Here is a 53,362-nt window from a genome sequence, read left to right as displayed (position 1 = left end):
TAACGAATGACCGATTTCTGTCCCACTCTCTTTTATTGACGGTAGAAATATTGATCAGCTGGGTAGTTACCTGCAGATTGAGTGAGCACCAGACGTGGCTTGCTGGTATCAGACTGGTCTCCATCTGGATTTTGGAAACCGATTTTCAGCAGTCCAATCGCAGCACCAGTCTCCCCCATCTTCATCTCAACATAAGGAATCTTGCTCTTCTTATCCGAGTCTGCAACAGCCTTGAGGCTACCTTGGCCCTTGACTTTTCCGTCTGCTTGGATGACGATTTCAGCCCCCTTGCCATTGCGCCAGGTTCCAGCTAAGCTTGAGAAGTCGCCTCCGTTAATAGCCGCAATATCCAAGTCTTTCTCTTTTTTCGGTTGTGGGTAAGCTTTCCACCACTCTAGATGGTAATCACGGTAGGCCACGTCACCAAAGAGAATCCGACGTTCTTGGGAAGCTATTCCGTCAGGACCTGTCACACCCGCTGGGATCAAGTACAAGGTTTGCTCCTGCCCTTGGATCGCAGTCGCATTTGCCCCAGTGAAATAAACTTCATAATAGCCTTTTCGCTTCTTAGGCTCTTTTTCTTTATTGAGCAGGTAACTCGCCCGAGTGCCTCCACTCCAGAAGGTCCATCCTGTCTCACCATTTACAATACTTGGAAAAGCGCTGGTCTTATTTTGGTAATATTCTTCTGGAGTATAGCCGTAGAGTTTAAAACCTGAAGCTGCGATTTCCTTTTCATAGGTATCATTGGAATAAGCACCTTCAAACGGTGAGAGATTGCCATCAAGGACGACATCATTTGGATCTGTCGATTTGAAAAAATCCTCTCGATTGGCAAAGACCATCTCGTGGTCGGGATTTTTATCAGACATGGTGACCGTGATCAAAGGCTTCTTATCTGTCTTGTATTTGAAGACACGAACAGTGACTGTAAAGTCTGTATTGCCATCGGACTTTTTCATCTTGCCTGTCGAAACTTTGTTAGACCCTTCGACCTTCCAATCCGTACTAAATTCAGCGGATACCTTGCCGTCAGCCGTTTGGTAATCGATCTTCCAGGCCTTGCCTTTTTTCTCGATTTTGGCTTCATCCCGTTCATTAGAGACATAGTCACCACTCAAGTCAATGGCTTTTTCCTTTGGCTTGGTGACCTTCTTACTGGTCTGGTTAAATTCCTTTTGATGGTCTGGTTGGATGTTGGAACTAGAGTAGAGATAGACTCCACCGATCAGAACAGTTGCTCCGACCAGCCCCAAAATCGGCCCCAGGTATTTTTTCTTCCACTTAAGATTCATTTTACTACCTCCATGGAATAAGATCTTTACACTAGTATACCCTAAATCGACAGTATAGTAAAATTCCCCTCTATGTAGTGGTTTTCCATGTTTGAACTGACTAGTTTTAGTAGAAAATACCTGTTTCTCAAAAACAATATTTTGTTTATCATTATTTTTTTATCGTTTTTCGATACTTTTTTATTGACTAATTTTTTATAAGGAGTATACTATAAGTGAAAAATAAATAAACTTCAAGGAGGCTTGCGATGAAAAACTCAAAAACCTTAAAAAATGTCATTGAAGTCCTAACGGCTTTCATATTCTTTTGTGGCTTTATGACTGTGGCTGCACTGGTCGTCCACCTGCTTTCACGGATGGGAGTGTTTAAAGATCTCATTCAAACTGGACGTTTGTCCTTTGATGTCAATGGCATCCAGCTCTTCCCCAAACATCCGCAACCCCTCTGGCAGTTGCTCTTCCCACTAGCCTCAAGCGCTATCTATATTTACCTTCTCATCACCATTCGCAGCTTCCTCCAAAATCTCTACCAAGAAAAGATCTTTTCTCACTCCAACATTGATCTTTGCAATCGAGCTTGGAAGATTCTCTTGGTCTTGTCCTTTATGTCTGGCACACTTGAAACCAGTGGAAATGCTTATCTCCTTCCCTTCACTTTCCAATTGACCTTTAACACAGGGCTTCTCCTTGCCGTTCCAATCGTCTGGGTCTCTGGCAAGATTTTAGAGAGAGGTATTGAGATTGCTGAAGAAAATGAGCTAACCATTTAAGGAGGGTGCCATGATTATCGTCAATCTAGATGTCATGCTGGCCAAGCGGAAAATGAAATCCAATGAGCTAGCCGACAAAATCGGCATCACGACAGCTAACCTCTCCATTCTCAAGACCGGCAAGGCCAAAGCCATCCGCTTCACCACCCTTGAAGCCATCTGCAAAGAACTCGACTGCCAGCCCGGAGATATCCTAGAATACCGGCCAGATGAATAGGACAAGTATTTAAATATATAATGGGAGACCTTCCTTACCGACACAACAAAAGCACTCCCGCGGGAGTGCTTGAGAGCGTAGACAATTTGTTCTTCCTTACAAATCAAATTAATTTTATAAAAATCAAAAAATTTATTCGTTAGAATTATTCAATCATCTACTGAAACTTTCCGCCGTGAGAAAAGTGCTAGAAACAATTGTGTTTCTAGCACTCGGGAGTTTTGGAACCTTAGGTCCAAAACTAAGTCATGGAACTTCTTCGATGTTCGCTGACGTCCGTACTCACCTAAGGAAAGTTTTTTAGATGATTTTTTCTTTCTCTATCATTTACCCAATGATGCTTCCATTTGGTACAGATGGATCAACAGTTAAGACTGTTAATTGATCTCCGTATTCTGCGGAAAGAATCATGCCTTGGCTGACATATTTCTTCATCATCTTACGTGGTTTGAGGTTGGCCACGATTTGGAGTTTCTTGCCGACCAATTCTTGTTCATTTGGATAGAATTTCGAGATACCAGAAAGGATTTGACGGTCTTCGCCATCTCCTGCATCTAAGCGGAAGCGAAGCAACTTGTCTGAGCCTTCGACACGTTCCACTTCTTTGACCTCTGCTACACGGATTTCAACCTTGTCAAAGTCTTCAAATTTAATCTCGTCTTTTTCAGACTTGAGTTTCACTTCTTCTGGAATCCATTCTTTTTCTTGTGGTTTTCCAGCAGTCATTTGAGATTGGATGTAGGCAATTTCTTCTTCCATATCGAGACGTGGGAAGATTGGAGTTCCTTTGGTAACCACTGTGACATTTTCAGGGAAGCCTGCTAAGGTCAAGTTTTCAAGATCGAAGTCCAAGCCCAAGCCAAGTTGTTCCATGATGGCGTTTGAGGTGTTCATCATGAATGGTTGGATCAAGTGAGCCACGACACGAAGGCTAGCTGCCAAGTGAGCCATGACCGCTGCCAATTGTTCCTTGTCACCATCTTCTTTAGCGAGGACCCATGGAGCTGTCTCATCGATGTACTTGTTGGTCCGAGAGATGATGTTCCATACGGCTTCCAAAGCGCGTGGGTAATCAACCGCGTTCATTTGCTTGTGGTATTCAGCGATGTTTTCTTCAACTACCTTAGCCAAATCGGCATCAAATGCGGTAACATTTTCGACATAAGCTGGAACTTGACCACCAAAGTATTTATTGATCATGGCTACCGTCCGGTTGAGGAGGTTTCCAAGGTCATTGGCCAATTCATAGTTGATACGAGCCACGTAGTCTTCTGGGGTGAAGGTCCCATCAGAACCAACTGGTAAACTGCGCATGAGGTAGTAACGAAGTGGATCCAAGCCGAAGCGTTCCACCAACATTTCTGGATAGATGACATTCCCTTTAGACTTAGACATCTTGCCGTCTTTCATGACAAACCAACCATGGCCAATCAAGCGTTCTGGCAATTTGATATCCAACATCATGAGAAGGATTGGCCAGTAGATCGAGTGGAAACGAAGGATGTCTTTTCCGACCATGTGGAAAACGGTTCCGTTCCAGAACTTATCAAAGTTTTCATGATCTTCTTGGCCATAACCAAGAGCTGTCACGTAGTTAAGAAGGGCATCAAACCAAACGTAGACAACGTGTCTAGGATTGGATGGAACCTTTACTCCCCAAGTAAAGGTAGTCCGAGATACCGCCAAGTCTTCCAAACCTGGCTCAATGAAGTTTTTCAACATTTCATTGAGACGGCCATCTGGCGTGATGAAATCTGGTTGGGATTTGAAAAATTCAACCAAGCGGTCTTGGTATTTGCTGAGGCGAAGGAAGTAAGATTCTTCAGAAACCCATTCTACTTCGTGTCCTGATGGGGCTACCCCACCGATGACCTTGCCATTCTCATCACGGAATACTTCAGCCAATTGGCTTTCTGTAAAGAACTCTTCATCAGAGACTGAATACCAGCCAGAGTACTCACCCAGGTAGATGTCGTCTTGCGCAAGCAAGCGTTCAAAGACCTGAGCCACCACTTTTTCATGGTAATCGTCTGTCGTACGGATGAATTTATCGTATGAGATATCGAGTAATTGCCAGAGTTCTTTCACTCCAACGGCCATCCCATCTACATAAGCTTGCGGCGTAATCCCAGCTTCTTCTGCTTTTTGCTGGATCTTTTGACCGTGCTCATCAAGACCAGTCAGGTAGAAAACATCATAGTTCATCATACGTTTGTAACGTGCCAAGACGTCACAGGCGATTGTTGTATAAGCTGAACCAATATGCAATTTACCAGATGGGTAATAGATAGGGGTTGTGATGTAGAATGATTTTGTCATTTTCTTTTCCTTTCAGGGCTAATGGAACCCAATTTAGTAACACTCTATTATAACATTTTTAGGAGTCCCTGAAAACCCAAGACAAGCTAGGATCTAAGGAAGACAAGCAAAAAAGCTGACCGAAGTCAGCTTTTTTTTATGGATAACAAATTATGTTATCTTACTTACCAAGATAATATTCTTTTACAACGTTCAATTTTTCGTCAAATTCGAATACCAATGGTGGGAAGTTAGGGATTTCCACATCCATGATTTCGTCGTCTGACAATTGTTTGATGTGTTTTACAAGGGCACGGATTGAGTTACCATGTGCTCCTACGAATACGTTTTTACCGTCTTTAAGAGCTGGAGCGATTTTATCTTCCCAGAATGGAAGGGCACGTTCCAAAGTAACTTTCAAGTTTTCAGCATCTGGAATTACTGAATCGTCAAGTGAAGCATAACGACGGTCAGTGTGTGCTGAGTGTTCATCATCACGGTCCATTGCAGGAGGCAATACATCGTAAGAACGACGCCAAATGTGAACTTGTTCATCACCAAATTGTTCAGCAGCTTCTGCTTTGTTTTTACCAGTCAAACCACCGTAGTGACGTTCGTTCAAGCGCCATGATTTTTCAACTGGAACCCACAATTGGTCAGAAGCTTCAAGAGCCAAGTTAGTAGTTTTGATCGCACGTTTCAATACTGAAGTATAAGCTTGGTCAAATTCGATACCAGCTTCTTTGATCAATTTACCAGCGTCGATCGCTTGTTGTGTACCTTTTTCAGACAAATCAACATCAGCCCAACCAGTGAAAAGGTTAGCTTTGTTCCATTCAGACTCACCGTGGCGAGCAAAAACCAATTTTACCATTAGATGGATCTCCTTTTTATTCTCCGAGGTTTCCCTCGTTTATCTATTTTATTCTACTAGATTTTCAGTAAAAAATCTAGTGGCGACCATAGAAAAGTGCAATTTCTCACAAAAAAGAGCCTAACGGCTCTGGTTTGAAATTGAGGAATGTTTATTCTTATGTAGAAATAGGTTTATTCTGCCGATTGCTCCTTCTCTTCTGCTCTTTCATCTTCTAAAGGATGATTTCGTCTATAAACAATCCCACTAACATTCCACCACTCTCTGAGGATAAAAATCCAATAGAAGGCCTGACACAAGTAAAATCCCCATTCCAACCGTAGGAGGTCTATTTGAACAGTCATAGAAAACATGGTAAAGATTAAAATAATGCTACAGGCTACAAAAATTAACAGTGATTGAAGATGCGCCAGCAAAGGATAGCCTGTTTTATCTAGAAGATATTTTAAAAAAATAGCAAGTACTGGTAATACGAAAAGAATCACTAGTGAAATGGTGAAATAGGAATTAAGAAGACCTTCGAACTCTTTGGCATTGTAGAGAGAATGTTCACCTAGGAAAATCGTAAACCGTGCCGAATCATTCTCCCCTATTTTTTGATATATATAAAACGGTGACATCAATTGGGTCAAAACATAGACCGTAAATAAGCCAAGTTGACGCCATAACTGATGATTAAATTTTATTTTTCCTTTTACCATGTCTCCTTTCACCCCCTAACCTTTCCATTCCGAATTTCAACAGTCTCAGATACTTGTTTCCCATCATCGAACAGGCCATACCACCCATCTGGCAGAGACTTAATTACCAAGTAATCCTTCAAAACTGATTTAAAATCATACTCTGATTCTTTAAATCGACTTATATTTTCAGGGGAGATTATTTTAACATAGATGTCTCCTGATTCGATAAAACTACTATACGAGACATCATACCATCCCCCTAGAATTTTTAACTCAGAATTAGGAATGCTATTCTCATATTGCTTCATCAAACTGAAATAATTGTTACCTCGTTTCTTAACGGGGGATAAACTTATTTCAATCCAAGAGCCGCTAAAAGCACTATACTCGTTAATTTTTTTATCTAATTCTGCTTCAAGCTCGATTCGCTCAGTACTGAATTCAAACCCCTTCTCTATAATGGGCAAATAGGCTCTATCAAAATCATCATAGGTATTTTCTATTCCTAGGTTTTCAGCTAAATCAATCTTATTAGAATACGGCATCACCAAGTGTTTAAATCTGACTGATTTTTTCAGGGGAATTGAAATCTTTTTCCCTTCAACCGTTTCAGAATAGATAAAATTCACATCCGGACCAGCATTGGGCCGAGTCCAAGAGAAACCTGTAATCTGTATATCTCCTCGGAAACTTCTACTATCATAGAAACCTTTTAGGTTAGCGTCTAAATTTCTATAAAAATAGAATCCTAGAAACAGTAGGAAGCAGATAACCACTAGAAAGGCTTTTGACCGATCACTAATCGTCGTCTGGCCCTTCTTGAAATGTTTTTTCAAATTCACGTTCCAACTCTTCTTCAACTCTTTCCTCCTTTATAATCTTTTTAAATTCTTCAGCATTCCGAACGATTTCTTTCTGCCCACTCTTTGTATAAGGAGCGCTAATAGACCAACTGAAATGATCTGCATCAGGAAACAAACTCTTGATGACAGTTTTTTCCTCCTCCATAGTGAGGTTTTGTTTTAAAATCAAGAGATGGCGATATTTTTTTAGTAGGGTTAAGAGTTTACTATCCTTCACCTTCACACCATTGCGATCTAATCTCTCCGTAGAACTTGAGGAAGTTTCTACTTTTTCATCTTCATCATCATATTCATAATCTATCCAACATCCTCCTACATCTATTTTATTTCTATCAAGACTGTATTTTTTTGTCTCAAATTTGGGTGCAGGCAATATTTGATAAAATCCACTGTAACCATAATCAACAATCATTTTTGGATCTGTCTCTGCGATTTCTCCCTTGTTCAGATTCACAAATAGGAGATTATTTTTTGTAACATTGAAAGCTACATACTCATCTTTTCCATCTGTAAACATGCTACTTCGCATGTTTCCTTCAATCGAGTCGTAACCCATTTTTTGAACGAGTTTTAAAACATCAATGGTATGACCTTCTCCTTTCTCTTGACCCAATTCATAATATCGAATTCTAAAATATTCATTTGCGTCTTTTTTCTTATCTTCGCCACTGATTAGTTTAGAATCTTGAAGGGCTATATATTGGGATCCGATAGTATAATATGGGGCATTATTTTTATCTTCTTTCTTAAAACTATAAGCCAATATTGGAATTCCGGTGGCCTCTTCACTAATGATTCGATTTTCCAATAACCGTTGTCCTCTACCAACATAATCATAATTTCTATCACTCACAACATGTACTGCTTCTTTTAGGTAAAGGAAGCTCCAAATACCGCCAACCATTAGAACGGTCACGGCAACTAGGGAAAGAATATGCCATATTTTCCAAGAAAAATTCTCCAGCTTCTTCATCTCGTTCTCCTATTGTTTGATTTCAAAAGTATATTATATCATGATTTCTCCTATTTTTCCTTCACTATCCTAGTGTGGTTTTACCATACAAAAAAGAGCCTGACGGCTCTGGTTTGAAAATAGCTTGCTTCTTTTTGTCTTCAACAAACATTCACAATATAGAACTATTCTTTTGATAAGATTTCTGCCTCATTAGCTGTTTTGGTAGCAGAATTTCGATATTCAATCATCTTTTTTATATCACGTAAGTTGCTATAAATATGAAACAAATAAATGAGTAAGCAGACATAGAAACCTGAGCTAAAGCTATAGTGATCTTTCTGAACTGACAAAGAAAACACCGCATAAACGAACATTACTACACAAGATACATGAATCAACAAAGACTGTAAACTAGCTAAAAATGGGTATCCCTTTTTTTCAAAGAAATTATGAATGAAAAAAGCAAGGATAGGTAAGGTTACTAATAGTAAAAGTAAAATGATAAAATAAAAATTTACAAGATCCTCAAACGCTTCACCCCCAAACACAGGGTTATTGTCCAGAAAGAGAAAAATTTGTGAATTATTTGGATTTGAAATAGCTAGATCATTGTAAAATGGCAAAGCTAGAAATGAAAAAATTAGGAAAATATACAATCCAAGTTCCCAAGCTAGACTAAGTCCAGTATCCTTTTGTATTTCTGACATGTTTAATCCCTTTCTTTAACCTTTCCATTAAAAATCATAGCTCGAGCTGTGGGTAGTTCAGTTGAGGTATCAAGAGCATAAATCCCATTTGGTAAGCTCGTTTTTTGTAAAAGTGTATTCAACTCATCCTTCAGATGTATACTTTCTTTATCGACACCTTTTGGTAGCGAAATTTGAACATACAAGGCATTATATTCTAATGCATCCTCTACTGGAAATTGATACCAGCCTCCAAGTACGGTACGATTCTTCTTCATTGATTCTTTCTCATATTCACCGAGCCATCTAACTCTATAATAATTTGATAATTGACTGAAAGTTGTAAATTTCAAAGTGATTTTAGAGCCTTTTAACGTAGAGTTTTGATTGATTTTATTTTGAATTTCCTGTTCCAATTTCTTACTGTCAGGATTGAGCTCGAGTGCTTTTTCAAGAATTGGACCATATACACTATACTCCTCAGCATACATTCCAATCGAATCCCCAGTCATTCCATAACGACCTTCTTTACCCAAATAAGGATAATATGGAATAATAAATTGTTCAACCTTCATTCGTCTCTTTAATGGAATAGAAATGACTTTTCCATTGACCTTCTCAGAATAAACATAATTGACATCTATTCCCAATTTATCTTGAGTAGATAGGGAAAGACTGGTGATCTTTATCTCACCTGGATAATGATTGCTTTTATAGAGTCCTTTGATGTTTGTTTCCAAATTTCTATAAAAACAAATACTGATAAGAGCCAAAAAGCCAACTAGAACGAGACAGCTTTTTAGTTTTTCATTCTTCATTTCCATATACTTTCTCAACTTTCTCTTCATCAACTACTTGGATTAATTCCTCAATATTGTGGATATATTCGTTATGACCATCCCTTGTATAGTCATCATCAATAAACCAAACAAAGTGAGTTGCATCCGGAAATAGCTTCGACACTAATGACTGGCTACTAGATAAATTTCTGTCTTCTTCTAAAACAAGGAGAAATCCATATTTTTTTAATATTGAAAGAAGTTTGCTATCTTCAGGTTTTTCTTCACTACTGTCTGAAGTTGAATAACTACTATCGTTTGTGGTAGTCATTTTCTTCTTTGGCTGTTTATAGTGAACCCATGGCCAAGAAATTTTCGTGTTGCTTTCCTCTTCATCGAAGTTCTTCGTAATGAAATCTGGATTAGACAGGGCCCTATAGATGCCTTTATAACCATATTGTATCGTTTTCTTCGGACGTTTTTTACTCTCCTTTTGCGTCCTAAGATTAAAATAGATGGATTCCTTATCTGTCACTTTCACCCTGACATACTCGTCCTTCCCATCAGAGTACATGGTTGACTCCATGTTTCCATAAATCGTTTTATAACCCAGTTTCTGAATAATTTTAAAGACATCAATGGTATGCCCCTCTCCTTTTTCTTCTCCAATCAGATAATAACGAATTTTAAAATATTCTTCCGAATCTTTTTCATTTTGATTAACATTACCCAGCTTAGAATCTTGAAAGGCTATATAGTTATGTCCGACAGCAATTTGATCATCATAACCATCTTCATCTGTATTTTTTAATGAAAGAGCTAAAATTGGGAATCCTGTATCTAGTCCCTTTACTTTTTCATAGTTCGTCAACCGTTGCCCTTTTCCAACATAAATATAATTTCGCTCATGAACAATATAGTCTGCATCTTTTACGTAAAAGAATGAACAAAGGCTACCAATAAAAAATACAGCCACAGCAATCAAGGTATAAACGTGCCACATTTTCCAAGAAAAATTCTCTAGCTTTTTCATCTCGTTCTCCTTTTGTTTGATCGTGAAAGTATATTATATCATGATTTTCCCTATTTTTCTCCTAGTTAAAATATAGGTATATTCTCATTGCATCAAAAAAGAGCCTGACGGCTCTGGTTTCTCTCACATTAATTTTTCTGACAGTCGGGGCAAATGCCATAGACCGTCATCTGGGTTTTGGTGATCTGGTAGCCACTTTGACTGGCTGCTTCTTCACGAAGATCTGGGACTTCGATATCCACATCTGCGATACGACCACATTTTTCACACACCACATTCAAATGGTCATGCCCCATGAAATCAAAATAGGTCGTGGTATCATTGCGAACCTTGATCTCAGAAACAACCCCCTCATCAATCAAAACCTTGATATTGTTGTAGACAGTTGCTAGACTCATGCTTGGAAACTGAGGCAATAAATCGCGATAGATCTTCTCAGCGCTTGGATGTTCATGACTCGCCACTAAATAGGAAAGAACTGCTCTGCGGGTATCAGTAATCCGAATACCCTTGGCACGCAAATTTTGCAAGACTTCTTCCACGCGCTCTTCTTCATGACGATGCAATGCGTTCACTATGATCCCCCCTTTCCAATATGATTTAATCGATTCGTTACCCCTATTATAGCATGTTTCAAAATAAATCACTATTTAGAATGCTTTTAATTAAAAAAAATGTCCAGTGGACATTTTTTTCATGAGCCTGAAAACCGAAAAGCGAGTTTATGTCCGGGGGACATTGATTCACGAGCCTGAAATAGATTCATCTACTCTCAACCGATCCAACTGGTCATCCAGCGCACGGTTCCTAGGATCATTTTGACCACGAGGATCATAAAGCAAAATTCCAGTACGAACCACAGCCCTTTCAATAGATACAAAATAGGTCGGATAAACAACAAGGCAAAGAGGCCTAAAATGAATCGCATGGTCTTTTCTCTCTCCTTCTTTTTTCCTATTATACCCTTATCCTATAGAGCTGTCCAACAAAAAAACCATCCTAGAAATCTAGGATGGCTTTTCAAAATGCAATTATTTAACTGCTTCTTTAAGAGCTTTACCAGCTTTGAATGCTGGAACTTTAGAAGCTGCGATTTTGATTTCTTTACCAGTTTGTGGGTTGCGACCTTTACGAGCTGCACGTTCACGAACTTCGAAGTTACCGAAACCGATCAATTGAACTTTTTCACCTTTTGAAAGGTATTCTGAAACTGCTGCGAATACAGCATCAACAGCTGCTGCTGAATCTTTTTTAGTCAATTCTGTAGCTTCTGCCACTTTTGCGATCAAATCTTGTTTGTTAGCCATTTAACAAATCCTCCAAATTTTTTTAGGCTTTACGCCTTAACAGTACTATAATATCTAAAAAAAGCCTTTAGGTCAAGTACTAAACCTGTTTTTTCAAACATTTATTCAGCTTATTCGTAGCGCACCAAAACTGCAAATGCATTCTCACCTGTATGGGTTTGGATAATCGATCCAGTCTCGAGAACTGGGATAGCATTTTCAACGAACGATTGCAACTGAGCCTTCATTTCATTGGCCCACTCTGGTGCCCCTGCGTAAGAAATCCCGATCTCAGCCACCTTACTATGGGAAAGATTCTCTACCAATTCATCCAACCATTTCTTAAAGGTCTTGTTACCGCGCCCTTTGACGATTGGTTCTAACTGATGGTCCTTCATTTGCATCACGACACGGATATTGAGAAGGGAGCTCAAAAGTCCTGTAACACGGCCAATGCGCCCACCTTTAACCAGATTTTCCAAGGTAGAAACACCGATATACAACTCTGTCTTTTCTTTGACTTCTTCGATGCGAGCCAAGACAGTGTCTAAATCAGCTCCTTCTTTGGCCAACTTGGCTGCTTCAACGACTTGGAACTTCATGGCTTGGTCTGTAAAGCCACTATCAATCACAGTCACTTCTGCTCCTGACAAGGTTGCTCCTTGACGTGCCGCCTCTACTGTTCCTGACAAGGCATGAGACATATGAATCGAAACGATATGAGCTCCGTCTGCTGCTAACTTTTCATAAATTTCCGCAAAAACTCCAACGGGTGGTTGGCTGGTCTTTGGAAGATTTTTGCTAGACTGCATTAAGCGCAAGAAGTCCCCTTCACCCAACTCACTGTCAGAATAAAGGACTCCATCCACCATAACAGAAAGCGGCACAATCGTAATGCCATATTCTTCAACCACTTCAGGCTCAATTGTAATAGATGAGTCTGTAACTATTTTAATATTTGCCATATATTCCTATACTCTTCCTAGAATGTTCTGCTTTCATTATATCAAAAAACACGGGTTTTTGCAGTGAAAGATAACTAGTTCGGCTCCCTTAATCATCTGCAGCAGAAAAACCTGTATTGTGAAGGACATGGTCTTGGACAATTCCTTGATCATCCAAGAGCAACCCATGAAGAACCCCTCCATAAACAGCGCCCCCATCGACACCCATTTTTTGATCTGAAATCCAAAGATTTTCGGTACCGACTGGCTCATGGAGCAGTCCATAGACCGGTGTATGACCAAAGACGATCCATTTGCCTGTCTGATTCTCCGCTTCATGGAATGGTTTTCGGATCCAGACCTTTTGGTAGTCACTGGTTTCCCGCCAATTTTCAAGGGTTAGATCCACACCGGCATGGACAAAATAATAGCTCTCTGTCTCATAGTCAAAGGGCAAACTGCGGATGAAGGCCACCAATTCAGGAACCGTGCTCTCTACTGCTTGTGCATCTGCAACCCCATCTACAGGAGCATCGAGCGGGCGTCCCAATAGAGAATTAATGGTCGTATCGCCACCATTTCTTCGGTAGTGGTCATAACGTTCTTCTGGATTGTCCAACCAGGCTAAAAACATGTACTCGTGATTCCCGGAAAGGCAAACCGCTCCGTGATGGTCTACGTAGTCCTTTACGATTTCAATTGATCGTTTGCCATTTTCGCCTCGATCTATCAAATCCCCTAAAAAGACCAATTGAGCTTTTCCATCCCACTCTGTCATGAGCTCTTCTAGCATTTGTGCTTTCCCGTGAATATCTCCGACTACAAAGTATGTTGACATGGTTATAAACCTTCTTTCTCTTAACGCTTGAGAAGTTGCTCTGCCTGTTGACGGGCAGCTTCCGTTAGATCCTCTCCTGCCAGCATCTTGGCAATTTCTTCGATTCGTTCTTCTCTATTGAGCAAACGAACAGTAGATACAGTTGAGTGTTCATCACTGATTTTCTCAATATAGAATTGATAATCTGCTGCAGCAATGACTTGAGGCAGGTGAGAAATGGCAAGCACTTGGCCATTTTGACCAATCTTGTGAATTTTCGCTGCGATGGCTTGAGCCACGCGCCCAGAGACTCCTGTATCCACCTCGTCAAAGACAATACTGGTTTTTCCTTCTTTTCGAGAAAAAGCCGACTTAATGGCCAACATCAAGCGTGACAATTCTCCGCCGGATGCTACCTTGACCAGCGGTTTAAAATCCTCACCTGGGTTAGTCGAAATGTAAAATTCGACAGCTTCATTTCCCTCACGATTAAACTTAGCCTTGCTAAAACGCACTTGAAAACGCGCCTTGTCCATGTAGAGATCTGCCAATTCTTGCTGGATTTCATTTTCCAAATCTTGAGCTAGGTCATGCCGTTGATCACTCAAATCTTGAGCCAAGGTGACCAAACTCTTTTCTAGACGTTTGAGTTCTTTTTCCAAGTCCTCAGACGAGAGATCACTTCCGGTGAGAAGGCTATATTCTTTGGTGATTTGCGCCAGGTATTCCAATACGTCCTTGACTTGACCACCATACTTGCGCTTGATGGAGTGGATCAAATCCAAACGCAATTCCACCTGCATGAGGCGATTGCCATCAAACTCCAGACCATCGACCACATCTTCTAAGCGCTTGGTAATATCCTCAAGGGCATAGAAGGTTTCAGATAACTGGCTTGAGAGCTCTTTGTAGCTGGTATCATATTCTTCGATACTTTCCAAATCATTCATGGCTGAGCGAACATTGGAGAGGCTCGAAAACTCTTCTGCATCCAGCATGGCATAGGCGTTGGTTAGGGTATCAGCAATCATCTTGTGATTGAGCAGGCGTTGGCGTTCTTGCTCCAAACGCACATCCTCATCCACTTCCAAGGCAGCTGCCTCAATCTCCGCAATCTGAAACTCCAACATCTCAATACGGGCCTTGTTTTCCTGCTGGTTGCGCTGGAGTTCCACCACTTGTTTGCGCAGTCGTTTGTAATCTTCAAAGGTCTGACGATAAGCGGCTTTCGTTTGGAAAAAGGCTGCATCCCCAAATTCATCCAGCATAGTGATATGCAATTGGGGGCGCATGAGTTCTTCCTGATCATGCTGGCCATGGATGTCCACCAAATGTTGGCCGACTGCTTTTAAGACCGATAAATTCACCATTTGGCCATTGATCCGACTGACACTTCGTCCATTTTGCAGGATCTCTCGGCGGATGATCAACTCATCGGTCCACTCTAGTCCTTGCTCTTCAAAGAGAGCCGTCAAGTGGCGATTGCTCTCAACAGCAAAGAGACCTTCGATTTCCGCTTTTGGGGCTCCGTGTCGAATGACATCCGTCGTTGCACGGCTTCCCAGCATCATGTTCATAGCATCGATAATGATGGATTTCCCTGCACCTGTTTCCCCTGTCAGTACCGTCATCCCCTTTTCAAAATTTAAGGAAATCTCTTCGATAATGGCAAAGTTCTTAATCGAAATTTCTAATAGCATAGGCTCTTACCACCCAAAGATTGATTTGAGGATATTCTCTGCTTCTGGTGCGGAATAGGCGATCAGTAAAATCGTATCATCATCTGCGACAATACTAAAGATATGATCCTTATAAATCTCCCTCAAACGACGTTTGACTAAAGGCGCTGTCCCTGGAACCATGGTGAAATTGACATATTCTCCCATGCGACGATGAGACAAGATATTGCTTTCAATCATCCCAATTCCTTGGTGGTGCTTACGTGGCAATTCATAGACATAGGTCATGTCTTTCAGAGGGCGTTTTACGATGCCCAATTCTTTGATATCCCGTGATACCGTCGCTTGGGTTGCTGAGATGCCTTCTTCTTTCAAATGTTCGACGATCTCTTCTTGGGTCCCCACTTCATGATCGCGAATAAAGCGACGAATTTTTTCTAATCTGATATTCTTACTCTTCATGTTTAAATTCCTTATGTGCCAGCTCCACAACAGCCTCCAGCTGCTCTGTCGTTGGCTTTGTTTTCTCTTCTTTTTTTTCTAGATACATCAAAAATTCGATGTTGCCATGGCCTCCTTGGATAGGGGAATAATCCACTCCCATTACAGAAAAGCCATGCGTTCCTGCAAACGTAGCGACCTTTTCAAGAACCGCTAAATGAATCTTAGAATCCTTAATGATCCCATTTTTTCCGATCTGCTCACGTCCTGCCTCAAACTGAGGTTTGACCAGCGCTACGACTTGTCCATTTTCTGCCAAAATCCGATGAAGGGCTGGCAGAATCAAGTCCAAGGAAATAAAGCTGACATCGATACTCGCAAAGCTCGGTGTCGCTTCAAAATCATCTGGCTGGGCATAGCGGAAATTGAACTGTTCCATCGAGACTACCCGAGGATCATTGCGCAATTTCCAAGCCAACTGATTGGTCCCAACATCCACCGAAAAGACCTGGCTGGCTCCATTTTGCAGCATGACATCTGTAAAGCCACCTGTAGAAGCTCCAATATCAATCGCAATTTTACCCTCTACAGATAAACCAAATTGGTTCAGGGCTTTTTCTAATTTGAGTCCACCCCGGCTGACATACTTGAGCTTTTCACCCTTTAATTTCAACTCGGTCGCTTCATCAATTTTTTCACCCGGTTTATCAAAGCGCTCACCATTGATAACGGCAACGACGAGGCCTGCCATGACCCCTCTTTTGGCTTGTTCGCGGGTATCAAATAGGCCTTGTTTATAGGCTAATACATCCACTCTTTCCTTAGCCATCTATTCGTAATCCTTCTATTAATTTCTTGATTGCTTGCGGATCAAAGTTGCAAGCAGCTGTAATCTGATCCAACAAGTCCTCGCAAACGTCTAATTTGCTTGTAAGCAAAGCTTTTGATTCTTCCAATCCCAAGAGGGCTGGATAAGTCGATTTTTCTGCCACTAAGTCCTTTTGAGGAGTCTTCCCCAGAGCTTCAAAATCAGCGACCAAATCCAAAATATCATCCCGTACTTGAAAAGCCAGCCCTAATGTTTTCCCAATTGTTTCTAAGAGCTGACCAATGACTGCTGGCAACTCTAAAATCGAGGTTGCTGCGATGAATGGATAGGCAAGTAGGCGTCCTGTCTTATTGGCATGGATGGTCTGCAATTCTGCTAGAGTGAGCTGTTTATGTTCCCCTTCCATGTCAAGGACTTGGCCAGCTACCATTCCGCGACTACCGGAAGCATCGGATAACTCAAGGATCAAAGAGACCTTGACCGCATCTGAAAGGTCACTCGCAGCAATCATTCCAAAGGGATCGAGGAAAAGTGCATCTCCTGCTAAAATCGCCAGGTCTTCTCCGAATTTCTTATGATTGGTCAATTGCCCCCGACGGTAATCGTCATTGTCCATGGCTGGCAGATCATCGTGAATAAGGCTTCCTGTATGGATCATCTCTAAAGCTCCTGCCACTTGAAAGTGAGCCTCCGTCAATTCCTGTCCAAAGGCCTCTAATAATTCTAGAAGGAGCAAGGGGCGCAGGCGTTTCCCACCTGCCTGAATCGAATAAAGGACCGACTCCACTAAATGAGGGGCAACGGCTTTCTCCTCATAAAAAGAGCGAACTGCTTGCTCTACTCTATTTCGTTTTTCTTCTTGTCTCATGCTAGATCCGCTTCAGTACCATCTGCTTGCATGACCTTGACCAAGGTTTTCTCTGCTTGATCTAAGGTATCTTGCAATTCTTTTGACAATTTCATTCCTTTTTGGAATTCTGTAATGGCTTCTTCAAGAGCCACATCACCACTCTCCAATTTTTGGACGATAGCTTCCAAATCTGCTAAATTTTCTTCAAATTTCTTTTCTTTCGACATGTTTTACCTCTACTTCTAACTGGCCATCTCTCATGATGAGGGATAGCGGGTCCCCTTCTGTTACTTTCGCAACCGAATCTAGAACCTGATCTCCTTCCTTGACCATGGCATAACCACGCGCAATAATCCGACTGGTATCGAGCATCAAGAGGGCTTCTGATAAGCCTTGTACCTTGATCTTTTGCTCTTTTAGGACTTGTTCCATTCGGTTGGTTAAGATTCTCTTATCTTGGAGCAGGCGGTCTTGGTAGCGCTCGATACGATGCAAAGGAGACATAGCTTTTAGGCGATGACGCAGACCTTGCAGCTGATTGGCCCCTTGTCCATAAGCATCACGCATTCCTTGTTTCAAGCGCAATTGCAACTGGTCAATCTTTTGCAGGTAGCCATCATAGAGTCTTTCAGGCTGTCTAAAAATAACCGATTGACTTAATTTGGCCAAGCGTTCACGATTATAGGCCAAGCGATTGGACATGGCTGTTGCCATGCGATTTTCCTGCTTTTGTAAATGGGACAAGAGATCCAATTTGGTTACTGGAGTAGCCAATTCAGCAGCGGCTGTTGGAGTAGCAGCTCGTCGGTCTGCTACAAAATCGGCTAGAGTCGTGTCTGTCTCATGTCCAACACTGGAGATAATCGGAATCCGCGATTCAAAAATGGCTCGCACCACTGCTTCTTCATTAAAGGCCCAGAGATCTTCAATCGAACCACCCCCACGACCAATAATCAAGACATCCAAATCATCCCGTTGGTTAGCTCTTTGAATATTAGCAACCACCTCACTAGAAGCTCCTTCCCCCTGAACCTTGGTCGGGTAGAGCACAATCTCTACACCAGGGAAGCGTCGACTCACCGTTGTGATAATATCGCGAATCACGGCCCCACTTTGACTGGTGATGACCCCGATCTTTCTTGGAAATTGTGGCAGAGCTTGCTTCCACCGATCCTGAAAGAGCCCTTCTTCGGTCAACTTTTTCTTGAGTTGCTCAAATTGGATGGCCAAGGCCCCTACCCCATCTGGCTCAGCTTTTTCAATGACAATGGAATAACTCCCACTTGGCTCATAGAGCTGAATGCGACCGATGACGTTGATCTTCATGCCTTCTTCTAGCTCAAAACCAAAGCTTCGATAAACCCCAGCCCAGACCGTCGCCTGAATGACCGCTTTTTCATCCTTTAATGAAAAATACTGGTGGTTGGGGCGTTTTCGGAAATTGGAGACCTGCCCTGTCAGATAAACCCTTTCCAAATAGGGATCCTTATCAAATTTTAATTTCAAATATTTGGTCAAACTTGATACGGATAAATAGTTGGACATAGGAACTCCTTTCTGCAGAATATGATCAAGTTTAATTATACCAAAAAACACCAAAAAAGGCTGGCAGACAAAGCGAAATCATGAATTTCCTTTCTCTACAAGCCTCATTTTATTCAAGACACTTTCTACTGGTCTATTTTAAACCAGCTTCCTTATTTTTCACACTTCTCTAACCGTTCAATAAAGGAGCTAAGACGTGCTTGGGGTTCCCCTTCATTTGGATAGGCATAACTAATATAGAAGACTGTTTTTTCCTCTTCAACCAGCGGAATTTTGACAAGATTTGGATATTCTGGAAAGAGAGTCAGATCCGTCATGAGACCAATTCCCAAATTTTCTTCGATGAACACAAATCCTATTTAGGATACAACAAAAAGACAAGTCATAGAACTTGTCTTTTATTCTTTAGGAGGCTATTGCTTTCCTATTCTTGATAGGTTTTCAAGACCCAATCGACCCCTTCATCTGCCGTGAGGGTATAGACGGGATTCTGACTCGTTTCATAAAAGGTCATGGAGAGAGTTTTACCATCCACGAATACTTCGATGGAGTTGGTATCGCGAATGATCGAAAAATGATGATCTTTTTCAGCATCCAACTGAATCCATCTCGATTGAAATGCTGGATTTTCTTTTCCAGAAATGGGGTGCCCAAATTGGTCTCGACTTAAGCTAAAGCGTTTTTGAGAGGCATCATAAACCAATTGCAAGACACTATCAGGATCAGTTTCATCACCATATCCAAGGATAAAGGAGCGACCCGGTTTGGTATCTAGCTCAAACAAGGTTTGTTTCCCTTTCGCTGGGATCGTGATCTGATTGCCCTTAACAATGGTTTCTGACGCATGCTCTACAAGAAAGTGTTCGTTCACTGACTCAGGTAACTCCTGAACCAATCGTCCGTCTTTCAGAGACAATTTTCTTGGAAGAGTCATACTACCTGCCCACCCATGAGCTAAATCATGACTGGGGATAGACCGGTGCCACATTTGCATCCAGGCAACCATGTATCGTTCGCCATTTGGTCCTTGACAAGTTTGAGGGGCATAGAAATCCAAACCACCATCCATTTCATCATAGGAATCGACATGAAAGCGCCCTGTTTCCCAATTCATGTCACCGATAAAGGCAACCGTCGAATTTAAGTTCCAGTATTTTTCTTGCTGTCTTTCCATTTCAATGGGTGACAGGATCAAGACCCATTTGCCATCTAAAGGGAAGAAATCGGGACACTCCCACATAATCCCTTGCCCTTTTTCACCTTCTAAAAGAACTGATGTAAAGGCCCAATCTACTAGATTACTTGATGCAAATAGGAGAATTTGACCTCTATCATCTGGCGTCTTAGAAGCAACGACAGCGTAATAGCTTCCTTGGTATTCAAATACTTTAGGATCACGAAAATCTGCAATATCTGCGATCCCCTCAATATGTTGAGCATGGATCACTGGATTAGTAGGCAACTTTTCAAAGGTAATGCCATCTGTCGAAACCGCAAGACACTGCGTCTCTTCTCGCTTTTCCTCATCGTCTACATGACCCGTATACAGCAAATAAAGCTTGTCATCTTTCACAATAGCACTACCCGAGAAACAACCATCCTTGTCATAGCTTTCACTTGGTGCTAAAGCTACTGGCAATTCTTCCCAATGGAGGAGATCTTTTGATTTGGCATGCCCCCAATGCATGGGTCCCCAAACACTATCATAGGGATAGAATTGGTAAAACAAATGGTATTCCCCACGGAAATAAACAAAGCCATTTGGATCGTTCATCCAGCCGATTGGAGGGAGCAAATGAAATGCCCCTCTATATTGCTGGTCAACCTTCTCCCTGTTTTCATCGATATACTGATTTGCCTTCCGAATGCTTTCCTTCATACTGATCACCTACTTAATACCTGTACCAGATCCACCTAGACCTTGAATAATATATTTTTGTGCTACGATATATACTAGAATAAGTGGAATTGTAGAAATTGTCAAAACAGCCATTACTTGATTGATATAAACTGGTTGAGTTGTATTAATGGTTGTAATTGCCACCTGCATTGAAAATTTTGACGAATCGGTTAAAACCATCAACGGCCAGATATAATCATTCCAACTAGAAATAAAGGAAAGAACACCTACTGTTGCAACCGCTGGTTTCGACATCGGCAACATAATCTTGAAAAAGATCCGTAAGATACTTGCACCATCTATTTTTGCAGATTCGATAATTTCTTCTGGAATGGCAATAAAGAAGTTTCGGAAAAGATAAATATTAAAGACACTAGCTAATCCAGGGATAATAACCGCTAAACGATTATTAACTAAGCCAAGTGAATTAATAATTGTAAATTGTGGAATCAACACTGTTTCCATCGGAATGATTAACAAGGCCAATAAAAAGCCAAACAGAATTTTTTTACCTGTAAAATTAATTTTTGCAAATGCAAATCCCGCTAAGGCGTTTACTATAATAGACCCAAGTGCAAATGTTCCTGCATAAAAAATACTGTTCCCTAGATATGTTAGAATACTAAAACGGGCAAGAACCTCTTGGTAGGGTTTAAACCAATCAGCTGGATTAAAACTAGGTAAGAATGCTTTCCAACTTGTTAAATTCTTATACACATCTGCTTCTGGCTTCATTGCTGAAACCACCATCCAGATCATAGGAAATAGAAAGAGGCCTGCTAATAGAATTAATAAAACATATTCTAAAATAATAGTCGGTTTTAAACGTTTCATCCTAATCATCCTCCTTCAAAACTCGCCGTTGTACAAGACTAATCATACCAATCAATGTTGTAAATACTAAGGCAATCGAACTTGAGTAACCAACAAGACGGTCAGTGAAACCTTGTTGATAAATGTAATATACCATAGTGATTGTTGAGTTCAATGGACCACCTTGAGTCATGACCATTGGTTGCACAATCAATTTAAATGCTGAAATCAATGTTGTCAAGAGTACAAACAAGGCAGTTGGTTTCAATAAAGGCATCGTGATATATCTAAATTGAGCCCATTTTGAAAATCCATCCAACTCTGCCGCCTCATAAATATCTTGTGGAATATTTTGCATTCCTCCAAGGAATAACAACATTTGATAACCTGCACCCTGCCATGCAGAAACAAATACAATGGCATACATGGCTTGTTTTGGACTTGTCAAGAATGGTTGTGAAGAAATACCAATTTTATTCAGTAGAGCATTGAGCAAACCATTATTTGGATTTAACAAGTATAACCAGAGGATAGAGATAACGACAAGAGACATCACAACAGGAGCAAAAAATGCTACCTTAAAGAACATATTTCCTTTACGTTTCTTATTAACAATTAAGGCCATCCCGAGAGCCGCACCAAGTTGCACTGGAATAATCCAAACTACAAATTTCAAGGTATTCAAGAAGCTTTTTATAAAGATTGGATCTTGTGCTAAGCGCATAAAATTTTGTAGTCCTACAAATTTTCTATCCTCAGGCGTTAATAGGTAATAATCTGTAAAGGCATAATAGATCACCATACCAACAGGTATCACTAAAAAGATGAAAAGTAATATTAAAGCTGGAGCTAAAAAGCTATAGCCCATAATATTTTCTTTAAGGCGTTCTTTCTTTTTTGTTTCGACTTTATTTTTTTCGCTCATTGTTCGTCTCCTAAGATGAAACTATTAAATAAAATAAGGTGGAAGGTACATTCCATAACTTACCTTCCACCTTTTTGAATGTCAACTATTTATTTAAAGATTGGTCGATTGCTGTTTGCATTTCTTTCGCACGAGCATCTAATACTTTTTGTACATCTGGATTATCTTTATAATAGCTGATATCTTGCATTGCTTGTTGGAAAGCGCGTGAAACTTGTGGATAAGCTACTACAACTGGACGAGCATGAGCCGTTTTAGCATTTTGTTCCATCAAGAAACGCATTGGCTCAGATACTTTGTCCTTAATATTTTTAATTGTTGATTTTCTGATTGGAAGAACACTGTTACCTAAGCTTAGAATTTCACTAGATTCAGTATTTGTAGCAAACTTAACAAATTCAGCGGCTGCTTCTTTTTTATCAGATTTTGTTGTAACGGCTAATTGCCAACTACCTGAAGGTGATACCAATTTCTTCGTTTTATCTGAAACTGGATAAGGAAGAATACCAAAATCAATATCTTTGTAATTTGTTTGTAGGTCTGCAATCGTCCAAGAACCGCTCAGAACCATAGGATATTCACCGGTTTCAAAACCTTTTTCAACAGGACTAACTGTCGTATATCCATCCTTCACAAGATCTTGAATAAATTGAACAGCTTCAACACTTTCTTTGCTATTGAAGTAGCCTTCCGCTTTTGTTCCTTTAGAATTCACAACAGATCCACCATTTGACCAAATAAGAGGCATGTAAGCATATGGCAACATCTCATCGTTTGAATTCAAACGGAAATCAATTGCTGGTTTGTTAAAATGATCTTTTAATTTCTTAGCAATGGCATTAAACTCAGACCATGTCCATGGTTTTTCTAGGGTTGGCAAACTAGCTTCATCAATCCCTGCTTCCTTAAACATTTTCTTATTATAGTAAACACCTACATTGGATTCTGAATAACCAAATGCATAAAATTTACCATCATAAGTTCCCTGTTGTTTAATACTGTCCAGTACATCATCCATATTATCGTCTTTTAGATAATCATCCAAAGGAGCAATCACCTTTGATTTTGCATAGGCTGCAGTATTAGGACCATCTAGTGTAATGACATCTGGTAAACTATTTGTCGTAACAGCGGCGTTAACCTTATCTTCATATCCACCACCACTACCGCTACGTGGAATAAATTCTGTCACAACCTTATATTTTGTTTTCTTTGATTTGTTGAAATTATCAACAACTTGTTGCCAAGCTTTTCCCTCAGCTGTTTCATCTGAGAACTGAACCCAGACTTTAATCTCATTTGAAGAACTTGCAGTTTTGGATTTTGATCCCCCACCACATCCTGCAAGCAATCCTAATGATAGTGCTGCAACTACAGATAACTTAATACCTTTACGCATAGCGTCCTCCTTTTTGAAACGTTTCATTTTTTTGGTTATATTTTCAACTCAAGCTAAAATAGTTGAGTTTTTTGAAACGTTTCATTTTATAGCTAAATTATAACAGCGCTTTCATAATTTGTCAAGCACTTTTTATAATTTTTTTGTAGTGTTCCCTTCAAAGAAATGTACGGGTAAACTAATCACATTCTTTTCTATTTTTTCTTTACGAATCAATTTAAGTAATAATTCTACTGCCGCTTGGGCCATCTGAGCTATTTCTTGAACAATGGTCGAAAGTAAGTACGGTTGATCAAAAGCAGGTCTTAACCCATCAAAACCAATAATTTGATAGTCCTCTAGAGGAGTTTTTCCCATCTCCGTCAAAACTTTTATAACACGTAGAGCCATAAAATCATTTACTGTAAAAATCCCATCAATCTGAGGATGAGCTTCAAAAAAGGACTTAATTTGTCTTTCTGCTTGATCTAACGGTTCTGGCATTTCAAGACTACAGAGTTTTGTATTTTGCTGCTTAGCTTCATCTTTAAACCCCCTTCCCCGTTCCGTTGTTTCATTCAAATGTTTGTTCACACCGCTGATATAAGCTAAATTTTGGCAACCTCGTTTGACTAACTCTCGGCAAGCTAGTTGACCACCATGATAATTTTCAGAGGTTACGTAATAGACATTTTCAGAAAAATGACGGTCAATACTAACAAAAGGTAAATTAGAGGAGATATACTTATCGATATCTGAATAGGTGATCCCAATGATCCCATCTACCTTATTTTTTTCAAGTAATTTTATGTACTCTATCTCGTTTTGAGCATCTTTATCTGCATTACAAATCAATAATTTACATTGATTTTTCAACAATTCCTTTTCTACATGATATGCAAACTCAGAAAAGAATGGATGCCAAATGGTTGGAATAAGTAAAGCGATAATATTACTACGATTCGTTTTTAATCCTCTCGCATATTCATCTGGCACATAAGACAATTTTTCAATCGCTTGTTGAACTTTTTTTAATGTCACCTCTTTAATGCCTTTTTCGTTATTGATAACACGAGAGACTGTCCCAACACTAACCCCAGCTTCTGCTGCAACATCTTTCATCGTAATCGATTTTTTTTGCTCATTCATTTTCTCACCTCCTTTCATCCATACTATCATGAAAACGTTTCATTTTCAACATTTTCGTTTGAATTGTCACTCCACTTCTTCATCCATTTGGGGATTTCTTGGCTAATGGTCGTCGGTAGAACCACATAAGCCTCCTTGCTCAAGTCTTCTGCAATGGCTGAATGGAGATAGGTCGCAACCACCACGCGCTCATAGAGACTGACCTGTGGAAATTGACCCGCAAATCCTGCGATCATCCCTGCCAAGGTATCTCCCATACCCCCTGTTGCCTGATAGGGACCACCAACATCTAGCTGATAGCCCTCATCTTGCCCACTTGTCCAAATGCGGGTGTGTGGCCCTTTTTCTACAATGACAGTCCCTTTAGGAAAACTTTGAACCGCTTCTCGACTTCTATCTTCAGTCTGGCTTGTTAGATCAAGCCCTGACAGTTTTTCCCATTCCTTTTGATGAGGGGTAAAGACCAACTGAGCCTCTGGCAGGTCAAACTGAGAAGCTGCAAAAAGACTAATAGCTCCGCCATCTAATATCAAGACCTGCTGGCTAGAGACATGCTCAAAAATCATGTGTAAGATCGCTTGGCTTTCTCTTGCTTCCTTTAAGCCCGGTCCTACGAGAATCACACCGGCTTTTTGGAGCTGCTCACAAAGGAGTTCGTGATCGGCTAGATCAAAGCCCATGGCTTCAGGAAGATGGCTATGAAGGGCTGTCAGATTATCAGGATCTGTTGCGACAGTAACCAGCCCCGCACCACTATGAACCGCAGCAAGGGCTGCCATAATAATAGCTCCTCCATAGGGGTAAGTTCCCCCAATCAAGAGCAGGCGACCAAAATCGCCCTTATAAGAATTCTCCTCTCGCTTCACAATAACACGCTGGATCTCTTCTTTCTGAACTGTTCTCATACCTTCCTCATTTCTAGTGAAAAAGGAGAAGCCACGACTCCCCCTCCATCTTTTATTTTCCTCTGAATTCTGCAAAGACTTGCAAGATCTTAGCAGCCACAGCTTGTGGTTGATTTTGTTTGGCTACCAATTGATCATCCGCATAAGGCTGAAGGGCTGGAAAATCACCAATCTGAACTGCATAAAGAGCTTTTTCAAAGAGCTCGATATCATTTTGATCATTGCCAAAAGCCACGAAATTCTCTCCACAGAGTTCTTCTACGGTTGTCGCTTTATGCGTGTCTGCTGGATTGAGATAGATGCATTTTTCATGCGCATGATAGCGGATATGGGCCTTATCTGTCTTTTCGATCCGCTCGATGATCTCATCCACGAGCTCCTCATGGCCACCCATATAGATCACGACCTTAATCGGATCTGTCAGCTCCTCTAATGAACGATACTGGGCTTTCTTGAGGGGATCTACATTAGCAACAAAAGGAATCTTTTCCAAAATCTGTCCGCTATAATCAAAGGTATCATCCACAAAAAATGGTAGATTGTAATGGCGGCAAAAGCCAAGGACTTCCCGATACACATCCTTGTCCAATTGTTCCTCATATACCAATTGCCCCTGGCGATAGGCCAATCCACCATTTAAGCCTATCACGAGTTGCTGACTCAATGGGTCCCCTAAAAGACCCAAGCAGTCCCGGTAAGAACGTGCAGAAGCAAAGGCAACTTCATGGCCAAATTCTTCTGCTCTCAATAAGACCTGTTTGATTTCATCATCGATTGTGACACCATCGAATGACAGGGTTCCATCTAAATCAAATACAAACTTCATCTTGTTCACACTTTCATTTTTTTAAGGCACGAACAGCTGCTTCGTAGGTCTGCTCCATCAGCATGGTGACAGTCATAGGCCCAACCCCTCCTGGTACCGGGGTAATATGACTGGCCAAAGGTGCAACAGAGTCAAAATCGACATCCCCACACAATTTGCCATTCTCATCGCGATTCATTCCGACGTCAATAACAACGGCGCCTTCTTTCACGAAGTCTGCTGTTACAAATTTGGCACGACCGATCGCAACAACCAAGATATCTGCTCTTCTAGCAATTTTAGGCAGATGATGGGTCCGGGAATGGGTCAAGGTTACCGTCGCATTTTTGGCGAGGAGCAACTGCGCCATTGGTTTTCCAACGATATTGGAACGACCAATCACGACTGCTCGCTTCCCTTCTAGATCAATCCCGTACTCTTTGAACATCTCCATGATACCAGCTGGAGTCGATGGCACCATAATCGGATTTCCAGCCCACAAGCGTCCCATATTCAATGGATGAAAGCCATCCACATCTTTTGTCGGATCAATGGCTAAAAGGACTGCATCCGCATCGATATGCTTAGGCAGTGGCAACTGCACCAAAATCCCATGCCAAAGGGGATCTTGATTGTAGTGTTCGATCACTTCTAATAATTCAGCTTGGCTGATGCTTTCAGGAAGTCGTCTCACTTCACTCCGAAAGCCTGCCGCAATAGCAGAACGCTCTTTATTTCTTACATAGATTTTGCTAGCTGGATTATCTCCTACTACGATGACAACGAGGCCAGGCACAACTCCTGTCTCTTCTTTTAATCGTGCTGTTTTCTTCGCAATCTCACCCTGTAATTTTGTAGCGAGCGCCTTCCCATCAATGATTGTCGTCATGTCAATTCTCTTTCTAGTCAAGTAATGAAAATAGTCCTCTCTATTATAGCAGATTTCAACTCTCAAACCTAACTGTTCCTAATTAGAATTTCTTATAGACGAAAACTATAGCCAGATGGACAAAAAATGAGCTTGAGACCACCCCAAACTCATCCACACAGCTGCTTAGTAAAGCAATTCATAAATTTCCATTGCAATTAAATCAATGCTATCAAATGTATAGGTTTCACGCGCTTCAACATCACGAAGTGTAAAGGTTGAACCTTCTTCTTCATTGTGGTTGTAGGCTACTTCAGCGACAACAACACCGTCACGTTCAAAATTACGTTTCAAGTTTCCACCGTCTTTTGTCATCGTCTCCAAACGGTTGATAATCCGTACTAAATGTGATTCCATTTTATTTCTCCTCTTTACTTTCTACTCTCCTATTTTATCATAAAAGAGAAAGCTCTTCCAATAAAAATTCACATTTTTCCATTGATTTGCTCTTTCTTCAATCCTTAGCGACATTCCGTAGCAAATTCTTGCAAACTTCTAGAATACTGATATAATGAAACTATAAATCTTTGACTATTTTTGACCTTTCAAAAATAGGCTCGTCTCTTGATGGAAAACCATCAAAAACCTACTGTGAGGTATGTATATGCTTTGTCAAAATTGTAAAATAAATGAATCAACCATCCATTTATATACAAATGTAAATGGACGTCAGCAGCAAGTAGACCTCTGTCAAAATTGCTATAAAATTATGAAAACAGACCCTAATAACAGCTTCTTGAAAGGCATGACCCAACGTAGCCAACTCACTGGAGATCCTTTTGAAGATTTCTTCAATAACCTTGGAAACTTCCAAAGTCCGCAAGAACCTCAAACCCCTCCAACTCAATCCGGAGGCAGTTATGGAGGTGGCGGCTACGGCCAAAACAATAACCGTGGTGGTCAAGACCCTCGTCAAGCCCGTCCTCAAAAGCCAAAAGGTCTTTTAGAAGAGTTCGGCATCAATGTCACAGAAATTGCCCGCAAAGGGGATATTGACCCTGTCATTGGCCGTGATGAGGAGATTATCCGTGTCATCGAAATTCTCAACCGTCGAACCAAGAACAACCCGGTTCTGATTGGAGAACCTGGGGTCGGAAAAACTGCCGTTGTGGAAGGCCTGGCTCAAAAAATCGTCGATGGCGACGTTCCACATAAATTGCAAGGAAAAGAAGTCATCCGCCTAGACGTCGTGAGCCTCGTTCAGGGCACAGGCATCCGTGGTCAATTCGAAGAACGCATGCAAAAATTAATGGATGAAATTCGTCAACGCGAAGATGTTATTCTGTTCATCGACGAAATCCATGAAATTGTTGGCGCAGGATCAGCCGGCGAAGGCAATATGGACGCTGGAAATATCCTCAAACCAGCCTTGGCGCGTGGAGAACTCCAATTAGTTGGGGCTACTACCCTCAATGAATACCGTATCATTGAAAAAGATGCGGCCTTGGAACGTCGGATGCAGCCCGTTAAGGTCGATGAACCAACGGTTGAAGAAACCATCACCATCCTCAAGGGCATCCAGAAAAAATACGAAGACTACCACCACGTCCACTATACAGACGGTGCCATCGAAGCGGCAGCTATTCTTTCAAACCGTTACATCCAAGATCGCTTCCTGCCAGACAAGGCCATTGATCTGTTGGATGAAGCGGGATCTAAGATGAACCTGACCCTAAACTTTGTGGATCCAAAAGTGATCGATCAGCGCTTGATTGAAGCGGAAAACCTCAAAGCTCAAGCGACGCGCGAAGAAGACTTTGAAAAAGCAGCCTACTTCCGCGATCAAATCGCGAAATACAAGGAAATGCAAGGTCAACATGTCACTGATCAGGAGACCCCTGTCATCAGTGAAAAAACGATTGAACACATCGTTGAACAAAAGACCAATATTCCTGTTGGTGATTTGAAAGAAAAAGAACAGTCTCAATTGATCAATCTGGCTTCTGATTTGAAAGCTCATGTGATTGGTCAAGACGATGCAGTAGATAAAATCGCGAAAGCCATTCGACGCAATCGTGTCGGCTTAGGATCGCCTAACCGTCCAATCGGAAGCTTCCTCTTTGTCGGACCAACTGGTGTCGGAAAGACCGAACTGTCTAAACAATTAGCGATCGAGCTCTTTGGCTCTGCAGACAATATGATCCGCTTTGACATGAGCGAATACATGGAAAAACATAGCGTAGCGAAACTAGTCGGAGCTCCTCCGGGCTATGTTGGCTACGATGAAGCTGGACAACTAACGGAAAAGGTTCGTCGCAATCCTTACTCCCTCGTGTTGTTGGATGAAGTGGAAAAAGCCCATCCAGATGTCATGCACATGTTCTTGCAAGTTTTAGATGATGGCCGTTTGACAGATGGTCAAGGCCGTACCGTCAGCTTTAAAGATACCATTATCATCATGACCTCTAATGCTGGAACCGGCAAGGCTGAGGCCAATGTTGGTTTTGGAGCTGCTCGCGAAGGTCGAACCAACTCTGTACTTGGAGAACTCGGGAACTTCTTTAGCCCTGAATTCATGAACCGTTTTGATGGCATCATTGAATTCCAACCTCTATCAAAAGAAAACCTTCTCCAAATCGTTACCCTCATGCTCGATGAAGTCAGTCAACGTCTCGCACAAAATGAGATTCATCTGGATGTGACAGAGAAGGTCAAAGAAAAATTGGTCGATCTGGGATACGATCCAAAAATGGGGGCCCGCCCACTCCGTCGTACCATCCAAGACCATATCGAAGATGCCATTACCGATTATTACCTGGAACATCCAAGTGAGAAACAACTCAAAGCCGTCATGACCAGCAATGGGAATATTAGTATCAAAGCTGTTCACAAGACGGCTGAAAAGAAGTCAGAATCATAATCAGTAAATGTACATTCAGAGAGTGGGACAGAAATCGGTAATTCGTTAGAATTCGATTTCGTCGTCCCACCTCCGCACAGTTGAGTAGGGCTGTAAAAGCTGATGAAATCAGCGTAGTAGAGCCCACTCAACCACTGCGTCTTGCTCGACAATCCAAAAACAATTGAGAGGCTAGGACTTTTGTCCCAGTCTCTTTCTTTTTTCCCTCCAGATTTTTGCTAAAAAATATGATATAATGATGAAAAAATAAGAAAAGAGAAAACCATGACCATTCCAAGTTTTGGTGAAAAGAAACAAGATGTGACCTATGTCAATCGCTATGGTGTCTACGCTGTTATTCCCAATAAGGACAAGGATCAGATCATCCTCGTTCAAGCTCCAAATGGGGCTTGGTTCTTGCCTGGCGGGGAAATTGAGGCAGGTGAAGATCACTTACAAGCTCTGAAACGGGAACTGATCGAAGAATTAGGCTTTACCGCTGTTTTAGGGCAATACTATGGCCAAGCAGATGAGTATTTCTATTCTAGCCACCGCGATACCTACTACTACAATCCTGCCTATATTTATGAAGTGGTAGACTATACAGAAGCTCAAAAACCACTGGAAGATTTTAACAATCTTGCTTGGTTTCCTGTAGATGAAGCTATTAAAAAACTCAAACGTGGCAGTCATAAATGGGGCATTGAACAGTGGAAAAATACCCATAAAAACTAAAGGACTTCTTTCACAAAATAAAAAAAAGTGCTATAATAAATGAAGATAGAGGTCAGGAGGAACTCATATGAAGCTCATTAATACCACCAATAGTCATGCTGCACTGGTCAAGAGCCAACTTGCCAGCACTGACGCCTTACTTGTCGAGGTTTATTCCGCGGGCAATACTGATGTTGTTTTTACACAAGCCCCAACTCACTATGAATTATTGATCAGTAACAAACACCGTGCTATTCGTGAAACTGAAGTAGAATTAATTCGTGAGTTCTTTTTAAAACGTAAGATTGATCTTCAAAACATTGACCAATCCGCTATTAAAACCCTCTACTCTGATAAACTAATTGAAATTTCCTTTCCAATTACTAAGTAAGGCCAATTTGCCTTGCTTTTTTCTTTGGTATCTTTTTCCAAAAAAAATCCTTTCACCTCGATTATGAGATGAAAGGATTCTTTATTTCTGAAAGATCATTTTTACGTGAGGGGTAGAAGCCAAGATAAAGGGCTCGCTCACCGTTTGAAAACCTAATTTTTCATACAAGCCTACCACCTGTTCTTGAGCCTCAATTTCAATGGTCCGTCCAGGAAATCTCTGTTCACACAGGTCCAAAATCTGCTCTACCATGTCTTTTGCCAGTCCTTGGCCACGACTGTCTTTGGCTACAGCCACTCGGCCAAAATGAATCGTCAGTCCCGTTGCGAATATGCGAGCATAGGCATCCACACGTCCTTCCCTATTTTGATGAAAAAGATGGATAGATCGATAATCAACATCATCGAGATCATTGTAGATCCTAATTTGTTCTACGACAAAGGTCTCTAATCGCAGCTGAACGATCTCGTAAAACTCTTTCAGTTCTAGTTCCTTAAATTCTTTCTGGTACCACATAACTTCCTCTTTATTGAAAAGTCGCAAGGAGACTCTCTCCCTGCGATTTTTCATTTCTTATTATTTTGCTTCAAATCCTTCTGCGACTGCGTCCGCAAAGTTCTCTTCGACAATGCTTGCACAGTGATCACAGATGGTTGCGTGGTAGTGGCGTTCTGCAGTTGTTGGATCGATACGACGGCAACGGTCACAAACTTCACCAGCTGCACGTTCAACAGTGAAGGCAACATCTTCGAAGGCCACTGCACCTTCTGGAGCTGAACCTTCTGCAATGGTCAACTCAGAAACAATCAAGAGTTGAGCGACATTGCTATCAACAGCTCCAAGAAGTGTTTTCACAACTTCATTTGGATAAACTGTCAAGTGAGCTTCTAGTGATTTACCAATCACTTTTTCATTACGTGCTTCTTCCAAGGCTTTTTGAGCTTGACCACGGAAGTCCATGAAGGCTGACCAAGTATCCAAGATTTCTTCTTGGTTGGCAAATGTTTCTGCTTCTGGCAATTCTGATAATTGAACAAAATCCTCTGCTTCAAACTCAAGGTATGACCAAATTTCTTCAGCAGTGTGAGGAAGAATTGGCGTCAAGAGTTTAGTGATTTTCACAAGGATGTCATAGAAGACTGTTTGCATTTGACGGCGTTCAAGGGATTTTGCACCTTCAATATAGACAACATCTTTGGCAAAGTCAAGGTAGAAGGCAGACAAATCAACGTTGATAAAGTTGACTAGCGCTTTGTAGATCGTCAAGAATTCGAAGTTGGTATAAGCATCACGAATCGTCTTAACAAGTTGGTTAAAGCGAATGGTCATGTACTTGTCAACTGAACGAAGCTCGTCGTAAGCAACTGTATCCTCAGCTGGATTAAAGTCAGAAGTATTGGCAATCAAGAAACGAAGGGTATTCCGGATCTTACGGTAAGTCTCAGACACTTGGCTCAAGATATCCATTGAGATACGCACGTCATTGCTTGAGTCTACACTGGTTACCCAGAGACGCAAGATTTCAGCACCAAATTGCTTTTCAACATCACTTGGAGCAATGGTATTTCCAAGAGATTTAGACATCTTCTCACCTTTCCCATCCAAAGCGAAACCTTGAGACAAGATTTGTTTGTATGGTGCGACACCATGGTTCGCCACAGATGTGATGAGTGATGAGTTGAACCAACCACGGTATTGGTCAGAACCTTCAAGGTAGAGGTCGGCTGGGTATTTGAGTTCTGGACGGTTAACCACAACCCCATTCCATGATGAACCTGAGTCAAACCAGACGTCCATGATGTCAGTTTCTTTTGTAAATTCGCCATTTGGTGAACCTGGATGCGTAAATCCTTCTGGCAAGAGGTCTTTCGCTTCACGCTGCCACCAGATGATGGAACCATGTTCTTCAAAGAGTTGCGCTACATGTTCGATGGTTTCAGCTGTCATGATTGGCGTTCCGTCTTCTGCATAGAAGATTGGAAGAGGCACACCCCAGGCACGTTGACGAGAGATGACCCAGTCACCACGGTCACGAATCATGTTGTAAAGACGGACTTTCCCCCATTCTGAGTGGAACTTCACTTTTTCAATTTCGTCCAAGATATCTTGACGGAATTTCGATACTGAGGCAAACCATTGTGGAACTGCACGCCAGATAATTGGTTTTTTCGTCCGCCAGTCAAATGGGTAGGAGTGAGAAATTTCTTCTTGAGCAAGGAGTAAATCGCCAAGTTTTTCGATAACTGTTGGAACAACCTTGTCATAGAACTGACCTGCAAAGTCAGGGCCAGCATTCTCCATCATGATTCCTCGTTCGTTAACAGTAACAGCAACTTCGAGACCATTAGCAATCCCTACATTGTAGTCATCCTCACCAAAACCAGGAGCGGTATGGACGATACCAGTACCTGAATCAAGCGTTACATGCTCACCAAGGATCACCAATTCATCCACTTCAGGATCCCATGGGTGTTCTGTAACAATATGGTTCAATTCTTTCCCTTGGTAAGTCGCAAGGACTTCAGCATTTTCCCAACCGAATTTTTCAGAAAGGCTTGGCAAGAGCTCAGATGCTACAACATACTTGCGGTCAGATCCAGCAGGTTTCACTACGACATAATCAAACTCTGCACCCACCGTCAATCCACGAGAAGCTGTAACCGTAAATGGAGTTGTTGTCCAAACAACGATGTAGGTATCTGTATCTAGGACACCCTTACCATCTTTAACCTTGTTCGCATAGTAAAGAGACGTTGATACCAAATCATGGTATTCAATCTCTGCTTCAGCGAGGGCTGATTCAGAAGACCAAGACCAGTAAACTGGCTTAGCCCCACGGTAGATATAGCCTTTATTGGCCATTTCACCAAAGACGCGGATCTGTGCTGCTTCATAGTCAGGCGTCAAGGTTACATAAGGATGATCCCAATCACCTGAAACACCTAAGCGTTTGAAGTCTTCGCGTTGTTTATCTACTTGAGAAAGCGCATATTCACGGCAGAGTTTCAAATACTCAACCAAGTCCATTTCTTTACGTTTCACACCTTGTTTGGCTAAGACTTGCTCAATTGGCAAACCATGGGTATCCCAACCTGGAATATAAGGAGCGTAAAATCCTGACATAGACTTAGAACGAACGATGATATCTTTTGAGATCTTGTTCATGGCATGCCCTACGTGAATATTTCCGTTGGCATAGGGAGGGCCATCATGAAGCGTAAAATGCGGTTTCCCTTCATTCAACTCTTGACGGCGTTGATACAATTTTGCATCTTCCCATTCTTTTTGCCAAACTGGTTCCTTCGTTGGAAGCCCAGCCCGCATTGGAAAAGCTGTTTTTCCAAGATTCAATGTTTCTTTGAGTTTCATTGTGTCTCCTTATTGATTTAAAAAGCTATAAAAAAACACGAGCATCCTAAAAAGGACGATTGCTCGTGGTACCACCTTTGTTCGAGAAGTCGCAAACGACTTTCTCCTCTCATCCCGTAACGAGGGAAACGTCCGTTCTTACTCAAGGGTTCAGAACGAATACTGTAAAAGGATCATCCATTAAGAGGGAGTGCAGATCTTCCACCATCATCTGCTCGCTAGACCTATCATTAATGGACCTGTTTTTACAAAATTATAAAATATTGACAGATTCACGATTTGCATCATCTTCTGGTTGAACAGTTTCTTCAACCTCAACGACTTCCTCATTTTCATGACGAGCGTGCTCTGCTTCTTCTAAAGCGGATTGAACTTTTTCATTCAAACCTTCAAACGCTTGTGTTGCACCCAATTCTAAATTAGCAGCTTCGATGCGTTTTTGCAATTCTTCGATTTCAGCTGGAGAGAATTGACGAGTCAAATCAATGTTATCATCTTCTGCATGATGATGGTGAACTGATTCACCCAAAGCTTTCTCCACAATTTCACGGAAAGCTTCATCACTTGTTTGAATGTACATAGCTGTTGGACGAAGAATTTCATCCCATTCAGGTGTATCGATAATGCTCAATTGGCTTTCGATGGTTGATTTCAAACGTTGATGGAAGACGCGTGTCTTGTTCTTCAATTCCTCTGTTTCAACGGCAACCTTCTTGGCATTATCCGTTGCATGACGAAGGATTTCATTTGCTTTTTGTTTTGCTTCATCTACTAAGTGCTGTGCATCTTGTTCAGCTTGACGAACAATATTTTCAGAACGTTCGTTAGCGGCTTGTTTGACACGTTCCGCAGTATCTTGTGCAATCAAAACAGATTGACTCAATGAATCTTTCATTTCATCAAAATAGTTTAAGCGTTCTTCAAGAGCTTGAATTTTTGCTTCTTGATCATGATTTAAACGAACAAGATCTTCATAATCGCGAACAACGATATCTAGAAATTCTTCTACTTCGTTCGCATCATACCCTCTAAATTTAACGCCAAAAGTTTTATCTTTAATTTCTAAAGCAGTAAGAGCCATAACTCCTCCTCATTTTTTACTTAAGAGTACTTCAACAGTTATTTTATATTTTCCACTCTTTGAAATACCATTTTCAGAAACAATTTTAAGACGCCCAAAGCGTCGGACACTGACTAAATCATTCAGACCTACAGCATAGCTAACATTGGAAGTAGTAGCATAGTTAACTTTCACTAAACCAGAACTAATCAACTGACTAGCTTGTGAGCGTGAAAGCTTGAAGGTCCCAGCAATCACCTTATCTAACCGATAACTCGACACGAGAATATCTCGCTGCTGGCTTTCTTCCTCTACGATCATTTGTTCAGAGAGAGGAACTTCCCTCAGCTTAACAGGTACCCGAGAAATTTTCTGGATGTGATCCATGAAATAGGGAACAAAACGCTGTTCAACAAATACTTGGATCTTTTCATCACTCGTTAGAATATCTCCAAAGGACTTGCGTTCCACACCTAATTGGTGAACAATGGTCCCCAGTACCTGGGAATGGGTCAAGTGATGAAATTTTGAAGCATAGACCATTTCCAATAGGGCCAGATCAAAGTCACTTGGATCTAATTGGTAATAATCTGGAGCAACAATAACCTTGGCATACTCCATTTTCTGCTCATCGCTGGAAGCAAAGACCTGTAATTGGTAGCTTGCCGCGACATTTCGTAAAATAGTGACCTGATGAGGGTTTAAAAAGCCCGTCACCTCAACAGAATAGCGTTCCACCACTCTTTCAGACAATTCAATACAACGATCAATGAATTCGTGATCTTCGCGATTGAAATGTTGGTAAATCTCTGTCTGTCCCATCGTTTTCTACCCAATCAAAAGTAGGAACAAGCGGGCTAATAACTGATTCATCAAGTTCAAGACCAAAAGTGCTACAAGAACCGTAAAATCCAAGCCCCCAAACTGTAATGGTAACTTTCTAAAAAGGCTCAAAAATGGTTCAACTAGGCGGTGAACCATTTGTCCAAGAGTACTCTGAGGTGCCCCAGGGAACCAAGATAGTAAGGCATAGATGACAAGAATGATGGAATAGATTTGAATGATATTTGATAAGTATTGAAAGATAACCATCTTAACGATTACGTTTCATATCATAGTCAAATTCTGTCACTTCCACATCATTTGGAAGGCGGATATCTTCAATGTTAACAACTACATTAATTGGAGTCAACAAGTACATGGTACTTGCAACACGACGAAGATTTCCTGCTAAAACATAACGAGCCCCATCCAAATAATCTAAACAACGACGTGCTTGTACTTCTGTCATATATTGGAAGTCAATCAAGATACTCTCATTAGATAGTAATAGATCAACAATTTCAGTCGCTTCCTCGTATTTGCGGGGATAGCGTACATCAATGGTAATCTTTTCATCTGTATTCGCACGATTAGCAGCCAATTCACGTTGACGTTCATGCAAACGAGTAATATTTTCAGATGTATTTTTCGTTGTTGAAACAGGTTCCTTCACTGCCGCTGTAGACACTGGAGTCGTAACAGGTGCGACAGGAGTCGGTTTTGGTTTTACTGGTTCTCTTTGACTAATCTGTGGACGTGGAGAAGTCACTTGAGGAGTCGGCTGTGGCTGTGGAACTGGTTGTGTTTCCGCCCCAGCTGCTTTTGCCTCGCGAACTTCTACTTCTTCACCGTCTTCTGTGAAGTAGTCAATAAAGTTGTTAAATTTATCTTTTAATGACATAGTTCTTTCCTATTTAAAAAATGATGTCCCAATTCTAACATAAGTCGCTCCGTTCGCAATGGCTACTTCAAAGTCACGACTCATACCCATACTTAGTTCTGAAAAAGGCATATTTTTTAATTGTTTCTTTTCTAGTTGTTTCTGAAGTTGGTGAGTTTTTGAAAAAATATCCTGCAACTCTTCTTGACTAGCCTCAAAAGGAGCCATCGTCATTAAACCAACAATTTCAATTTTGTCCAGCTGTGCGATTTCCGCTAAAAAATCACCCAGTTCATCGGGTGCAAATCCATGCTTACTTTCTTCTCCAGAAATGTTCACTTGGAGGAAACACTTGATCGGGTGTTCTGCTCGCTTTTGAATTTCTTGAGCCAGCTTCACCGAATCCAAGGCATGAAAGTAATCGACGAGATTGATCACGTCTTTTACTTTCCGCCGTTGGAGGCTCCCAATCAAGTGCCAAGTGAGATCATACTCTTTTAGAGCTTGATACTTTTCTAGGAATTTATCAACACGATTTTCACCGATATGTTGGATACCTGTTTTCACCAGTGCTTCTGTTGTAGCAACATCCACATACTTGGTGACAGCTATCACATTAACTTGATCTTGACGGTTAGCTTTGTTTCTTGCTGTTTCTACTTGTTGCCGAACAAGATCAGCATTCTCTACCAGATTCATGATTAACGATTCCGGAAGAATGGTGGTGTTTCCAATTCATCATCATCTGAAGATGAATCTACGTAACGATCAACTTGATGTGTTGATGTTGGTTCAGTTTGGCGAACGATATTCTCACGACGAATATCCCAATCACCAAAGGCTGAGCCACGGTTTGGTTCTACCGCTGGACGACTTGGAGTTGTTGGCAATTCAACATCTTGTTTCAAATCAAATTCACGGTCAAATGGTGCAGCTTGTGGGCGTTGTTCACGTGGTCCTGTTTTATAAGGACGTTGTGAGGAAGCAATTCCGCTAACGCGTTCTACCTTGTCTTGACGGACACCAGTTGCAACAACCGTCACGCGGATTTCATCTTTAAGAGATTCATCAATAGATGTACCCAACCAGATGTTCACTCCGTGACCTGCAGCTTGGTTCACAATTTCTGAAGCTTCTTCAGCTTCGATCAATGTCATATCCAAACCACCTGTTACGTTGACGATCACGTCTTCTGCACCATCAATTGTAGTTTCAAGAAGTGGAGAGTAAATGGCTTTACGAGCCGCTTCGATAACGCGTTCTTCACCGCTACCAACACCAATACCCATGAGGGCATTTCCTTTGTTTTCCATAACAGTCTTCACGTCTGCAAAGTCAAGGTTGATCAATCCAGGACTTGTGATCAAGTCAGTGATCCCTTGAACACCTTGACGAAGAACGTTATCTGCTTCACTCAAAGCTTCAAGAAGCGGTGTCTTCTTGTCTACAATTTCAAGCAAGTTGTTATTAGAAATAATCAACAATGTATCTACATGTTCGCGAAGTTCGTTGATCCCATCAATAGCGAAGTTACCACGTTTTGACCCCTCAAACCCGAATGGACGAGTGACAACCGCTACTGTCAAAGCACCTACAGCTTTGGCAATACGAGCGATGACTGGTGCAGCACCTGTACCAGATCCTCCACCCATCCCTGCAGTGATGAAGACCATGTCTGCACCTTGCAAAGCTTCTGTTAACACTTCTTCGCTTTCTTCAGCTGCCTTACGACCAACTTCAGGTTGACCTCCAGCACCCAATCCACGAGTCAATTTTGGACCCAATTGGATAACTGTTTCAGCTTTTGCACTTGAAAGTGCTTGAACATCTGTATTAGCTGCGATGAATTCTACACCGGCAACGCCTTCGTCAATCATACGATTGATGGCGTTACCGCCACCGCCACCGACACCGATTACTTTAATTACTGCACCTTGTGCCGCTGCTGTGTCAAATGAAAATGTCATAAATACTTACACTCCTTAATCAAACATATTACCGATCAAATTTTTCATTCGGTCTGTGAATGTAGTTTTTGGTTCTTGTTTGCTATCATTGCTTGCTGCTGGAATTTCTTGAGCATCCACTGGAGATTCAATCTTCTCAGCATTGTATGCAGGTACTACCGGTTGTGCTGGAGCAGCAGGTTGTGGTTGTACTTGTGGTTGAACTGGACGATCAAATTGAATCGGTTGTTGACGCAAGACTTCGTCTCCATGAACCGCAGCCTGAGCAATAATATCCACATCTGTCAAATTGCCTGCATATTCAGACAAGCTAATTACATGGGCAAAAGCTGGATTGCGAATTCCAATTTGATTTGGAACAAACAATTTCACATTTACACCAAAGACTTCTTGAGCCAATTCTTCAACACCAGGAAGGATCGCCCCTCCACCGATAATCACAATACCACCAGGAAGATCCAACAAATGTCTTCTCTCAAGGTCTTGTTTGATTTGCTCAAAGATGTGTTTGATACGTGCTGAAATGATTTCAGCTAAATACTTCTCAGTCACTTCAACTGGCTCTACTTCACCGATGACTTCTACATGGAAGACTTCGTTTCCAGCAGATGGCACATAGGCCTCACCATAGTTGAACTTCAAGCCTTCTGCCAATTTTTGAGAAGTTTTCAATACTTTAGAAATATCTTTGGTAACATAATCGCCACCTTCTTGGTAGATATTTGTAAATTGAAGTTCTTGGCTACGAACAGATGCCACCGTTGTTTGGCCACCACCCATATCGATCACCGTTGCTCCGAATTCACGTTCGCCTTCATTCAAGACTGTTTTGATCATCGCAAGCGGTGAAATGATGATGTTTTCAACTTGTAAGCCTGCACGTTCAACGGTTTTACGCAAATTGTGCAAGATTGTACGAGGTCCTGTATAAAGAAGGCCACGCATTTCAAGTCGGATCCCCATCATTCCGCGTGGATCGCGGATTCCTTGGAAACCATCTACTGTGAATTCTTCAGGAATGAAGGTGATTACTTCACGATCCGGTGTCATACTTTTTGTGAGTGCAGATTTGACAACATTTTCAACATCTGCATCTGTGATTTCTTTCGAATCACTTGTGACTGGAATCATTCCTTGAGTTGCTTCGATTTGTAGTAAGTTTGCAGGCAACCCAACATTGACTAGATTGATTGAAATCCCTGCTTTTTCTTCAGCTTGGCTGATTGCATTTTTAATTGCATTTGAAGCAGCTTCGATATCTACTATAATTCCATCTTTGACGCCAGCACTTTTTGCATTGCTGACTCCAATTACATTCATTTCTCCATTGACATGTTCTGCCACCAATACTTTTATTGAACTAGTACCGATATCTAAACCTGTAAAAAAGCCGTCTCTAGCCATTACACCAGTCCTCTCTCTTTATTTGTTTTCACTTTACATCTATTTATAGCCCTTTTAGTTGGAACTATCCAAACTTCATTATATCACAAAGAAGCCTAAAATGGACATTTTTTCTTCAATTATTTGAGATAATTTATGGGCTTTACTCATTCCCAGAAGAATTCTCTCCTTCTGGATTCTGTTCTGGATTCTGTTCTTGGCTTGCTTCCTCAGAATGTTCTTCTTGCTTTTCTGTACTTTCAGCCTTTCCTTTTTCAGCTTGCTCTTTGGCAGCTGCAATGGATTGTTCACTATAGCTGAATACTCCAGCCTCCATATCAATGGTGGAATCATCGTCTAATTGCTTACTGATCGCCTTATAATAAGGAAGCTTGCGGGTAATTTGGGAAACAGGCACCAAGATTTTATTATCGTTTTTCATAGTGATGGTCACCAGATCCTTGGTGACCTTGCTCGGAGTCAGATCTACCGAAACAATTTTATCCGTAATGGAAGAAGAAATAGACTTCATTTCTTGGACAAATTGTCTAACTAATTCTCGATCTGAGAATTTTAAGCTAATATAGGAGGACGGCAATTCCGAAGCTGGAGTTACTGTCTCCACTACTTCTCCATTTTCCAATACTGGATAGTGGTCTTCTCCCGTCACATAATAGGCAACCACTTTGTGTTCCACGATATTGACTTTAAAGGTCACTGGGAATTGATAATGCATGTGCACTTCTTTGATCCACGGACTAGCCGTTTTCATATTTTGTTCATAGACCGATTTATGAAGGAAGGTCGTCAGAGTATAATCTTCTTCTTTGATGCGACTTTTTTCATACAAGAGTTGCTGATCAACCGCCTTGTTCCCTGAAAATTCAATCACTTTCTGTGTGGACAAGGGACTTAAAAAATAGATTGAGAGAAGGGCGACAATCGAGCTGATTCCGATTACCGGAAGGGCACGATAGATATGGCGTTTTGCCACTGTCGGTTCCTTCTTTGGTTTTTTCGTCTTCAAGCCTTTAAAAAATGAAGGCTTTTTCTCTTGTTTCTCTGAAGGATCTAGCTCCTCTTTAGCCGGATCAACTTCTTCTCCTTCTGAACTTTCTCCATCCGCATCTGGATCCTCTTTGGCCTCAGATTCATCTTCCTCTTCAGACTCTTCTATTTCTTCAGATTCTTCCTCTGAGACAGAAGCTGTTTCTTTTTCTGAAAGGTCTTCGTCTTCTTTTGCTTCTTCGCTTTCAGTTTCCTCTGTCTCAGCTTCTTCCGCTTTTTCAAGCGCTTTTTTTTCTAAATATTCTTTGTTTCTTTTTTGCCAGGCTGACAATTCTGTAATTTTGTCATCCGTTGGCGTTTTTTTATTGTCGTCCGTCATCTTTTCCCTTACTGATATCTTTTTGAAGCAGGCCATAAAAATCGTCTAGTGAAAGGAGTTCTGTCGATTTTTCCATTGCTTGGTGGTAGACTTGGCTTTGCTTCAACATTTCTTGAATGGTTTCATTGAAGGTTTCGAGCGTCAATTGATCTTCCTGCAATTGCTCTGCATAACCTTTATCCACAAAATATTGGGCATTTTCAATCTGATCGCCACGGCTGGCTTCTTTTCCTAGCGGTACAATCAAATGGAGTTTGTTCATAGCTAAGAGCTCAAATAAGGTATTGGCTCCACCCCTAGTCACCACTAAATCAGCCTTTTGGAGCATTGGTAAATACTGATCGGTTACATAATCCACTCGATACAAGCCACCCTCAGCCTGATTCAATGTTGAATCACCCGTCAAATTGATGATATTGTAGTGCTGCAAGAGCTCTGCTTTGTGCTCTGTCACAAATTCATTAAAGACACGCGCACCGGCTGATCCTCCGACAAAGAGAAGGGTCGGCAAGTCTTTTCGGAAACCTTTTGTTTTTTCTTCTAAAACTTCTGAAGTTGGCGGTATATGATCTGTGACCTTGGTTACCGCACCGATATGCTCACTCTTTGTCAAACCATGTGCTTGCTCAAAAGTCGTGTACATCTTGGTAGCAAATTTATAAGCAATTTTATTGGCCAATCCCATAGAAAGATCGGACTCATGGATATAGACAGGAACACGCGTGAGTCGGGCTGCGATCACTGGTGGCACAGAAACAAATCCTCCTTTTGAGAAGAGAACTTGTGGGCGCACACGAAGCAGGATTGCAATGGACTGGAGCGTCCCCCAAGCCACCTTGAACACATCCATCATATTTTGGAAAGAGAAATAGCGGCGCAATTTCCCTGTTGCAATCGAATGGAATCGTACCTCTAATCCAGACTTTTTGATCTCTTGGTATTCGATTCCTTTTTTGTCCCCAATATAATGAACTTCCCATCCATCTTCGATAAATTTTGGAATCAAGAGGAGATTAAGGGTCACATGTCCCACGGTTCCCCCACCAGTAAACATTATTTTTTTCATCTTATTTCAACCCTTTTACTGTAGCAAGGAATTCATCCCCACGCACTTCAAAATTCGGATACATATCCCAGCTGGCATTGGCAGGACTTAAGAGCACAACATCTCCAGGGCTAGCCAAGTCGAAGGCTTTCTTTGTAGCATCTGCCACATCTGTCGCATCGACATAAGGGACGCCTGCTTTATCGGCTGCACGTTTCACTCGAGGAGCTGATTCCCCTAGAATTACCATTTCCTTTAAGCCAGTAATGTGAGGCACCAATTCATCAAATTCATTGCCACGATCGAGCCCCCCTGCAATCAAGATCACCTTGCTGTTATCAAAACCAGAAAGAGCTTTTTGTGTTGCTAGAATATTAGTCGATTTGCTATCATTGTAGAATTTGACACCTTGAATTTCATCCACATATTGAAGACGGTGTTTCACTCCTCCAAAGGCTGACAAGGTTTCTTTAATGACCTCATTCTCCACACCACGGACTTTTGCAACAGCAATCGTTGCCAAGGCATTCTCTACATTGTGACTACCTGGAACGCCCAGTTCATCTGCACGCATGACAGCTTCTCCCTTAAACTTGAGAAGTCCATCTTCCAAATAAGCCCCATCCACTTTTTCAACCGTTGAAAATGGAAGGACCCTTGCCTTGGTTTTTGTAGCGAGTTCCTTGGCCAGGTCTTGGTTGAAGTTCAAGACAATGACATCTTTTTCTGTCATATTCTTTTGAAGATTCCATTTGGCAGCTACATAATTTTCAAAAGAACCATGATAGTCGATATGAGTTGGCATGAGGTTGGTAATCACTGCAATCTCTGGATGGAAGGCTTCAATTCCCATCAATTGGAAAGAAGACAATTCCATGACCAGAACATCCTTTTCTGTTGCTGTTTGTGCAACTTGACTAGCTGGAAAACCGATATTCCCAGACAATAGACCACCTTGGCCGGCAGCCGTCAAGACTTCTCCGATCATGGTTGTTGTCGTCGTTTTTCCGTTTGATCCTGTAATCCCAATAATTGGCGCATCCGAAATCAGATAGGCCAATTCCACTTCAGTGAGGATGGGAATGCCTTTTTCAAGCGCTTTTTCAACCATTGGATTGGAATAAGGGATTCCTGGATTTTTGACCATGACTGCAAAGTCTTCATCCAACAGTTCCAGAGGGTGACCTCCTGTCACAACTTTAATCCCTTCTTCCAGTAAACTTTGTGCTGCTGGATTTTCTTCAAAAGGTTTGCCATCATTGACGGTCACAATCGCTCCTAAGCGATCCAACAAACGGGCAGCTGACTCGCCTGACTTAGCCAAACCTAATACAAGAACCTTTTTATTTTCAAATTGTTTCACAAATTTCATGATTTCTTCGCTCCATTTTTATCACTCTCTATTTTACCTTTTTTTAGCAAAATTAAAAAGCCCAAAGGGCTTTAAAAATCACGTCACCGTTTATTTTTTCTGTTTGGTCGTCATTTTGGAAATATCTACCAAAGCCATGTAGCCAACAAAGGCCAGAAAGGCACCGACAAAAAACTCGGACGGTAGTTGGAATATCTGAAAAATGGCTAGACAAGCAAGGACGATAAAAGAGACGATCAAGACCACCATTGTGACACTGTTTAAGGTACCACGAATACTCTTTGGGGTCATAAAAAGGTAAAAAAGGAGAATCAAAATCCCTAAGATAAAATAGACCATTTTGTTTCTCCTTTCTTTTCGTATTATTCAGCAGCTGCTGATTTTTTCTTTTTATTTGCTTTTTCGCGTTCTGCTTTGTTCAAGATCTGTTTACGCAAACGGATAGATTCAGGTGTTACTTCCATGTACTCATCGTCGTTCAAGAACTCAAGAGATTCTTCCAAGGTCAAGATACGAGGAGTCTTGATAACCGCTGTTTGGTCCTTAGTAGCTGAACGAACGTTGGTCATTTGTTTGGCTTTCGTAATGTTTACGGTCAAGTCGTTCTCACGAGAGTTTTCCCCGATGATCATTCCTTCGTAAACTTCTGTACCTGGATTGACAAAGATCGTACCACGTTCTTCGATAGACATGATAGAGTAAGTGGTTGCTTTTCCGTTATCGATTGAAACAAGAGCACCACGGTGACGTCCACCGATTTCTCCTGGAATCACTGGCAAGTATTGGTCAAAGGTGTGGTTCATGATTCCGTAACCACGTGTCATTGACAAGAACTCTGTTGAGTATCCAATCAAACCACGCGCTGGAACAAGGAAGACCAAACGAGTTTGACCGTTACCAGTTGAGATCATATCCAACATTTCACCTTTACGTTCAGAAAGACTTTGGATAACAGCTCCTTGGTATTCTTCTGGTGTATCGATTTGTACGCGTTCAAACGGTTCGCATTTGACACCATCAATTTCTTTGATGATAACTTCTGGACGAGATACTTGCAATTCGTATCCTTCACGACGCATGGTTTCGATCAAGATAGACAAGTGCAATTCCCCACGTCCTGAAACGGTCCATTTATCAGGTGAATCAGTTGGGTCAACACGAAGAGAGACGTCTGTTTGTAATTCCGCTTGCAAGCGTTCTTCAACTTTACGAGAGGTTACCCATTTTCCTTCGCGACCAGCAAATGGTGAGTTGTTGACCAAGAAGGTCATTTGAAGGGTTGGTTCATCGATGTGAAGGATTGGAAGAGCTTCAACTGCGTCTGTCGGTGTGATGGTTTCTCCAACGAAGATATCTTCCATACCAGAGATAGCGATCAAGTCACCCGCTTTAGCTTCTTGAATTTCACGACGTTCCAAACCAAAGAAACCAAAGAGTTTGGTAACACGGAAGTTCTTAGTCGTTCCATCCAATTTAGAAAGGGTTACTTGGTCCCCAACTTTTACAGTACCACGGAAGACACGTCCGATACCGATACGTCCAACGAAGTCGTTGTAATCAAGCAGGGATACTTGGAATTGAAGAGGCTCATCTGAGTTATCAACTGGAGCTGGGATGTGATCAATGATGGTATCAAAGATCGGTGCCATTGTGTGCTCTTGATCAGCTGGATCATCTGAAAGTGAAGATGTTCCGTTGATCGCTGATGCATAAACAACTGGGAATTCCAATTGGTCATCATCCGCACCCAATTCGATGAAGAGTTCAAGAACTTCATCTACAACTTCTTCTGGACGAGCAGATGGTTTGTCGATTTTGTTGACAACAACGATTGGAACAAGGTCTTGTTCCAAGGCTTTTTTCAATACGAAACGCGTCTGAGGCATGGTTCCTTCGTAGGCATCGACGACCAATACAACCCCATCAACCATTTTCATGATCCGTTCCACTTCTCCACCGAAGTCCGCGTGTCCTGGTGTGTCCATGATATTGATTCGAGTTCCGTTATAAGCAACGGCTGTATTTTTAGCAAGGATCGTGATCCCACGTTCTTTTTCAAGATCGTTTGAGTCCATTGCACGTTCTTGCAATTCTTTACGTTCATCCAAGGTGTGCGATTGTTTCAACAATTCGTCTACCAAGGTTGTTTTACCATGGTCAACGTGGGCAATGATCGCAACGTTACGAATATCTTCTCTTAATTTTGTCATGATTTCCTCTATAAAATTTTAAATAATATTTCTAACTGAACAATTATACCACAGTCCTATCTAAAAAACACAGTTCAGCTAGTTGTAAATGTTTTCATCTTCATTTCTTTTCTCGGACTCGATTTCCTTTTCTTTTCATGATACACTGATGATAAGAATTTCAGAAAAAGAGGCTCTCATGAGATTAGATCAATTGATGGCAGACCATCAGTACGCTCGCAAAGACATCAAACAACTTCTGGCCCGAAGGCAAATCTTGGTCGATCACCTACCAGCTCAAAAGCTATCCCAAAACATCGACCCTGGACTCCAACAGATTCAAATCGGGGAACGAATCATTCAAGAACCGCGTCACCACTACTACATGCTCCATAAACCAATTGGGGCCGTGACTGCCAAAAGAGACGCCCACCATCCAACGGTGATCGAGTTAGTGGACCCCCAGCAAGAGTACCCAGACCTCTATCCACTTGGTCGCCTCGATCGCGATACCAGTGGTCTGCTCCTCCTCACAGATAATGGTCCCTTAGGCTTTCAACTGCTCCATCCTCAATACCATGTGGAGAAAGTCTATGAGGTAGAAGTCAATGGTCCGCTCTATGCAGCCCACATCGAGCAATTTCAGAATGGGATTTCATTCACAGACGGTCCTATCTGCAAGCCTGCCTCCTTGACCATTCTAGAAAGCCGCCCCAGCTACAGCAAGGCCCAAGTCCGGATCTCAGAAGGAAAATACCACCAAGTGAAAAAGATGTTTTTGGCTATTGGAGTCAAAGTAATGACCTTAAAACGCTTGTCTTTTGGCCCCTTCACCTTGGATCCTCAGTTAGCACCTGGCGAAAGCCGACCTTTCAATGAGGTAGAACTCACATGGGTCAAAGACTTCCTTGAAAAAACGAGATAAAAAAGCTCTAACCACACATTTGGTGCAGTTAGAGCTCTTTTTTATTAGGCGTCTTTTTTCACTTTCCCATTCCAAGAATCAAGACCATAAGACAAGACATAAATGTCTGTATAGCCCTGTTTCTTAAGATAGAGAGCCGCATTGGTTACACGCGAACTACGGCTATTTTCATAGAGCAAAATTGGTTTATCTTTACGCAAGGCTGCAAGACTCAACTTCAACTGAGTAGAAGGAATGTTGCGTGCTCCTAAAATATGCTTGGCATGAAACTCAGCTGGCTCTCGCAAGTCAATCAACTGCCCTTTACGAATCAGCTCTTCAAAAGTGGCATTATCCACAAATTTAGCAGCTTTACGGATGCGGAAATAATTAAACGCCATCCATCCAAATGCTCCTAAAATAGCCAACCAAACAATGATATTTCCCATCACTCTACCTCACTCTTTTTCAAAAATTCTAATTCTTGCTTGTGTTCTCTTCTTAAAACGGTATCGGCTTCTAAATAATCGAGCCGCTCCATTAGGCCTGCATCATAAAGACGTTGAAGCTCAATTTTCATCAATTCGATGTCATAGAGGCGCTTCCCCACGTAAATGATGATTCCAAAACGTTTTAAAAATTGTTGAACATCATACAGGTTTTTCATGTTCATTATTGTATCAAATTTAGAAAGGCTTTACAAGATTTTCAAGCAAATGATGACATTTTTCGATTTCTTTACGAATAAATAAGTATGATCAACTTTTATTTTTTTACCATCGGTACTTGCATCGCCTCTTTTTTGGGGCTAGTTGTCGATCGTTTCCCAAACCAATCCATTCTCGCTCCTCGTAGTCATTGTGATCAATGTCAGCACGTCCTTGGAGTTTGGGATCTCATCCCCATTATCTCGCAACTACTCCATCGTTTTCGCTGTCGCTATTGTCATCAGACCTATCCATTTTGGTACTGCCTTTTTGAGATCTGGAGTGGCCTACTCTTTTTAGCCTGCGCCAATGGTTTCCTTTCTCTGCCTCAGCTTCTAACACTACTGGGAGCTGCCGTTTTAGCCATTTATGACCTTCGCTTTATGGAATACCCCTTGGTCATCTGGTGCTGTCTCCATGCCCTGGTCCTCTTTTTATCCGGTAGTAATCTCCTCATGCTGGTCTTTTTACTCCTTGCGATCGGAGCTCACTTTTTCTTTATCGGAATGGGAGCAGGAGATTTTCTCTTACTAGCTACCTTTTCGCTAAGCTTTTCTTCTACCCAGATCCTCATTCTCATTCAGATCGCATCCATCTTAGGCATTCTCGTCTTTGCTCTCAAAAAAGAAAGAGACCGGATTCCCTTTGTTCCCTGTCTCTTTCTCAGTTATCACGCTTTACTGCTTTATACGATGTTTTGCAGATAAATTCTTTTTATTTTGCAGCTTTCGCTTCTAGATAATCGGCGATGGCAGCCACATCCTTATCCCCACGTCCGGAAACATTGATGATGATGATCTTGTCTTTATCCAATTGTGGAGCACGCTTAACCGCTTCTGCAATCGCGTGTGAGCTTTCAATAGCTGGGAGGATCCCTTCTGTCTTACTGAGGAGAAGAAGAGCTTCTACTGCTTCATCATCTGTTGCAGCCACATATTCGACACGACCAGAATCTTTAAAGAAAGCATGCTCTGGACCAACCCCTGGGTAGTCCAAACCAGCAGAGATCGAGTACACTGGCGCTACTTTTCCATCTTCGCCAAAGACTGCATAGGTCTTCATACCATCAACCACACCGATAGTCCCTTTGGTCATGGTCGCTGCGTGTTGATCGGTGTCCAAGCCATGTCCAGCTGCTTCTACCCCAATCAAGCCGACTTCCTCTTCTGCGACATATTCAGAAAAGGCACCGATGGCATTGGAGCCACCACCGACACAGGCAATCACATAGTCCGGCAAACGACCTTCTTTTTCCAAGATTTGACGTTTAGATTCTTCACTGATCACTTTTTGGAATTCATGCACAATAGTTGGGTATGGGTGAGGGCCAACAGCAGAACCCAAAACGTAAAAGGCATCTAGATCCGCCATCCATGCTCCAAAGGCAGCATCAACGGCGTCTTTCAAGGTCTTAGTCCCGGTTTCAACCGCATGAACGGTTGCCCCCATCATTTCCATGCGGAAGACATTCAAGCGTTGGCGTTCCACATCTTCTGCCCCCATGTAGACATCACAGGCCATACCGAACTTAGCTGCCGCAGCTGCTGTAGCTACACCGTGTTGACCGGCTCCTGTTTCAGCAATCACGCGCGTTTTGCCCATGCGTTTAGCCAAGAGGATTTGCCCCAAAACGTTATTCAATTTATGCGAACCTAGGTGATTCAAGTCTTCGCGCTTCAAATAAATTTTTGCCCCACCTAAATGCTCTGTCAAACTTTCCGCAAAGTAGAGCGGTGTTTCCCGACCAGAATAATCTTTCAAATAATGTTTGTATTCTGCGATAAATTCTGGATCATTTTTATACTGTTCAAAGGTTTCCTCTAATTGATTGAGCAAGTTTTGAATCGGTTCAGGTACGAAAGATCCACCAAATTGTCCGAAATAGCCTTTTGTTTCTGTCATGATTGTGTCCTCTTTTCTATATCTTCAATCCTGTTTATGATCTTTTTCTCTCGCGGGTCCTTTGAGCTGCAGTCTCACTGGGTTCCTTTGAGATACAAAAAACCTCACACAGAAAAATCTGTGTGAGGACGATTCGATACCGCGGTGCCACCTCAATTGTAGGAGGCTATTTTTTCTCCTACATCTCTGACCTGTCTAACAACAGGGTGCACGATAAGGTGTGCTCACCGAATTTTTATTGTTTCAAATTCATCATCATAAACGCATCAGCCCATTTCAAGATTCACCACTGCTTGTTCGCAATCACCACAAGCTCCCTGGAAGTGAGAAAAATCTCTACTTTTCTGATGTCTTGAAGCTATTATAGCTCCCGCTTCTGACTTTGTCAACAAAAATTTTAAAAAACGGCTGAAATGTTCGGATTTTACATTTCCCCATTTTTTGCTAGCAATCGTACTCTGAAATACTGAAAGCCTAGATAAGCTAGATAAGCGCCTAAGGTATTGGTCCACAAATCATCTAGCTCAAAGACACGATTAGCATCATACAAGAGGTCTAACAGAACTTGGCTGCATTCAATCCACAAGCTCATCGCAAAGCCGAAGCACAAGACCCGTTTTCGACTCCTCAACCAGGGCCATAGCCAGAGGAGTTGAAAGACCAGCGGACTTAACAAAAAGATATTGGCTACGTTTTGGAGAATAACCTTAATGAGTTGGAGGGCACTGGTGATCTGGCCAAGATTCATCACCGAATTAAGAGGAACCAGCAGGACGACGATGCGACCGAAATGTTGAATACCCGGTGTTTCCATACCTGGCTCTGGCTGTTGGGGCAAAAAACACATCAGACACAAGAGGATAAAATAGAAGAAGCTGCCACTCCGTAACAGCCTTCTTCCTCTTTTTGTTAGTTCTGTATGATCGATCAGCCCTTGTTTAAGGTTGCGCATGTTCAACAATCGCTTTCTCCCGATCCCGTTTCATGGTATTTGAACGCAATTGGCCACAGGCAGCGTCAATATCTGTACCGTGCTCTTGACGCACTACACAGTTAACACCTTGTTTTTTCAAGGTATCATAGAAGGCCATGACCCGTTCTTTTGGACTACGGCTGTATTGGTCATGCTCACTGACAGGATTGTAAGGAATCAAGTTAACATAAGACAATTTCTTGATATTCTTGAGCAATTCTGCCAACTCTAAGGCTTGCTCGACTCCATCATTGACTTCATTCAACATGATGTACTCAAAGGTCACCCGACGGTTCGTAGTCTCAATATAGTATTCAATCGCCGCAAACAATTTTTCAATTGGAAAGGCCCGGTTGATCTTCATGATGCTAGAGCGCAAGTCATTGTTTGGAGCATGAAGAGACACTGCTAAATTGACCTGCACACCTTCATTTGCAAAATCACGAATTTTATGAGCCAAACCAGAAGTTGACACGGTAATATGGCGAGCACCAATCGCTAATCCCTTGTCATCGTTGACCGTCCGGATAAATTTCAAGACATTGTTATAGTTGTCAAATGGTTCTCCGATCCCCATGACAACGATATGGCTGACTCGTTCATCTTGGCCACGTTCGTCAAAGTATTTTTGGACCAACATGATTTGAGACACGATTTCACCATTGTTCAAATCGCGTTGTTTTTTGATCAAACCAGAAGCACAGAAGGTACAACCGATATTGCATCCGACCTGAGTGGTGACACAGACTGACAAGCCATAGTGCTGACGCATCAAGACGGTTTCAATCAACATGCCGTCTGGCAATTCAAAAAGATACTTAACCGTTCCATCTGCTGACTCTTGCACGATCCGTTGCTTGAGTGGGTTGACGACAAACTGATCATTCAACTTCGCAATCAAATCTTTGGATAGATTGGTCATTTCTTCGAAGGACTGGACGCGTTTGCGATAGAGCCATTCCCAGATTTGTGCTGCACGGAATTTCTTTTCGCCGTTTTCTTCCGCCCAATCAATCATATCCTGGCGTGTTAAACTATAAATGGATGGTTTCATTCTTTCTTACTCCTCTTTTTGTCGAATCACAAAATGACGTTTGTTGTCTGTCTTCGTTGTTTTTTTGGTCTCAGCAGACGGTCTTGTTTTTTTCGAGTTATTGGCTGACTGTCCCTTGTCGCGTTCTCGTTTTTGGAAACGATCTTTTTGTTTGCGATTGCGCGAACGCTTCTTCGGCTCTCTTTCTTCTGATTGAGCTTTTTTGACCGGTGATTTCTTATCAAAAGAAGCACGATGGGGCTCCTTATTTTCAAGGACAAAATAAGCACAACCATAGCTACAATATTCTAACAAATAATCGTCTAAGCGACTTAATTTATCCATCGTTGCAACATCGCGCTCTTCCTTATAAAAGCCACGCAAGCGCAACTGCTCATTGCTCCAATCACCAACAATGTAATCAAACTTGGTTAAAATCTCAGAAAATCTCTGACCAAAAACAGTCGCATCAAATGCTTCTTTTTCATTTTTTAACAACTCAAAGGAGAGGTTTTCTGAAAGGATCTGGTCTCCTACCTGACGAAACACAGGTCCAGGAAATTTATTGTAATTATATAATTCAGGGTCAATCTCTTTTCGCATAGTGTTCCTTCATCAAAATCTATTTACTGTAACACTTTATTTTATCATAAATTTGATGACTTGCGTCAGATTTGACTAGAAAAGAGTCGAAATTCCTTTGAGAGCAAAAAGAGAGTGGGATAGAAATCGGTAACTCGTTACAATTCGATTTCGTCGTCCCACCTCCGCACAGTTG

The 53,362-nt window shown here is 41.6% G+C and carries 57 protein-coding genes and 1 other annotated feature; of the genes, 7 read left to right on the top strand and 50 right to left on the bottom strand.

What is annotated here, in order from left to right:
- Nucleotides 1-32 precede the first annotated feature (32 nt).
- A complete protein-coding gene (locus tag HMPREF2704_RS00470; RefSeq protein ID WP_070845330.1) occupies nucleotides 33-1,295 on the bottom strand; it encodes a DUF6287 domain-containing protein in 1,263 nt (420 codons plus the stop codon).
- A gap of 248 nt (nucleotides 1,296-1,543) precedes the next feature.
- Here HMPREF2704_RS00470 and HMPREF2704_RS00465 point away from each other — a divergent pair, with 248 nt between their 5' ends.
- Nucleotides 1,544-2,065 (top strand): DUF2975 domain-containing protein, encoded by a 522-nt coding sequence (locus HMPREF2704_RS00465; RefSeq protein WP_070845328.1) that lies wholly within the window; start codon nucleotides 1,544-1,546, stop codon nucleotides 2,063-2,065.
- A 10-nt stretch (nucleotides 2,066-2,075) separates the two neighbouring features.
- The gene (locus HMPREF2704_RS00460; RefSeq protein WP_003006064.1) at nucleotides 2,076-2,282 is read left to right on the top strand and encodes a helix-turn-helix domain-containing protein; all 207 of its coding nucleotides are present in this window, start codon (nucleotides 2,076-2,078) and stop codon (nucleotides 2,280-2,282) included.
- A gap of 327 nt (nucleotides 2,283-2,609) precedes the next feature.
- On the opposite strand, the gene metG is transcribed toward HMPREF2704_RS00460, so the two are convergent.
- From metG to HMPREF2704_RS00320, 29 genes are all read right to left on the bottom strand, one after another.
- Nucleotides 2,610-4,601: a methionine--tRNA ligase gene (gene metG, locus HMPREF2704_RS00455; RefSeq protein ID WP_070845325.1), complete on the bottom strand. Its 1,992-nt coding sequence runs from the start codon at nucleotides 4,599-4,601 to the stop codon at nucleotides 2,610-2,612.
- A 160-nt stretch (nucleotides 4,602-4,761) separates the two neighbouring features.
- Nucleotides 4,762-5,454, bottom strand: a complete 693-nt coding sequence (locus HMPREF2704_RS00450) for a phosphoglycerate mutase (RefSeq protein ID WP_003012031.1) — start codon at nucleotides 5,452-5,454, stop codon at nucleotides 4,762-4,764.
- A 173-nt stretch (nucleotides 5,455-5,627) separates the two neighbouring features.
- Entirely contained in the window at nucleotides 5,628-6,155 is a 528-nt protein-coding gene (locus HMPREF2704_RS00445; protein ID WP_049506960.1) for a hypothetical protein, read from the bottom strand.
- Nucleotides 6,156-6,163: 8 nt separating this feature from the next.
- Entirely contained in the window at nucleotides 6,164-6,997 is an 834-nt protein-coding gene (locus HMPREF2704_RS00440; RefSeq protein ID WP_049522603.1) for a hypothetical protein, read from the bottom strand.
- Nucleotides 6,936-7,973 (bottom strand): hypothetical protein, encoded by a 1,038-nt coding sequence (locus HMPREF2704_RS00435; RefSeq protein ID WP_049474238.1) that lies wholly within the window; start codon nucleotides 7,971-7,973, stop codon nucleotides 6,936-6,938. The genes HMPREF2704_RS00440 and HMPREF2704_RS00435 overlap by 62 nt, the downstream gene beginning before the upstream one ends.
- A 164-nt stretch (nucleotides 7,974-8,137) precedes the next feature.
- Complete coding sequence (locus HMPREF2704_RS00430; protein ID WP_049474237.1) at nucleotides 8,138-8,662, bottom strand: hypothetical protein; 525 nt, start codon at nucleotides 8,660-8,662, stop codon at nucleotides 8,138-8,140.
- A gap of 2 nt (nucleotides 8,663-8,664) precedes the next feature.
- Nucleotides 8,665-9,459, bottom strand: a complete 795-nt coding sequence (locus HMPREF2704_RS00425) for a hypothetical protein (protein ID WP_141760622.1) — start codon at nucleotides 9,457-9,459, stop codon at nucleotides 8,665-8,667.
- Nucleotides 9,449-10,453 carry a hypothetical protein gene (locus HMPREF2704_RS00420; protein WP_049474235.1) on the bottom strand — a complete coding sequence of 335 codons (1,005 nt, stop codon included), beginning with the start codon at nucleotides 10,451-10,453 and terminating at the stop codon, nucleotides 9,449-9,451. Before HMPREF2704_RS00420 ends, HMPREF2704_RS00425 begins: the two co-directional genes overlap by 11 nt.
- A gap of 128 nt (nucleotides 10,454-10,581) precedes the next feature.
- Nucleotides 10,582-11,028: a Fur family transcriptional regulator gene (locus HMPREF2704_RS00415; protein ID WP_003006041.1), complete on the bottom strand. Its 447-nt coding sequence runs from the start codon at nucleotides 11,026-11,028 to the stop codon at nucleotides 10,582-10,584.
- A 197-nt stretch (nucleotides 11,029-11,225) separates the two neighbouring features.
- Nucleotides 11,226-11,381, bottom strand: a complete 156-nt coding sequence (locus HMPREF2704_RS11365) for a hypothetical protein (RefSeq protein ID WP_004219735.1) — start codon at nucleotides 11,379-11,381, stop codon at nucleotides 11,226-11,228.
- A 103-nt stretch (nucleotides 11,382-11,484) separates the two neighbouring features.
- Entirely contained in the window at nucleotides 11,485-11,760 is a 276-nt protein-coding gene (locus HMPREF2704_RS00410; protein WP_003006038.1) for an HU family DNA-binding protein, read from the bottom strand.
- A 110-nt stretch (nucleotides 11,761-11,870) separates the two neighbouring features.
- Entirely contained in the window at nucleotides 11,871-12,704 is an 834-nt protein-coding gene (locus HMPREF2704_RS00405; RefSeq protein ID WP_049522602.1) for a DegV family protein, read from the bottom strand.
- An 88-nt stretch (nucleotides 12,705-12,792) separates the two neighbouring features.
- Nucleotides 12,793-13,521, bottom strand: a complete 729-nt coding sequence (locus HMPREF2704_RS00400; RefSeq protein ID WP_070845320.1) for a metallophosphoesterase — start codon at nucleotides 13,519-13,521, stop codon at nucleotides 12,793-12,795.
- A 20-nt stretch (nucleotides 13,522-13,541) separates the two neighbouring features.
- A complete protein-coding gene (gene recN / locus HMPREF2704_RS00395) occupies nucleotides 13,542-15,200 on the bottom strand; it encodes a DNA repair protein RecN (protein WP_070845318.1) in 1,659 nt (552 codons plus the stop codon).
- Between the two features lie 6 nt (nucleotides 15,201-15,206).
- Nucleotides 15,207-15,641: an arginine repressor gene (locus HMPREF2704_RS00390; RefSeq protein ID WP_003012247.1), complete on the bottom strand. Its 435-nt coding sequence runs from the start codon at nucleotides 15,639-15,641 to the stop codon at nucleotides 15,207-15,209.
- Nucleotides 15,631-16,449, bottom strand: coding sequence for a TlyA family RNA methyltransferase (locus tag HMPREF2704_RS00385; RefSeq protein WP_070845316.1), 819 nt, complete (start codon nucleotides 16,447-16,449; stop codon nucleotides 15,631-15,633). Before HMPREF2704_RS00385 ends, HMPREF2704_RS00390 begins: the two co-directional genes overlap by 11 nt.
- The gene (locus HMPREF2704_RS00380) at nucleotides 16,442-17,317 is read right to left on the bottom strand and encodes a polyprenyl synthetase family protein (RefSeq protein WP_070845314.1); all 876 of its coding nucleotides are present in this window, start codon (nucleotides 17,315-17,317) and stop codon (nucleotides 16,442-16,444) included. The genes HMPREF2704_RS00385 and HMPREF2704_RS00380 overlap by 8 nt, the downstream gene beginning before the upstream one ends.
- Complete coding sequence (locus HMPREF2704_RS00375) at nucleotides 17,314-17,526, bottom strand: exodeoxyribonuclease VII small subunit (protein ID WP_003006013.1); 213 nt, start codon at nucleotides 17,524-17,526, stop codon at nucleotides 17,314-17,316. Before HMPREF2704_RS00375 ends, HMPREF2704_RS00380 begins: the two co-directional genes overlap by 4 nt.
- Nucleotides 17,504-18,844 carry an exodeoxyribonuclease VII large subunit gene (gene xseA / locus HMPREF2704_RS00370; RefSeq protein ID WP_061590931.1) on the bottom strand — a complete coding sequence of 447 codons (1,341 nt, stop codon included), beginning with the start codon at nucleotides 18,842-18,844 and terminating at the stop codon, nucleotides 17,504-17,506. Before xseA ends, HMPREF2704_RS00375 begins: the two co-directional genes overlap by 23 nt.
- A 152-nt stretch (nucleotides 18,845-18,996) precedes the next feature.
- Nucleotides 18,997-19,194: a type 2 periplasmic-binding domain-containing protein gene (locus HMPREF2704_RS00365; protein ID WP_049486562.1), complete on the bottom strand. Its 198-nt coding sequence runs from the start codon at nucleotides 19,192-19,194 to the stop codon at nucleotides 18,997-18,999.
- 74 nt (nucleotides 19,195-19,268) lie between these two features.
- Entirely contained in the window at nucleotides 19,269-20,723 is a 1,455-nt protein-coding gene (locus HMPREF2704_RS00360; protein ID WP_070845312.1) for a glycoside hydrolase family 32 protein, read from the bottom strand.
- A 9-nt stretch (nucleotides 20,724-20,732) separates the two neighbouring features.
- Complete coding sequence (locus HMPREF2704_RS00355; protein ID WP_176745622.1) at nucleotides 20,733-21,578, bottom strand: carbohydrate ABC transporter permease; 846 nt, start codon at nucleotides 21,576-21,578, stop codon at nucleotides 20,733-20,735.
- A 1-nt stretch (nucleotide 21,579) separates the two neighbouring features.
- Nucleotides 21,580-22,482: a carbohydrate ABC transporter permease gene (locus HMPREF2704_RS00350; protein ID WP_014712989.1), complete on the bottom strand. Its 903-nt coding sequence runs from the start codon at nucleotides 22,480-22,482 to the stop codon at nucleotides 21,580-21,582.
- An 85-nt stretch (nucleotides 22,483-22,567) separates the two neighbouring features.
- Entirely contained in the window at nucleotides 22,568-23,881 is a 1,314-nt protein-coding gene (locus tag HMPREF2704_RS00345; RefSeq protein WP_041826251.1) for an ABC transporter substrate-binding protein, read from the bottom strand.
- 132 nt (nucleotides 23,882-24,013) lie between these two features.
- A complete protein-coding gene (locus HMPREF2704_RS00340) occupies nucleotides 24,014-25,009 on the bottom strand; it encodes a LacI family DNA-binding transcriptional regulator (protein WP_070845308.1) in 996 nt (331 codons plus the stop codon).
- A 26-nt stretch (nucleotides 25,010-25,035) separates the two neighbouring features.
- Nucleotides 25,036-25,914 (bottom strand): NAD(P)H-hydrate dehydratase, encoded by an 879-nt coding sequence (locus HMPREF2704_RS00335; protein WP_070845306.1) that lies wholly within the window; start codon nucleotides 25,912-25,914, stop codon nucleotides 25,036-25,038.
- A 52-nt stretch (nucleotides 25,915-25,966) separates the two neighbouring features.
- The gene (locus HMPREF2704_RS00330) at nucleotides 25,967-26,740 is read right to left on the bottom strand and encodes an HAD-IIB family hydrolase (RefSeq protein WP_049487481.1); all 774 of its coding nucleotides are present in this window, start codon (nucleotides 26,738-26,740) and stop codon (nucleotides 25,967-25,969) included.
- Between the two features lie 13 nt (nucleotides 26,741-26,753).
- A complete protein-coding gene (locus tag HMPREF2704_RS00325) occupies nucleotides 26,754-27,608 on the bottom strand; it encodes a bifunctional methylenetetrahydrofolate dehydrogenase/methenyltetrahydrofolate cyclohydrolase (RefSeq protein ID WP_003005994.1) in 855 nt (284 codons plus the stop codon).
- A gap of 165 nt (nucleotides 27,609-27,773) precedes the next feature.
- Nucleotides 27,774-28,004, bottom strand: coding sequence for a DUF1797 family protein (locus HMPREF2704_RS00320; protein ID WP_003005989.1), 231 nt, complete (start codon nucleotides 28,002-28,004; stop codon nucleotides 27,774-27,776).
- A 247-nt stretch (nucleotides 28,005-28,251) separates the two neighbouring features.
- Here HMPREF2704_RS00320 and HMPREF2704_RS00315 point away from each other — a divergent pair, with 247 nt between their 5' ends.
- From HMPREF2704_RS00315 to HMPREF2704_RS00305, 3 genes are all read left to right on the top strand, one after another.
- Nucleotides 28,252-30,507, top strand: a complete 2,256-nt coding sequence (locus tag HMPREF2704_RS00315) for an ATP-dependent Clp protease ATP-binding subunit (protein ID WP_070673764.1) — start codon at nucleotides 28,252-28,254, stop codon at nucleotides 30,505-30,507.
- A 264-nt stretch (nucleotides 30,508-30,771) separates the two neighbouring features.
- Entirely contained in the window at nucleotides 30,772-31,221 is a 450-nt protein-coding gene (locus HMPREF2704_RS00310) for an NUDIX hydrolase (protein WP_070673763.1), read from the top strand.
- Nucleotides 31,222-31,288: 67 nt separating this feature from the next.
- Nucleotides 31,289-31,591: a DUF1827 family protein gene (locus tag HMPREF2704_RS00305; RefSeq protein ID WP_021152773.1), complete on the top strand. Its 303-nt coding sequence runs from the start codon at nucleotides 31,289-31,291 to the stop codon at nucleotides 31,589-31,591.
- 81 nt (nucleotides 31,592-31,672) lie between these two features.
- Here the strand turns inward: HMPREF2704_RS00305 and HMPREF2704_RS00300 are convergent, their stop codons facing one another.
- The 14 genes from HMPREF2704_RS00300 to typA form a co-directional block, all read right to left on the bottom strand.
- Entirely contained in the window at nucleotides 31,673-32,107 is a 435-nt protein-coding gene (locus HMPREF2704_RS00300) for a GNAT family N-acetyltransferase (protein WP_070673762.1), read from the bottom strand.
- A 60-nt stretch (nucleotides 32,108-32,167) separates the two neighbouring features.
- A complete protein-coding gene (ileS, locus tag HMPREF2704_RS00295) occupies nucleotides 32,168-34,960 on the bottom strand; it encodes an isoleucine--tRNA ligase (RefSeq protein ID WP_070673761.1) in 2,793 nt (930 codons plus the stop codon).
- Between the two features lie 253 nt (nucleotides 34,961-35,213).
- Nucleotides 35,214-36,041 carry a DivIVA domain-containing protein gene (locus tag HMPREF2704_RS00290; RefSeq protein ID WP_021152770.1) on the bottom strand — a complete coding sequence of 276 codons (828 nt, stop codon included), beginning with the start codon at nucleotides 36,039-36,041 and terminating at the stop codon, nucleotides 35,214-35,216.
- A 9-nt stretch (nucleotides 36,042-36,050) separates the two neighbouring features.
- Nucleotides 36,051-36,842, bottom strand: a complete 792-nt coding sequence (locus tag HMPREF2704_RS00285; protein WP_070673760.1) for a YlmH family RNA-binding protein — start codon at nucleotides 36,840-36,842, stop codon at nucleotides 36,051-36,053.
- Nucleotides 36,843-36,848: 6 nt separating this feature from the next.
- Entirely contained in the window at nucleotides 36,849-37,112 is a 264-nt protein-coding gene (locus HMPREF2704_RS00280; RefSeq protein WP_003011858.1) for a YggT family protein, read from the bottom strand.
- Between the two features lies 1 nt (nucleotide 37,113).
- Complete coding sequence (locus HMPREF2704_RS00275) at nucleotides 37,114-37,743, bottom strand: cell division protein SepF (RefSeq protein ID WP_003005962.1); 630 nt, start codon at nucleotides 37,741-37,743, stop codon at nucleotides 37,114-37,116.
- A gap of 9 nt (nucleotides 37,744-37,752) precedes the next feature.
- Nucleotides 37,753-38,421, bottom strand: a complete 669-nt coding sequence (locus HMPREF2704_RS00270; RefSeq protein ID WP_070673759.1) for a YggS family pyridoxal phosphate-dependent enzyme — start codon at nucleotides 38,419-38,421, stop codon at nucleotides 37,753-37,755.
- A 2-nt stretch (nucleotides 38,422-38,423) separates the two neighbouring features.
- The gene (gene ftsZ, locus HMPREF2704_RS00265) at nucleotides 38,424-39,689 is read right to left on the bottom strand and encodes a cell division protein FtsZ (RefSeq protein WP_045759167.1); all 1,266 of its coding nucleotides are present in this window, start codon (nucleotides 39,687-39,689) and stop codon (nucleotides 38,424-38,426) included.
- 15 nt (nucleotides 39,690-39,704) lie between these two features.
- Nucleotides 39,705-41,093: a cell division protein FtsA gene (gene ftsA, locus HMPREF2704_RS00260; RefSeq protein ID WP_003005953.1), complete on the bottom strand. Its 1,389-nt coding sequence runs from the start codon at nucleotides 41,091-41,093 to the stop codon at nucleotides 39,705-39,707.
- 142 nt (nucleotides 41,094-41,235) lie between these two features.
- The gene (locus tag HMPREF2704_RS00255; RefSeq protein ID WP_061591335.1) at nucleotides 41,236-42,459 is read right to left on the bottom strand and encodes a cell division protein FtsQ/DivIB; all 1,224 of its coding nucleotides are present in this window, start codon (nucleotides 42,457-42,459) and stop codon (nucleotides 41,236-41,238) included.
- The gene (locus HMPREF2704_RS00250; RefSeq protein ID WP_042759943.1) at nucleotides 42,443-43,525 is read right to left on the bottom strand and encodes a UDP-N-acetylglucosamine--N-acetylmuramyl-(pentapeptide) pyrophosphoryl-undecaprenol N-acetylglucosamine transferase; all 1,083 of its coding nucleotides are present in this window, start codon (nucleotides 43,523-43,525) and stop codon (nucleotides 42,443-42,445) included. Before HMPREF2704_RS00250 ends, HMPREF2704_RS00255 begins: the two co-directional genes overlap by 17 nt.
- A gap of 1 nt (nucleotide 43,526) precedes the next feature.
- Entirely contained in the window at nucleotides 43,527-44,876 is a 1,350-nt protein-coding gene (gene murD, locus HMPREF2704_RS00245; RefSeq protein WP_070845304.1) for a UDP-N-acetylmuramoyl-L-alanine--D-glutamate ligase, read from the bottom strand.
- Nucleotides 44,877-44,966: 90 nt separating this feature from the next.
- The gene (locus HMPREF2704_RS00240) at nucleotides 44,967-45,215 is read right to left on the bottom strand and encodes a DUF3165 family protein (protein ID WP_024055332.1); all 249 of its coding nucleotides are present in this window, start codon (nucleotides 45,213-45,215) and stop codon (nucleotides 44,967-44,969) included.
- Nucleotides 45,216-45,238: 23 nt separating this feature from the next.
- Nucleotides 45,239-47,086, bottom strand: coding sequence for a translational GTPase TypA (gene typA / locus HMPREF2704_RS00235; protein WP_061591336.1), 1,848 nt, complete (start codon nucleotides 47,084-47,086; stop codon nucleotides 45,239-45,241).
- A 178-nt stretch (nucleotides 47,087-47,264) separates the two neighbouring features.
- Between typA and HMPREF2704_RS00230 the strand changes: the two genes are divergently transcribed.
- Nucleotides 47,265-47,990: a 16S rRNA pseudouridine(516) synthase gene (locus tag HMPREF2704_RS00230; protein WP_070845302.1), complete on the top strand. Its 726-nt coding sequence runs from the start codon at nucleotides 47,265-47,267 to the stop codon at nucleotides 47,988-47,990.
- A gap of 44 nt (nucleotides 47,991-48,034) precedes the next feature.
- Here HMPREF2704_RS00230 and HMPREF2704_RS00225 read toward each other — a convergent pair whose 3' ends face one another.
- Together HMPREF2704_RS00225 and HMPREF2704_RS00220 are read right to left on the bottom strand one after the other, a co-directional pair.
- Entirely contained in the window at nucleotides 48,035-48,418 is a 384-nt protein-coding gene (locus HMPREF2704_RS00225; RefSeq protein ID WP_024055336.1) for a rhodanese-like domain-containing protein, read from the bottom strand.
- A complete protein-coding gene (locus HMPREF2704_RS00220; protein ID WP_003017930.1) occupies nucleotides 48,418-48,636 on the bottom strand; it encodes a YqgQ family protein in 219 nt (72 codons plus the stop codon). The genes HMPREF2704_RS00225 and HMPREF2704_RS00220 overlap by 1 nt, the downstream gene beginning before the upstream one ends.
- 87 nt (nucleotides 48,637-48,723) lie before the next feature.
- Here HMPREF2704_RS00220 and HMPREF2704_RS00215 point away from each other — a divergent pair, with 87 nt between their 5' ends.
- Nucleotides 48,724-49,383 carry a prepilin peptidase gene (locus HMPREF2704_RS00215; RefSeq protein ID WP_024055337.1) on the top strand — a complete coding sequence of 220 codons (660 nt, stop codon included), beginning with the start codon at nucleotides 48,724-48,726 and terminating at the stop codon, nucleotides 49,381-49,383.
- A gap of 7 nt (nucleotides 49,384-49,390) precedes the next feature.
- Here HMPREF2704_RS00215 and trpB read toward each other — a convergent pair whose 3' ends face one another.
- The 4 genes from trpB to HMPREF2704_RS00195 form a co-directional block, all read right to left on the bottom strand.
- The gene (trpB, locus tag HMPREF2704_RS00210) at nucleotides 49,391-50,578 is read right to left on the bottom strand and encodes a tryptophan synthase subunit beta (protein ID WP_003017923.1); all 1,188 of its coding nucleotides are present in this window, start codon (nucleotides 50,576-50,578) and stop codon (nucleotides 49,391-49,393) included.
- Between the two features lie 121 nt (nucleotides 50,579-50,699).
- Nucleotides 50,700-50,935, bottom strand: a binding site (T-box leader).
- Nucleotides 50,936-51,002: 67 nt separating this feature from the next.
- The gene (locus tag HMPREF2704_RS00205) at nucleotides 51,003-51,530 is read right to left on the bottom strand and encodes a VanZ family protein (protein ID WP_042760081.1); all 528 of its coding nucleotides are present in this window, start codon (nucleotides 51,528-51,530) and stop codon (nucleotides 51,003-51,005) included.
- Nucleotides 51,517-52,605 (bottom strand): dual-specificity RNA methyltransferase RlmN, encoded by a 1,089-nt coding sequence (rlmN, locus tag HMPREF2704_RS00200; protein WP_003005918.1) that lies wholly within the window; start codon nucleotides 52,603-52,605, stop codon nucleotides 51,517-51,519. The genes HMPREF2704_RS00205 and rlmN overlap by 14 nt, the downstream gene beginning before the upstream one ends.
- A 6-nt stretch (nucleotides 52,606-52,611) precedes the next feature.
- The gene (locus tag HMPREF2704_RS00195) at nucleotides 52,612-53,187 is read right to left on the bottom strand and encodes a YutD family protein (RefSeq protein ID WP_049474406.1); all 576 of its coding nucleotides are present in this window, start codon (nucleotides 53,185-53,187) and stop codon (nucleotides 52,612-52,614) included.
- Between the last annotated feature and the right edge of the window lie 175 nt (nucleotides 53,188-53,362).

Origin of the sequence: Streptococcus sp. HMSC076C09, from assembly GCF_001837905.1 — a bacterium.
GTDB classification, from domain to species: Bacteria; Bacillota; Bacilli; order Lactobacillales; family Streptococcaceae; genus Streptococcus; species Streptococcus parasanguinis_I.
The sequence above is the reverse complement of the archived record's forward strand: the minus strand, read 5'-3'. Positions and strand labels throughout refer to the sequence as shown.

Excerpts from the sequence above, each read along its gene's own strand:
- HMPREF2704_RS00410 (WP_003006038.1), bottom strand. The coding sequence starts at position 11,760 with ATGGCTAACAAACAAGATTTGATCGCAAAAGTGGCAGAAGCTACAGAA.
- HMPREF2704_RS00320 (WP_003005989.1), bottom strand. The coding sequence starts at position 28,004 with ATGGAATCACATTTAGTACGGATTATCAACCGTTTGGAGACGATGACA.
- HMPREF2704_RS00250 (WP_042759943.1), bottom strand. The coding sequence starts at position 43,525 with ATGAAAAAAATAATGTTTACTGGTGGGGGAACCGTGGGACATGTGACC.
- HMPREF2704_RS00350 (WP_014712989.1), bottom strand. The coding sequence starts at position 22,482 with ATGAGCGAAAAAAATAAAGTCGAAACAAAAAAGAAAGAACGCCTTAAA.
- HMPREF2704_RS00290 (WP_021152770.1), bottom strand. The coding sequence starts at position 36,041 with ATGGCTCTTACTGCTTTAGAAATTAAAGATAAAACTTTTGGCGTTAAA.
- HMPREF2704_RS00230 (WP_070845302.1), top strand. The coding sequence starts at position 47,265 with ATGAGATTAGATCAATTGATGGCAGACCATCAGTACGCTCGCAAAGAC.
- HMPREF2704_RS00355 (WP_176745622.1), bottom strand. The coding sequence starts at position 21,578 with ATGAAACGTTTAAAACCGACTATTATTTTAGAATATGTTTTATTAATT.
- typA (WP_061591336.1), bottom strand. The coding sequence starts at position 47,086 with ATGACAAAATTAAGAGAAGATATTCGTAACGTTGCGATCATTGCCCAC.
- HMPREF2704_RS00195 (WP_049474406.1), bottom strand. The coding sequence starts at position 53,187 with ATGCGAAAAGAGATTGACCCTGAATTATATAATTACAATAAATTTCCT.
- rlmN (WP_003005918.1), bottom strand. The coding sequence starts at position 52,605 with ATGAAACCATCCATTTATAGTTTAACACGCCAGGATATGATTGATTGG.
- HMPREF2704_RS00275 (WP_003005962.1), bottom strand. The coding sequence starts at position 37,743 with ATGTCATTAAAAGATAAATTTAACAACTTTATTGACTACTTCACAGAA.
- HMPREF2704_RS00205 (WP_042760081.1), bottom strand. The coding sequence starts at position 51,530 with ATGCGCAACCTTAAACAAGGGCTGATCGATCATACAGAACTAACAAAA.
- HMPREF2704_RS00465 (WP_070845328.1), top strand. The coding sequence starts at position 1,544 with ATGAAAAACTCAAAAACCTTAAAAAATGTCATTGAAGTCCTAACGGCT.
- HMPREF2704_RS00435 (WP_049474238.1), bottom strand. The coding sequence starts at position 7,973 with ATGAAGAAGCTGGAGAATTTTTCTTGGAAAATATGGCATATTCTTTCC.
- HMPREF2704_RS00445 (WP_049506960.1), bottom strand. The coding sequence starts at position 6,155 with ATGGTAAAAGGAAAAATAAAATTTAATCATCAGTTATGGCGTCAACTT.
- HMPREF2704_RS00300 (WP_070673762.1), bottom strand. The coding sequence starts at position 32,107 with ATGTGGTACCAGAAAGAATTTAAGGAACTAGAACTGAAAGAGTTTTAC.
- HMPREF2704_RS00220 (WP_003017930.1), bottom strand. The coding sequence starts at position 48,636 with ATGAAAAACCTGTATGATGTTCAACAATTTTTAAAACGTTTTGGAATC.
- HMPREF2704_RS00240 (WP_024055332.1), bottom strand. The coding sequence starts at position 45,215 with ATGGTCTATTTTATCTTAGGGATTTTGATTCTCCTTTTTTACCTTTTT.
- HMPREF2704_RS00425 (WP_141760622.1), bottom strand. The coding sequence starts at position 9,459 with ATGAAGAATGAAAAACTAAAAAGCTGTCTCGTTCTAGTTGGCTTTTTG.
- HMPREF2704_RS00315 (WP_070673764.1), top strand. The coding sequence starts at position 28,252 with ATGCTTTGTCAAAATTGTAAAATAAATGAATCAACCATCCATTTATAT.
- HMPREF2704_RS00335 (WP_070845306.1), bottom strand. The coding sequence starts at position 25,914 with ATGAGAACAGTTCAGAAAGAAGAGATCCAGCGTGTTATTGTGAAGCGA.
- HMPREF2704_RS00360 (WP_070845312.1), bottom strand. The coding sequence starts at position 20,723 with ATGAAGGAAAGCATTCGGAAGGCAAATCAGTATATCGATGAAAACAGG.
- HMPREF2704_RS00280 (WP_003011858.1), bottom strand. The coding sequence starts at position 37,112 with ATGGTTATCTTTCAATACTTATCAAATATCATTCAAATCTATTCCATC.
- HMPREF2704_RS11365 (WP_004219735.1), bottom strand. The coding sequence starts at position 11,381 with ATGCGATTCATTTTAGGCCTCTTTGCCTTGTTGTTTATCCGACCTATT.
- murD (WP_070845304.1), bottom strand. The coding sequence starts at position 44,876 with ATGAAATTTGTGAAACAATTTGAAAATAAAAAGGTTCTTGTATTAGGT.
- HMPREF2704_RS00450 (WP_003012031.1), bottom strand. The coding sequence starts at position 5,454 with ATGGTAAAATTGGTTTTTGCTCGCCACGGTGAGTCTGAATGGAACAAA.
- HMPREF2704_RS00390 (WP_003012247.1), bottom strand. The coding sequence starts at position 15,641 with ATGAAGAGTAAGAATATCAGATTAGAAAAAATTCGTCGCTTTATTCGC.
- metG (WP_070845325.1), bottom strand. The coding sequence starts at position 4,601 with ATGACAAAATCATTCTACATCACAACCCCTATCTATTACCCATCTGGT.
- HMPREF2704_RS00380 (WP_070845314.1), bottom strand. The coding sequence starts at position 17,317 with ATGAGACAAGAAGAAAAACGAAATAGAGTAGAGCAAGCAGTTCGCTCT.
- HMPREF2704_RS00470 (WP_070845330.1), bottom strand. The coding sequence starts at position 1,295 with ATGAATCTTAAGTGGAAGAAAAAATACCTGGGGCCGATTTTGGGGCTG.
- HMPREF2704_RS00255 (WP_061591335.1), bottom strand. The coding sequence starts at position 42,459 with ATGACGGACGACAATAAAAAAACGCCAACGGATGACAAAATTACAGAA.
- HMPREF2704_RS00345 (WP_041826251.1), bottom strand. The coding sequence starts at position 23,881 with ATGCGTAAAGGTATTAAGTTATCTGTAGTTGCAGCACTATCATTAGGA.
- HMPREF2704_RS00225 (WP_024055336.1), bottom strand. The coding sequence starts at position 48,418 with ATGGGAAATATCATTGTTTGGTTGGCTATTTTAGGAGCATTTGGATGG.
- trpB (WP_003017923.1), bottom strand. The coding sequence starts at position 50,578 with ATGACAGAAACAAAAGGCTATTTCGGACAATTTGGTGGATCTTTCGTA.
- HMPREF2704_RS00420 (WP_049474235.1), bottom strand. The coding sequence starts at position 10,453 with ATGAAAAAGCTAGAGAATTTTTCTTGGAAAATGTGGCACGTTTATACC.
- HMPREF2704_RS00215 (WP_024055337.1), top strand. The coding sequence starts at position 48,724 with ATGATCAACTTTTATTTTTTTACCATCGGTACTTGCATCGCCTCTTTT.
- ftsZ (WP_045759167.1), bottom strand. The coding sequence starts at position 39,689 with ATGACATTTTCATTTGACACAGCAGCGGCACAAGGTGCAGTAATTAAA.
- ftsA (WP_003005953.1), bottom strand. The coding sequence starts at position 41,093 with ATGGCTAGAGACGGCTTTTTTACAGGTTTAGATATCGGTACTAGTTCA.
- xseA (WP_061590931.1), bottom strand. The coding sequence starts at position 18,844 with ATGTCCAACTATTTATCCGTATCAAGTTTGACCAAATATTTGAAATTA.
- HMPREF2704_RS00460 (WP_003006064.1), top strand. The coding sequence starts at position 2,076 with ATGATTATCGTCAATCTAGATGTCATGCTGGCCAAGCGGAAAATGAAA.
- HMPREF2704_RS00270 (WP_070673759.1), bottom strand. The coding sequence starts at position 38,421 with ATGAATCTGGTAGAGAATGCTGATCTTGTTCGGCAACAAGTAGAAACA.
- HMPREF2704_RS00310 (WP_070673763.1), top strand. The coding sequence starts at position 30,772 with ATGACCATTCCAAGTTTTGGTGAAAAGAAACAAGATGTGACCTATGTC.
- HMPREF2704_RS00340 (WP_070845308.1), bottom strand. The coding sequence starts at position 25,009 with ATGAATGAGCAAAAAAAATCGATTACGATGAAAGATGTTGCAGCAGAA.
- HMPREF2704_RS00325 (WP_003005994.1), bottom strand. The coding sequence starts at position 27,608 with ATGACGACAATCATTGATGGGAAGGCGCTCGCTACAAAATTACAGGGT.
- HMPREF2704_RS00375 (WP_003006013.1), bottom strand. The coding sequence starts at position 17,526 with ATGTCGAAAGAAAAGAAATTTGAAGAAAATTTAGCAGATTTGGAAGCT.
- HMPREF2704_RS00330 (WP_049487481.1), bottom strand. The coding sequence starts at position 26,740 with ATGAAGTTTGTATTTGATTTAGATGGAACCCTGTCATTCGATGGTGTC.
- HMPREF2704_RS00400 (WP_070845320.1), bottom strand. The coding sequence starts at position 13,521 with ATGTCAACATACTTTGTAGTCGGAGATATTCACGGGAAAGCACAAATG.
- HMPREF2704_RS00385 (WP_070845316.1), bottom strand. The coding sequence starts at position 16,449 with ATGGCTAAGGAAAGAGTGGATGTATTAGCCTATAAACAAGGCCTATTT.
- HMPREF2704_RS00405 (WP_049522602.1), bottom strand. The coding sequence starts at position 12,704 with ATGGCAAATATTAAAATAGTTACAGACTCATCTATTACAATTGAGCCT.
- HMPREF2704_RS00305 (WP_021152773.1), top strand. The coding sequence starts at position 31,289 with ATGAAGCTCATTAATACCACCAATAGTCATGCTGCACTGGTCAAGAGC.
- HMPREF2704_RS00285 (WP_070673760.1), bottom strand. The coding sequence starts at position 36,842 with ATGGGACAGACAGAGATTTACCAACATTTCAATCGCGAAGATCACGAA.
- HMPREF2704_RS00430 (WP_049474237.1), bottom strand. The coding sequence starts at position 8,662 with ATGTCAGAAATACAAAAGGATACTGGACTTAGTCTAGCTTGGGAACTT.
- ileS (WP_070673761.1), bottom strand. The coding sequence starts at position 34,960 with ATGAAACTCAAAGAAACATTGAATCTTGGAAAAACAGCTTTTCCAATG.
- recN (WP_070845318.1), bottom strand. The coding sequence starts at position 15,200 with ATGCTATTAGAAATTTCGATTAAGAACTTTGCCATTATCGAAGAGATT.